Here is a 55,105-nt window from a genome sequence, read left to right on the forward strand (position 1 = left end):
ACCGCGTCGGCCGCTGGATGTGGAAGCGCTGCGGCATCGCCGGTGAGACGGCCCGCTATCGCAGTGCCCCCAACCGCGAGGCACAGTTGATCGCCTGATGCCCCACGTCATCACGCATTCCTGCTGCAGCGACGCGTCGTGCGTCTACGCCTGTCCGGTCAACTGCATTCACCCCACGCCCGACGAGCCCGACTTCCACACCGCCGAGATGCTCTACATCGACCCGGTGGAGTGCGTCGACTGCGGCGCGTGCGTGACGGCCTGTCCGGTCGACGCCATCAAGCACGACGGTTCGCTGGAGCCGACCGAGAAGGTCTTCCTCGAGCTCAACGCCGACTTCTACGCCGAACCCCGGCCCCGGCCACTGCTGGCGCCCGTGGTTCCCCCACTGCAGGTCCGCGCTCCGGGCACTGTCAGCGTGGCGATCGTGGGCTCCGGGCCGGCGGCCATGTACGCCGCCGACGAGGTGCTGACCATCCCGGCCGCACGCGTCCGGATGTACGAGCGCCTCCCCCAGACCGGCGGGCTCGCACGCTTCGGCGTCGCGCCGGATCACCGACGCACCCGGGCGGTGTCCCGGCAGTTCGACACCATCTGCGCCGACCCGCGGCTGGAGTTGGTGACCGGCGTCGACGTCGGCACGGATGTCACCCATCAGCAGCTGCTCGCCGACCACGACGCCGTCATCTACGCGGTGGGTGCGTCCACGGACCGGCCGCTCGACGTACCCGGCGCCGACCTGCCGGGCGTGAGCTCGGCGACCCGGTTCGTCGCTTGGTACAACGGCCATCCCGACTTCGCCGACTGCACCTTCGATCTGTCACAGCCGCGCGCCATCGTGATCGGCAACGGCAACGTCGCGCTCGACGTCGCCCGGATCCTCACCACCGATCCCGACCGCCTCGCAGCAACCGACATCGCGCCGCACGCGTTGGAAGCGTTGCGGCAGAGCAGGATCGAAGAGGTCATCGTCGTGGGACGACGCGGCCTCGCGCAGTCCGCGTTCACCGTGCCGGAGCTCGTCGGCCTGACGTCGATGCCCGACGTCGACGTCGCCGTCGCCGAAAAGGACCTGGCGTCACTGCCGGGCGCCGATCCGCGGGCCCGCATCCTCCGTGACCTGCCACGGCGCCCCGGCAACCGCCGCATCGTGCTGGAGTACCTGCAGTCCCCTACCGCGATCCGCGGCGAATCCGCCGCAACCGCAGTCGAATTCGCCCGCAACGAACTGGTGGCGGCAGCCGACGGCACCGCGAAGGTCAAGCCGACCGGCGAAGTGCACACCGTCACCGCCGGGCTGGTGCTCACGTCGATCGGTTACCGAGGACGGCCCGTGACCGACCTGCCGTTCGACGACGCGCACGGCACCGTCCCCAACGAAGCCGGCCGAGTCCAGGGCGCCAGAGCGACCTACGTGACGGGCTGGATCAAGCGCGGCCCGACGGGGTTCATCGGCACCAACAAGTCCTGTGCGCAGGAGACCGTGCGCAGCCTGGTGGCCGACTAAAACGCGGGGTTGCTTGCCTGAGCCGCCAGCGCGGCGACCACGGCGACGAGCGGCTCGTCGGGGCTGACCTCGAAGCCGATGGCCCGCGCGGCGCCGTCGATGACGTACCAGGTGAAGTCGGCGAGGTGGGCGATCATCTCGTCGCGGGTGTGCGTCGGCGCCGGGCTGCGGACCCAGGCGAACAACGTCTCCTCGACCATGGTCACGATCGCCAGCGGGACCAGTTTGAATGCACTGTCCTCGACGCCGATGGCCAACTGGATGGCGGCGATGATGCCGTCGGCGCGTTCGATGATGCGCAGCTTCAGCTCGCCGACGGCGTCGAGCGTCTCGTCGCCCTCGAATGACGGCCCGCTGCGCGCGAACTCGTTGAACCGCGGATGGTCGATCATCCAGTCCGCGACGGCCTCGATGGTGCGGGTCAGAATCTCGCGCAGCGAGCCGTCGGAGACATCGAGCTTGCCGACCAGAACGGACCCGAAGTCGTCGATCAGATACGACCGCACCCGTCGCTCGAGTTCCTCCTTGCCGGAGGTCTGCCGGTAGATCACCGACTTGGCGACGCCGGCACGCTTGGCGATGGCCGCGACGGAGATGTCGGCGCCGGGCGGGCTCTCCTCCAGCAGGTCGATCATCGCCAGCAGGATCTGGGACCGGCGTTCGGCGTTGTGCTGCTCCCACCGCGCCTCGTAGCCGCTCACCGCCGCAGGGTTCGGGGCCACAGACATGTGTCCTACGGTAGCCGCTGCCGCACCGGGTGACGCCCGCCACACCCCTGTCACACCTTGACGACCTGTCTCGTCCAACCGATATGACGACAACACCACGCATCGCGCCCCTGCCCCCGCAACGCGCCGGCCTGCTGACCCGGCTCATGTACCGCTACGCCAAGCGTGAGTTCGGCGAGGTGCCCGAACCCTTCACGGTGGCGGCGCACCACCCGCGACTGCTGGTCGCCAACGCGGTCCACGAGACCCTGTTGAAGAGCGGCTCGAAGACGCTGCCCGACGCGGTCCGCGATCTCGCCGTGCTGTGGACCGCGCGGACGGTGGGCTGCTCCTGGTGCGTCGACTTCGGCACCATGCTGATGCGCCTGGAGAGCCTGGACACCGAACGACTCAAGCACATCGACGAATACGCGACCTCACCGCTGTTCACCGACGACGAGCGGGCCGCCATCGCCTATGCCGATGCGATGACCACCGACCCGCACAACGTGACCGACGAGCAGGTCGACGACCTCAAGCGCCGGTTCGGCGAGGCCGGTGTCATCGAGCTGACGTACCAGATCGGCGTGGAGAACATGCGGGCCCGTATGTATGCGGCGCTCGGTATCACCGAGCAGGGCTTCAGCTCGGGTGACGCGTGCCGGGTGCCCTGGGCCGAGTGATCCCGGGGGCACTGGCCTCCCAACCTGGTCAGGTGGTAGAACACGTTACAGAAATAACGGGCCTCGGCCGCTGAAACCGCCTGCTCAGCAAGGAGCAACCATGCACTGGTACACCGGCAACACGTTCTATGACACGGTGCTGACGGCGGCCCTTGCCTTCGCCGCATTCGTGATCATCGGCGGTTTCTTCGCGCAGAGTTCGTATGGGCGGTTCTCGACGACGAAACTCGGCTTGAACCTCAACCCCAAGCTCGGCTGGTGGCTGATGGAGATCCCGGCGACGGTCGTGTTCCTCATCAGCTACCTGGCCGGGCCACACCGCTTCGAGCCGACATCGCTGGTGCTGGCCGGGATCTGGATGCTGCACTACGCCAACCGGGGCTGGTTCTTCCCGCTCGCGATCCGCCAGGCGCCCGGCAAACGCGGCACCTTCAACGTGTCGGTGATCGTGATGGGCATGCTCGTCACGTCGATGCACGGCTACCTCAACGGGACCCTGTTCAGCCACGACTTCTTCGGGCAGTACACCACCGCGTGGCTGACCGACCCCCGGTTCCTGGTGGGGCTGGCGGTCTACCTGTGCGGCTTCGTGCTTCTGGTGAACTCCGAGTCGATCGTGCGAAACCTGCGCGACAAGAACAATCCCGGCGGTGCGGAGTACCGCATTCCGTTCGGCGGCGGCTTCCGGTTCGTCACCAGCCCGGCGTACCTGGGCGAGCTCATCGCCTGGTCCGGCTTCGCGCTGCTGACCTGGGCGCTGCCCGGTGTGGCCATCCTGTTGATCACCGCGGGCAATCTGATTCCCCGCGCGCTGGGCACCCATACCTGGTACCAGGAGAAGTTTCCCGAGTACCCGACCGACCGCAAGGCACTGATCCCCTACGTCCTCTGAGCCGCTAATCAGACCGCAGCGGTGACGCCGTGAACTTGTCCGGGTTCGCGATGTCCCACAGCGCGACAACCTTGCCGTCGCGCACGGCCAGCGCCGTGACACGCGGCAGCATCTCGGGATGCTCGCCGTCAGCCGGCAGGCCGGGGCTGTACGCGCCGAGCTCGCCGTTGATGAGCGCCAACTGCGACGTCGAAAGCCATTGCGGCCCATAACGTCTGGCCAGCCCGAACAGGAACCGTGCGACTTTGTCCGCGCCGACGATGGTGCGGGGCGCCGTCGGTGCCCGACGGTTGGAGTCGCCGGTGAACGTGGCATCGGGGTGCAGCAGTTCGACGACGGCGGCCATGTCCCCACTGGCGAGCGCGGCCATCAGCTTGCCGACGACCTCGTTGTGGCCGGCGTCCGGTGGCGGCGGCGGGGCCTCGGCGACAGCGCGCCGGGCGCGTGAGGCCAGCTGCCGCGCGCTCGCGTCCGTCACGCCGAGCACCGACGCGATCTCGGAGAACGGCACCGCGAAGCCGTCGTGCAGCACGAAGGCGACCCGTTGGTCGGGTGTCAGCCGCTCCAGCACCACCATCGCGGCGAAGCGGGCATCCTCTCCCGCGACCACCGCGGCCAGCGGGTCAGAAGCGTCGAATCCCGTCACCACCGGTTCGGGCAGCCACTCCCCGAAGTACGCCTCGCGGCGGTGCGCAGCGGACCGCAACCGGTCCAGGCCGAGGCGGCTGACGACCGTCGTCAGCCAGGCGCGGGGCTCTTCGATGGCGTCGACATCCGCACTGTGCCAACGCAGCCAGGCGTCCTGCACGATGTCCTCGGCGTCGGCGTACACACCGGTCAGCCGGTAGGCGACGGACAGCAGGTGCGGACGCAGCCGCTCGAACTCATCGGTGTCCTGCGCTGTGGTCACCCCACCAACCTACGACTCGGTGTTCGAGGGCGGCGAACCGTAGCATCTCTTCGGCAAATCAACCGGGATGAGCAGGGAGCAGATGACCACGCCGGCACCAGACATCGTCGCCCCAGACAAAGGCCTCAAGCGGGGCGCCCTCGGTCTGGTGTCCAGCGTGGTGGTCGGGCTGGCGTCCACCGCACCGGCATACAGTCTGGCGGCGACGCTCGGCCTCGTCATCGCCGCCGGCGGCACGCTGCTCGCCGGGGTCAAAGCACCTGCGATCATGCTCATTTCGTTCGTGCCGATGTACCTCATCGCCGTCGCGTACCAGGAACTGAACAAGGCCGAGCCCGACTGCGGCACCACGTTCACCTGGGCGGCCCGGGCCTTCGGTCCCGCCGTCGGCTGGCTGGGCGGCTGGGGCATCATCGCCTCCGATGTCATCGTGATGGCCAATCTCGCGCAGATCGCGGGGTCGTACTCGTTCACGTTCGTCGGCGACCTGGGTTGGCATTCGGTCGCCGGTCTGGCGAGCAGCACCCTGTGGTCGACGGTCGCGGGCGTCATCTGGATCATCCTGATGACGTACATCTGCTACCGCGGCATCGAGGTGTCGGCGCGGCTGCAGTACGTGCTGTTGACGGTCGAGGTCGTCGTCCTGATCGTGGTGTCGGTCGTGGCGCTGGTGAAGGTCTACACGCACCACGGGCACGCCTACTCGATCATGCCGTCGTGGTCCTGGTTCTGGCCTGGCGGAATGGATTTCGGCACCGTGATCGCGCCGGCGGTACTGGCCACCATCTTCATCTACTGGGGTTGGGACACCGCCGTGGCGTGCAACGAGGAGTCCGACAATCCGGGCCGCACCCCCGGCCGCGCCGCCGTCATCTCGACGTTCCTGCTGCTCGCCACCTACGCGCTGGTGACCGTCTCGACCATCGCGTTCGCGGGCGTGGGCACCGAAGGCATCGGACTGGGCAACCAGGAGAACGCCAAGGACGTGTTCACCGCCATCGGGCCATCGCTGTTCGGGGACAGCGTGATCGGGAAGATCGGCATGCTGCTGCTGTCGGCGTCGATCCTGACGTCCGCGGCCGCCTCGACGCAGACCACCATCATGCCGACCGCGCGCACGACCCTGTCGATGGGCGTATACCGGGCGCTGCCAGAGAGTTTCGCGAAGATTCATCGCCAGTACCTGACGCCCACCACCTCGACCATCGTGATGGGCGTGCTGTCGGTGCTGTGCTACGTGCTGTTCACCGCGATCAGCACCGATCTGTTGACGGCACTGATCGGTTCGGTCGGTTTGATGATCGCCTTCTACTACGCTCTGACGGGCTTCGCCTGCGCCTGGTTCTACCGAAAGACGTTGACCCGCAACGTGCGTGACTTCGTGATGCGCGGCGTGCTGCCAGTGCTCGGCGGCATCACGCTGTCGGTGGTGTTCGGCTACGGCCTGGCCCAGTACAGCAAGCCGGACTGGCTCAAGGACGAAAGCCAGCATGACGTCACGATTTTCGGCTTCGGCGCGGTGGGTGTGGTCGGTGTCCTCGGGCTGCTGTTGGGGGTGGTGTTGATGTTCGCCTGGCGCGTCGCGCAGCCCGCGTACTTCCGTGGGCTGACGCTGCCGCGGCGCCATGACCTGGTGCTCGATACGCCGGCCGCCGGTCATGCCGGACCGGCGCATTTCGGCTTGCCGGACTCGGGTGACATGCCGACGGTCATCGCCCCGGACCTGTCGAACCTGCCCCCAGGTGAGACGGCGGTGGACACGGCGACCGGCGAACAATTCCGTCGCGACTGACGGTTCTCCCGCCGGACGAACCCGGGACCTGCCTGCCGACGATCGCGAAAGCCCTTGATTAGTCTGCCAATTGGGGTTTTCTCGCCTGCTGACACGTAACACGCGTTACCGTCTACACGTGCCGCACAAGCCGCCCATCAACCCGGTGCGCTGGACCCCACCGCCGGTCGACGCCCTGCCCGATTTCCCGTCTGCCGACCTGACCATCGTGCCGATGCCCGGCGATGCCCCGGAGGACGTTGTCGTCGGTGCCGACGGCACGTTGTGGACCGGCCTTGTCGACGGCCGGATCGTGCGGGTCTCCGCCGACGGCGACACGGATGTGGTGGCCGATACCGGCGGCCGGCCGCTGGGGTTGCACGTCGCGCGCGACGGGCGGCTGCTGGTCTGCGACAGCTACCGAGGGCTGCTGTCGCTGGATCCCGGCACCGGCGCCCTGGAGGTGCTGGTGCCCGACATCGACGGGCGGCCCCTGCGGTTCTGCTCGAATGTGACCGAAACCGAAGACGGCACAATCTATTTCACCGAGTCGACCAGCTCGTTCCACTACGAGCATTTCCGCGCCGCGATCCTCGAGGCCCGTGGCGACGGCGGACTGTACAAACTGGCGACTGACGGCACGGTGAGCACGCTGCGCGACGGCCTGTACTTCGCCAACGGCGTCACCGTCACTGCCGACGGCACCGCGCTGGTGTTCGCCGAGACGCAGGGCCGCTGCCTGTCGAAGTACTGGTTGTCCGGGCCACAAGCCGGGACCATCACCCCGCTGGCCATCAACCTGCCCGGCATGCCCGACAACATCTCGACGGGTGCCGACGGCCGAATCTGGGTCGCGTTCGTCACCCCGATCAACGCCGCCGCGGAGTGGCTCGCACCGCGGCCGACCATTCTGCGCCAATTGGTGTGGCGACTGCCGGACGCGCTGCAGCCGCAGATGGCGTTGGAGGTGTGGGCCGTCGCCTTCGACCCCGACAGCGGCGCCGCGGTCGCGGGCGTGCGCATGCGGCATCGTCAGTTCGGACAGGTGACCGGACTCGTCGAGCACGACGGGCGACTGTGGATGAGCTCCATCGGGGTGCCCGCGCTGGCACATTGTGCGATCCCCGAGCGCCGGTAGACCTCTGTCAGCTAATTCACAGTTGTAACTTCAACCCCAACTGTCACAGCGCGGCAACACGGGATCCGGTGGTCCGTCGCCTAATCTGACGACACCATGGCGACCACCCGATCAACGGCACAACGCGCTGCAGCCCTGGCAGCAGCGTTTTTCCTGACGGCCGCACCGGCGTTGGCCTATGCCGAACCCGACCCACCGGCCGCGGATCCATGCCCGTACCGCGTGAACACCCCGCCCGCGGTCGACCAGTCCGAGGTGCCGAAGGCGGGGGACCCGCCGGCCCCGATCCCTGTGCCGGCCACGCCGCTCGGCGGGGACCTGATGGGCAGCTGCGGAATCGTCGCCGCACCGGACATGCCGCCGCTGCCCGGTGATGTCTCCGCCGACGCCTGGATCCTGGCCGACCTCGACAACGGCGACATCATCGCCGCCAAGGATCCGCACGGCAGGCACCGGCCGGCCAGCATCATCAAGGTGCTGATCGCGACCCAGGCACTGCGTGAACTGCCCATCAACAAGCGCGTCACCGGAACCCCGGAGGACGCTGCCGCCGAGGGCACCCGCGTCGGCGTCGACGACGGCGGCGTCTACACCGTCAACGACCTGCTGCACGGCCTGCTCATGCACTCGGGCAACGACGCGGCGCACGCACTGGCGATGCAGGTCGGCGGCATGGACACCGCGATCGACAAGATCAACGACCTGGCCTCCAAGCTGGGCGGCCGCGACACCCGGGCGGCCACCCCGTCCGGCCTCGACGGCCCCGGCATGAGCACGTCGGCCTACGACATGGGCCTCTTCTACCGCTACGCCTGGCAGAACCCGACGTTCGCCTCGATCGTGGCCACGCAGAAGTACAACTTCCCCGGCCACCCGGCCAAGCCCGGCGAGCCCGGCGATCACCCCGGCTACGAGCTGGAGAACGACAACAAGCTGCTCTACAACTACCCGGGCGCACTCGGCGGCAAGACCGGTTACACCGACGACGCCGGGCAGACGTTCGTCGGCGCCGCCGACCGCGGCGGGCGTCGCCTGGTCGCGATTCTGCTGCACGGCACCCGCGTGCCGATCGCGCCGTGGGAGCAGGCCGCACGCCTGCTGGACTACGGCTTCGCGACCCCGCCCGGCACCAAGGTCGGCACCCTGATCGAGCCGGACCCGTCGCTCACGCAGCGCAAGCCCGACGCCAAGCATCCGGTGGCTGCGCCCGCCTTCGACAGCCTGACGCCGGCCGACGCGGTGCCGATCCGCGTCGGGGTCGGCGTCGTCGGGTCCGCGGTGGTGCTCTCGCTGATGATGGCTGCCCGTTCGATCAATCGGCGCCCTCAGCACTCGAACAGGTAGAGACTGACGGGCGATGACGCTCATCTCGGCCGGGACCGTTGTTTTGGGAGGCTCAGCGCTCGACGCTGTGTCCCGGCCTGGGTGGCTGGAGATCGATGGCGACCGCATCGTGGCGTGCGGCGGCGGCGCCCCGCCGCGTGGCGTCGACGTCGACTTCCCGGACGGTGTCGTGGTGCCGGGATTCGTGGACATGCATGTGCACGGTGGCGGCGGATTCTCCTACAGCACCGACGATCCCGACGAGGTAGCGCGGGCAGCCGAATTTCATCGTGCCCACGGCACCGCCACGACCCTGGCCAGTCTCGTCACGGCGGCACCCGAGGCCTTGCTGGCGCAAGTCCAGACCCTGGCCGACGCGGTACGTGCCGGTGTCGTCGCCGGGATTCACCTGGAAGGTCCGTGGCTCAGTTCGGCGCGCTGCGGCGCACACGACGTGACGCAGCTGCGGGACCCCGACCCCGCCGAGATCGATTCTGTACTCGCCGCCGGCGACGGCACCATCCGCATGGTCACCATCGCCCCGGAGCTGCCCGGCGCCGATGTCGCGATCGAGCGGTTCGTCGACGCGGGAGTCATTGTGGCCGTGGGCCATACCGACGCCAGTTACGAAGAGACCAAGCGGGCCCTGCAGCTGGGCGCCACCGTCGGTACCCACGTGTTCAACGGCATGCGTCCGCTGCACCACCGCGATCCGGGGCCGGCGCTGGCGCTGTTGGAGGACGCCCGGTTGACCGTCGAGCTGATCGCCGACGGCGTGCACCTACACCCTGCTCTCGTCCACCAGGTGGCGGTCACCGCGGGCTCTGATCGCGTCGCACTGATCACCGACGCGATGGCGGCAGCGGGGATGCCCGACGGGTCGTACCAGCTGGGCGGGCTCGACGTCGAGGTCAGCGGCTCGGTGGCCCGGCTGCGTGAGCGGTCCACCATCGCGGGCAGCACAGCGACCATGGACGCCTTGTTCCGCACGGCGGCAACGGGTTTGGAAGCGGCCTCGGATTCGGCGCTGCGGCACGCGGTGGCGATGACGGCGACGACGCCGGCCCGCACGCTGGGTCTCGACGACGTCGGCGCCTTGGCGCCCGGGAAGTCTGCCGACCTCGTCGTGCTGGACCGCAAACTACAGGTGCGCGCGGTCTTGCGGCGCGGGGTGTGGTCGGCCTCCGGCGCCGCCTCTCCCCGTTGACCCTGTACGCACGGCTCAGTTGTTCGAGTGACTAGCGCCGCCACGTGAGGGTGAACGAAGGCGGCCGCGAGGGCGGCGTTGAGCCTGTGGTCAGGTTCGCGGGCTCCTGGGCCCTCACAGCACCGTGAGCGGCAGCGCCTTCCCCAGGTCGGTGCCCGCGGCGATGGACATGCGCTGGCGCCCCAGCGCCGGCCACGCCTGTACCGCGCAGAACGGCGCGCACTGGTCCTGGCTCGAGCGGGTGCCGACATGGACGCAGCACTGCACCAGGCGTTCTTCGATCATGGTCGAGATGTCCATGAACGGCTTGACGGTGATGCGAACCACCCGCTCCCCCAACAGCTTCCGCACCCGGTTCTTTCCACCCGGCAGGGCGGACGACGCGAGCGCCAGCAGCGTCGGCATGCCCAGATCGCAGTTCTGGCAGATGGTGCGCCACACGTCGCCGATCCCGGGATGCGACAGCGAAGACTGCTCGGATAGCAGGCCCAGCAGTGATTCCCGCACCGCCAGCTGCAGTTCCTGCGGCAGCTCGCTGTCGGCAATCCTGTTGGACACCAACCCCAGTCGGTCCTTCAGGACATCGTGGCCGATCAGCGAGACCAGCGACCGCCATTGCCCGGAATCGTCGCGCAGCACATAGCCGACGGAGCAGCAGTGCGGATGCGAGCACGGCAACGCGGTGAGGTCCTGCCAGGTCACGAGCCCGTCGGTCTGGGGGCCGAGCCTGCTCAGCACACCGGTGTGGGTCAGCCGGTCGTGCGCGTCCAGGTCCCCTGACCGCCCTGACCCGAACTGCGGCTGAATGGTGATGCCGCCGACGTAGGGAGTGTCCAGCGCCAGCTGGACCATGTCACCGATCTCGTCGTCGTTGACGCCGAGCGCAGCGGCCATCACCAGCGTCGTGAAAATCTGACTGTCCGAAAGCCGTTGCAATGACTGCTTTTTCAACTTGCGGAGGTCGCCGCCACGGTGGTGCCGGTGCGCCCTCTCGGAGAGCCCGTCGTACTGCAGATACACCTCGACGCGGTGCCGGTGCGTACTGAGCAGCGCGAGGAGGGCATCATCGGTGGCGATCCGGATGCCATTGGTGTTGACCAGGATTCGCGTGATCGGCCGGTTGGTCAGTTCGTCGAGCAGTTCGGCCAGATCGGGATGCAGTGTCGGCTCCCCACCGGAGAGCATCAGCACATCCAGCCGCCCGTTCTCCCGGGCCAGCCGCTGATCGACGTTCGCGAGCACCTCGGCGACCGGCACCACATTGCGCAGATCGGGCGAAGAATCGGTGAAGCAGGTGGGGCACCGCAGATTACAGACCTCGGCGATGTCTTCGAGCAGGATGCAGGTGTGCTGGGTCTGCATCTCCGGCAGCCCGCGCAGATAGGCGGACGGGATCGGATCGAAATTGCCTGCCACATCGGGGATGTGCCCCTTGGTCGGGGCGGTCCACTCCTCCAGATAGGACAGGATCTCGGGGTTCTCGTCGTAGAGCGTGCGCACCAGACCGTGCGCAGGGCACCCCCGCTCCAGCCACACGCGTCCGTCTCGTTCGACCAGCCGGCCGGAGAGGCGCGCGACGTCGGCAAGCGGCCGCTCCGGCGCCTCATGGTGGCAGCTCGGGCAGTACGCCGTCACGTAGCGCAACAGCCGGTCACCGCGCAGACCCATCCCGGCCGTCATGTGTACATCGTGGGGTTCAGGCCGGTGCAGTAGCCGACGGTCAGGATCGAGGTCAGCGCCCAGCCGATCATCAGGCCCAGACCCAGCCCTTTGGACCCGGGGTTACCCGTCTTCCACAACGCGAAGCCACCCCCGAAGGCGAGGAGAGCCAGCAGCGCGGCCCCGAAGCCCAGCAGCACCTTCCCCTGGTCAGCCAGCATCACGGTGCCGAACCCGATGACGAAGTTGAGCACCGGAAACATGAACACACCGCCGATCACGCCACCGACCGAGATCGCGTTGGGGTTCGGCACGTTCGGTGCCGGATAGCCGTACTGCGGATATTGCGGCGGGTATTGCGGGTACTGCGGTGGATATTGCGGGTATTGCGGGTAGTGGGGCGGGTTCTGACCGGGCGCTGGGCCGTTGCCGGGCTCGTCATCCGGATAATCAATTGGCGGCTCGGACACGGTCACCCTCCCTGTCTGCAGACGAAATCCGGTAGTAGCCACGGCAATAGCCACGCCAGACTCGGAAGCCCACGAGCGCCAAGGACGGCAACAGCACCCATTGCGGCCGCGTCAGGTCCAGCCACACCGTCTCGTTGGCACGCACGAACTCCACGAAGAACCGGAACACCGCATAGGCGGCGATGTAGATGACGAACAGCTCGCCGGGATGGGTGATGCGCGGCCGCAGCCACATGAGCACCGCGAAAGCCGCCAACTGGAAAGCGATTTCGTATGCAAATGACGGGTGCATGGCGAGCCCGGCGACGCACCCCGGGCATTCGGGGGTACTGGCCGGCGCATGTACTCCCCAGGGCAGTGTCGTCGGGCGTCCGGGCGCCTCCGTCAGCAGGCAGCCGATTCTGCCGACGGCCATCCCGAGGGCGACCGCGGGCGCGAACAGGTCGCCCGTCTTGCCGCGATATCCGCCGAGCCGCTTGGCGATCAGCACGCCGAGGTAGGCACCGAGCAGTCCGCCGAGGATGCTCTTGGAGCCGTACTCCCACGCCTGCGCGACAGTCGGGTTGGCGCTGAAATCGAGGTGGCGCGCCAACCCCGACGCCCGCATGCCGATCGCCCCGCCGACGAGGGCGCCGGTGACGGCCACCAGTGACTGTTCGTTCACCGCGCCGCGGCGGCGCGCCTCGTGGACGAACACGATCACGGCGGCCAGCACACCCAGCCCCACGAACAGACCGTGCACCGGCACCTGCACCGGTCCGATCTGCCACTGCGGGATCATTGCGATCACAGTGGCAAACCTACCGGCCGGAATCGTCAGTGCACGATGATCCCGCGAATGTTCTTGCCCTCCCGAAGGTCCTGATAGCCCTGGTTCACCTCTTCGAGGGTGTACCGCGTGGTCACCAGGTCGTCGAGTTGCAGCTGGCCGTCGTTGTACAGCCGCAGCAGACGGATGATGTCGTACTGCGGGTTGGCCGAGCCGAACAGCGAGCCACGAATGGTCTTCTCGAACAACGTCAGTTCCAGGCCCGAGACGTGAATCGTCAGCTTCTCGGGGTTGGCCATACCGATCACGACGACCGTCCCGCCCTTGCCGATGGCGCTGAAGGCCGACGTGACGACGTCCTCGTCGACGGTTCCGACGCAGATGATGGCCTGATCGGCGCCCTGCCCCCAGGACAGTTCGGTGATCTTCTCGGCGGCGGCCTCGGCGCTCGCGAAGACATGTGTCGCACCGAATTTCAGCGCGGTATCGCGTTTGAAGGGCACCGGGTCGATGGCCACGATGTATTTCGCTCCGGCATGCGCGGCACCCTGGACGGCGTTGATGCCGATGCCGCCGATGCCGTACACGACGGTGATGTCGCCGGGCCGCACGTTGCCCGCGTAGGTGGCGCCGCCCCATCCGGTCGGGACACCACAGCCGACGAGGACGGCGGTCTCCAGCGGCAGCCAGTCGTCGATCTTGACCACCGAGTGTTGCGAGATGGTGGCCTTCTTGGCGAACGTGCCCAGCATGCACATGGCACCGAAATCCGTGCCGCCCTTGTGGAATCGGAACGAGCCGTCGGGCATGGAGCCCTCGAGGATGGTTGCGCCCATGTCGCACAGGGCCTGCCGACCGGTCGAGCAGTAGCGGCAGTGGCCGCAGCTGGGGATGAAGCTGCACACCACGTGGTCACCGGGCTTGACCTTGGTGACGCCGGGGCCGACGTCCTCGATGATGCCGGCGCCCTCGTGCCCGCCGACGATGGGATAGCGCGGTGGGAGGTCACCGTCGGACAGGTGCAGATCGGAGTGACACAGTCCGGCGGCGGTGTAGTTGATCAATACCTCGCCCGGCCCCGGCCCGTCGAGATCGAGTTCCATGATCTCGAAGGGCCTACCCGGCTCCAGCAGGACAGCTGCGGTGGTCTTCATCGGTGGATTCCTTTCAGGCTGAGTGGGTAACGCTGCGGTGCCCTTGGGCCGGGGCCAGATCGCGCTGCAGGAAGTCGAGCTGGTCGGCCAAAACCCGCTGCTGCCAGGGACCGTCGTAGAAATCGAGGTGGTCTGCGGGGTACTCACGCAATTGCGCCCAGTACCCGGCGCGGCGGGCGGCCTTGCGGGCGGCGGCGGCCGGCGCGATGCGGTCGTCGGTGCCGGGCTGGACGAGGATCGGGCACGCCAGCTTCCCGGCTTTCGTGATCGGGCGGTTGAACGCGACGCCGAGGGCATGCCGGCCACGCACCTCGTTGCGCCATGTCGGCCCAGCGACGGGCAGCCAGGCCTCTTCCGAACCCGAGGTGGCGATCACCGCGTTCGAGCCGGGTTGCCCGACCACCGGCACCATGTGCGCGGGCCGTCCGCGCGCCGCGCGCAGCACGTCCCGCAGCGCATTCACGCTGGCGCGCACCAGATATCCGACGCCGCAGTTGCGGACCAGGTGGGCCAGCGTGGCCCGCCCGTCGACGGCCGGATTCATCGAGATGACGGCCGCGATCCGCTGGTCCCGGGCGGCTACGGCGATGACGTGACCGCCGGCGTACGACGTGCCCCACAGCACGATCCGGTCCGGGTCCACGCCGGGCAGGTGCCGCGCGGCGGCGATGGCGGCGTGATAGTCCTGCCGCTGGCGGGAAATCGAGACATCCTGCCGGGGAACACCTTCGGATTCACCGAACCCGCGGTAATCGAAGACCAGTACGTCGAGGCCGGCGGCGGCGAACGGCTCGGCGAAGCCGAGCAGCGCGGTGTCCTTGGTGCCGCTGAAGCCGTGGGCCATCACCACGCACGGCCGGCCGGCCTCACCGGCCAGCGCATCGGTGGCAGCAGGCAGATGCCAAGCGGCACAACGGACGCCGTGGCTGTAGAAGTAGAGCTGCTTCATGAACGATGTCTCCCTACGAGGCGTACGCGACGGACTTGACGGACGAGAACCGCAGGCCCGGATCCTCGATGGGACCGCCGCGCAGCCGCTCGGCATCCATCTCGTAGGCGTGCTTGACCAGCCACGAACCGCTGTCGCCGCTGCGGGGGAACTGCTGGATGCCGCGCTGCACGTAGCCCGACGACAGGTCCATCAGCGGGCCGCGTGCCATGTCGGGGTTCTCGACGACCGGCACGACGACGTCGTGACCGTGGGCGTCCATGTGGTCGAGCATCCGGCAGAAGTGCTCGCAGACCAGATCGACCTTCAGGGTCCACGCGATGTTGGTGTACCCCATGGCGAAGGCCATGTTGGGGACGTCGGACACCATCATGGCCTTGTACACCGTGTGATCCGGCATGTTGAGCAGCTGACCGTCGACGCTCAGCGCGATCTTGCCGAACAGCGACATGTTCAAACCCGTTGCGGTGACGATGATGTCGGCCTCCAGCTCCTGCCCGGACTCCAGCAGGATGCCGCGCTCGGTGAACCGCTCGATCTGGTCGGTGACGATCGAGGCCTTGCCGGTCCGGAAGGCCTTGAACAGGTCGCCGTCGGGCACCATCGCCAGGCGCTGCTCCCACGGGTTGTAGCGCGGGGTGAAGTGGGTATCGACGTCGAAGCCCTTGGGCAGCTGCCGGGCGACGTTGGCGATCAACAGCTTTCGCATGATCTTCGGGTACTTCTGGCAGAGCTTGAACAGTCCGCGCGCCGTCGCGATGTTCTTGCGCCGCACGATCGGGAAGGCGCGCTCGTGGCCGAGTACCTTGTTGAGCGCGTTGGTGATCGGGTCCGCGGCCGGCACCGACAGCACGTAGCTCGGGGACCGCTGCAGCATGGTGATGTGGCCGGCCTTGTCAGCCATCGACGGGATCAGCGTGACCGCCGTTGCGCCGCTGCCGATGACGACGACCTTCTTGCCGGCGTAGTCCAGATCCTCCGGCCACAGCTGCGGGTGGATGACCGGGCCCGCGAAGTCGTCCTTGCCGGGGAAGTCGGGGATGAAGGGCTTTTCGTAGTCGTAGTACCCGGTGCCGAGGAACAGGAAGCGGCCGGTGAACGTCGTCGTGTCATCGCCCTGCGTCGTGGTGACGGTCCAGCGGCCGGTGTCGGAGTCGAAGTTCGCGTTCTGCACGCGCCGACCGAACCGGATGTGCTCGCCGATCCCGTTCTCGTCGACGGTCTGCTGCAGGTAGTCGAGGATGATGTGGCCGTCGGCGATCGACTTGCGGTGGGTCCACGGCTTGAAGCCGAACCCGAACGTGGGCATGTCGGAGTCCGACCGGATGCCGGGGTACTTGTGCAGGCTCCAGGTCCCGCCGATGGTGTCGCGCCCCTCGATGATCAGGAACGACGTGCCCGGGCGGTTCGCCTTCAGGTGATACGCCGCGCCGATGCCGGAGATGCCGGCGCCGATGATCAGGACGTCGACGTCCTGCGACGTCGACCGCTGCGTTGAGGTGATGGACACTGTGTGGCTCCTGACGGGTGGACAGCTTTGTGTGATGGCACTCACGCTATGGACGTCGCGGGGCGTGTAACAGGTGCGACGGCCCAGTACTCGACCCGCGATATGTGCAGGGGCATACTTCGTTGATGGCCGCCGAGACACCATCACGTGAGGTCATCGACCTCATGGGCGACGTCGCCGAACTGATGCTGGCCGAGCTCGACGACCTGGTCGCCGAGATGGACGCCGCCGAGATCGAGCTCTCCCCCGCCGCCGGCTCGGATGCTGCCGTGCTGGCGGATACCACCGCCAGCAACCGGGCCAACGCCGCGCGGGTGCTGTCGATGCTGGCCCGCAGGGAAGCCAAGCCCGCACCCATCGACATCCCACCCGAGGCCCTCGATGTCGCCCGCACGATTGCCCGCCGCGGGTTGGAGCTCGATGTGCTGTTCCAGTCCTACCGGCGCGGACAGAACGTGGCGTGGAGTCGCTATATGAAGCACGCCACCCGGCTCGTCCCTTCCGGTCCGCTGCTGCTCGAACTGCTGGAGGCGTCCTCACAACGCCTGTTCGAGTACGTCGACACCGTGCTCGGGTGCGTCGTCACCGCGGCGCAGCGCGAACGCGAGGAAGTGCTCGGCGGCGCCATCGCCCGCCGCGCCGAGACCATCCGGCTCATCCTGGACGGCGCCGCCATCGACGCGGGGCGGGCCGGCGAGCGCCTGGGATACGACCTCCGCCAGCGCCACACCGCGCTGGTGCTGTGGACGCCGCCGCACGGTGACGTCCAGGGTGCGCTCGAATCCGCCGCGGCGGTGCTGGCGCGGGCCGCGGGTACCCGACCGCCGCTGACATTGTCCGTCGGTTCCTCGACGTTGTGGGCGTGGCTGGGCAGCAGCACCGAGCCCGAGGTCGACGCGCTCTCCGACGCAATCGAGCAGGCGCAGAACCACATTCGCGTCGCGGTGGGACCGACGCGGCCCGGCATCACCGGCTTTCGCCGCTCCCACGAGGCGGCGCTGTCGATCCAGAGTCTGCTGGCCGGGCACCCCGGCGGCGCCCGGGTTGCGCTGTTCCGCGATCTCGAGGTCACGGCGCTGGCGGCCCAGAACACCGACCGCGCAGCCGAATTCGTCGCCGCGACCCTGGGCCCGCTCGGGGAGGACACCCCGGCCGCAGCGCGTCTGCGCGACACCCTGCGGGTGTTCCTCGACGAGGCGGACAACGCACCCCGCGCCGCCACCCGGCTGCACACCCACCGCAACACCGTCCTGCAACGGGTGGCCCGGGCCACCGAATTGCTCGGTTACCAGCCGGGGGAACGCCGGCTCGCGATGGAACTCGCGCTGGAGCTGGCGCACCAACTCGGTCCCCGCGTGCTCACCTCGGCGCCACCGGGCGCATAGCGATCACGTCGTCGGCAGCGTCACGTCCAGCCGGAATCCGCCGGGCACATGGGCGGCCGACACCTGACCGCCGTGGGCTTCGACGATGCCGCGCACGATGGCCAGGCCGATGCCGGCGCCCGAGCCGTCGGACTCCGGGGTGCGGGCCTGCGTACCGCGCCATCCCATGTCGAACATGCGCCCGAGATCGTGCGACTGCACGCCGGGACCCTGATCCAGCACCGTCAGCACGATCCGGTCGCCGTCGAGGTGATGGGCCGAGACCTGGATCTCGGAATCCTCCGGCGCGTGCCGAATGCTGTTGACCAGCAGGTTCGCCACCACGCGGGACAGCTCGCCCGGATCGGCATAGAGGACTTGGTCGGTCATTTCCGCATGCGTGATGGTGATGCCGCGGGTGGCCGCGAGGGCCTGCATGTCGGACACGACATCGGAGACGAGATCGAGGAGTACCACCGGCTCCTTGCTGAGCTTGAGCATGCCGCTCTGGATCTTGGACAGCTCGAACAGCCCGTCGACCATGCCGTTGACGGCGTCCACCTGGTCGCGGATCTGGCGGATGTAGTCCGCCGGCTCGTCGACGACGCCTTCCTCGAGCGCCTCGGCCATCGCCCGCATCCCGGCCAGCGGCGTCCGCAGATCGTGCGAGACCCAGGCCACCAGCTGGCGCCGTGATGCGTCGAGCTGCTCGACCTCGGCACGGGCCGCCGCCAGCTGCGCGGACGACTGCGCGAGTTGGCTGGACAGTTCGGCGAATTCGCGCGAACTGTCGACGTCCGCCGTGACGACCTCGCCGCTGCCGATCTGCCGGGCCGCGCGTTGCAGCCGGGCCAGTGACCGCCGCAGCCGTCGCAGCATGAACCCGGCGGCGAGGCCGGCCATGAGCGCCGAGATGGCGAGCACCGCCAGCAGCACCTGCAGGTCGTGCGACGACAGGTACATCTCGATCGAGATCGCCACCGTGGAGGCGACGATGGCGACGATCGTCGCGCCGATCAGCGCCGCCACGTGCGTCCCGATGGAGCCCCGCCGATTCAGCTGCATGACGAGAACCGCCGCGCCGGTGGCCACCGACGTACAGATCAGGGCCGTCACCGCGATGATGACAAGGTCCGCCGCGCCGAGGATCACGCCGACCGCCCCGACGGCGTGAACCGGTACCCCGTGCCCCACTCGGTGCGCAGGTAGACGGGGTCACGTGGGTCGGCTTCGATCTTCTCGCGGAGCCGGCGGATGTGCACGGTGACCGTCGACGCGTCGCCGGCACTCCAGCCCCACACTTCGCGCAACATCTCGTCGCGGGAAACCACACGGTCGGGGTTCTTGAGGAGGAAGAGCAGCAGTTCGTATTCGCGTCCGGTCAGTTCGACATCGGCGCTGCCGCAGGTGATCCGGCGCATCGTGGGGTCGATGCGGAACCGGCCGACGACGAACGGAGCGAGCGGCGACTGGTGGGAGACTCTGTGCCGCAACAGTTTCGAGATGCGTAGTTGCAGCTCGCGCAACGCGAACGGCTTGGCTAGGTAGTCGTCGGCACCGAGTTCGAGGCCGTCGATCCGGTGACCGCTCGCCCCGAGGGCGGTCAGCATGATCACCGGAACGTCGGAGCGGCTGCGGATGTCGCGCAGCAGGTCGTCGCCGGACAGCCCGGGCAGCATGCGGTCGAGCACGAGCACGTCGGGCGTCGAGCGCTGCACGGCGCCGCGCGCGGTTTCCCCGTCGGAGAACTCGTCGATCCGAAAACCTTTGGCGCGCAGGTACGCCGCCACCGCGGTTCGCACCCGCTGGTCGTCTTCGACCAGCACGACATGCGCTCCGCCGCCGTCGTCGGAGCTCACGGGCGCATCCATGTCGCACCTCTCATGGTGCTGAGCCTAGACAGCGGGCCGGGTATTGGGCTGTTTCTTACGGTTCTGAAATCTTTGTCGAACGCCCGCCGGGCGCTCCCTAACTTCGTCGGCGACGGGGTGATCGGCACCCCACGACGCTCGAAGGAGTTCCACATGGTCATCAAGCCGATCGCAGCGACAGCAGCTGCGGTGTTCGCGCTGACGCTCACCGCGTGCGGTGCGAACGAGATGAAGTCGGCCGGCTCGTCGAGCCCTGCCAGTTCCGCGATGTCGTCCACCATGACCTCCGCGATGGCCACCGCGAGCTCCGCCGCGCGCACGGGTCATTTCACCGGCCTCAATGGCAAGCACGTTGCCGGCACGGCGACCGTGACCGGCATGAATCTGGAGTTCGCGGAATTCTCGTCCGACGAGGGCCCGGACCTGCACGTGTACCTGACGAAGGGGTCCACCGAGTCCGATGTTGCGGCGGGTAAGGAGATCGCCGCCATCAAGTTCGACCAGGCGACGCAGTCGTTCCCGCTGTCCGGCATCGACACCATGGGTTACACCACCGTCGTCATCCACTGCGACAAGGCGAAGGCAGTCTTCGGCGCTGCCTCACTCATGTGATGTCCGATCTGATGACCACCCGCGCACTGAACACGCGCGACCGCGCCGACCTGGCCGCGTCGATACTCTTCGGCGCGGTCCGGGTCGGGCTGGGACTGCTGTGGCTCCATGAGGGCTATGTGAAGTTCCGGGCTCACTTCGGGCGTGCGGACATCCTGCTCGTCGTCGACGGCGCGTCGGCGAATTCGCGTGTGCCGGAGTACTTTCGCTTCGTCGCCGAGCACCTGTTGCGGCCGACGGCCGACCTCGCCGGCGTCATGACCCCGCTGACCGAAGTGACACTGGGTCTGGTTCTGATCCTCGGGCTGTTCAGCACGCTGTCCGCCGTCACCTCGGCGGGCTTGCTGGCCGTCTACTGGAGCTCGGACCAACTCATCGCCCAATATCCGATCATGGCGCTGCTGAGCGTGGGCGTCCTTGTCGGACAGGGTTATTCGAACCGCTGGTCGATCATGGCGCTGGTGCGCCGGCGACCGGCCCACCAGGAAGTGGGATGACATGAAAGCAATACTCATCGGGTCGGGCATGGCGGCGCTGGCTGCCATCGTGATGCTGCAAGCGCCCGTGGCATCGGCGGCGTCCGCCGAAGGGGCCATCAACGACCTGCGGGCCGCGGGGTATCTGGTGCAACTCAATCAGACACCCACGGCACCGCTGACGGCCTGCACGGTCGGTGGCGTGCGCACGCTGGACGGCGGCACCCCGTCGGCTCTCGTCGACATCGTGTGCCCCGACGGCTGCTGACGGCGGCGTGCCGACCGGGATCAGAGCTTTCCGGTGCGCAGGTCCTGGCTGCTCTTCAGCACAGCCGAGTCCAGAGTCCAGTTCTCCGGCTGGACGCGTTCCCAGAGGCTGCCTTTCCCGGTCGCCCTGCCGAGTTCGTCTTCGCGTCTGAACCACTGCTCAGCGGTGCGAATCCGGTTCGGGTGGATGTCGTCCAGCAGCGCGTAATCCCGCGTGATGATGCCGTCTTTCCACAGATTCCAGAAGCCGGTGAAGTTGTCGCGAAATGTCATGGTGCTCGGGTCATTCGGGTCGGCGTTGTATCCGGCAGGGCTGTCGGCGACGCCTCCGAGCGGCCCGCGCCAGTACGCGTCCATGTCGGTGTCGACGTATCGGGCGGGGTGCCCGGTGACCGTCTCGAATGCCCGGGCAAGTTCGTGATACGGGATGTGGTCGATGGCCACCTCGAGGTCCATGCCGTTGGACCGGTCGGTGTTGTCGAAGAGCCAGCGGACGTAGTAACCGCAATCCTCGAGTGAGACATGGGGCACCGCACCGTCGCCGAGTGGTACCCGCCAGGTGACGACGCCGTCTTCCACGCTGGGTGCCATGGGCGTCAGGGGTGAGATCGTCATCTCGATGTACGGCCCCGATGTGAAGATGGCGGCGCCCATCCGAGCCGAATTCACCTGATTTTGCAGCAGGATCCATTCGGCGATGCGGCCCTTGCCGTCGTAGTGGCCGGCGCGGTACCTGGAGTCGTACCCGGCTTTCTTCAGTGCGTAGTCGAGGTTCCCGTAGACGAAGAATCGGATGCCTTCTTCGATGGCGATCTCGTAGGCGCGGATGGCCCAGTACATCTCGGTCTTCTCACCGGCGTTGAATCCGTCGATGTTGATGAACGCACCGTCGCATCCGCGAAAGCCTTCTCGCAGCATGTTTTCGTCGGTGAAGGTGCCTTCGAGCGCCGAGACGTTTCCCAGCTCGAGCAACGATTTGGCCCGCGCACTCGTGGCGTCGCGAGTGAGGAAGCGGACGGAGTACTTTCCGTCCGCGACGAGGTCGCGGACGATCGGGATGCCCTGGGCCCCGGTCGCGCCGATCATGAAGATCTTCGACGTGGGATGTGACATGACAGCTCCTCTATTTGATGTATATACAACGTTGGGATCGCGGGAATGAGCCGAGCCCAACAGATCTCTAGTCGCCGGGCGGCAGACCGATACTGGTCGCCAGGGTCCGGACCGCCTTGACGCCGCCGGCGCCCATCAGCTCGGCGGCCTCCTGTTGCGCCTGCCGCCATGCCGGCAGCACGGTCTCGATCTTCTTGCGGCCCGATCCGGTCAGCGCGACCTCACGCACCCCTTTGGCGTTCGCAGAGACCGCCTCCACCCAGCCGTGCTTCATCAACAGACTCAGGTTGCGGCTGACGGTCGACCGCTCCAGCTGCAGCACCTCACCGATCCGGGCCGGCGAGCAGGGCCCCACCTTCCCCAGCGCCGCCATGAGATTGATCTGGGCGATGCTGACGCCGTGCTCCTCGAGGGCATGGTCGTACAGACTCGTCACCGCCCGGCCGAGCAGCCGGACGCGAACCGCCAGGCAATTACTGACGATCTCATCGACAGCGGCGTGGACCATGCCACCAGTGTTGCATATACACCATCGGTCGGCAACGAGCCGCCGGCGCAACTATCCCCTGCGGAGTCGCACCAGGCGCGAAAGACCCAGCCCACCAAGCAGGCCCACAGCCGCGCCGACCACCGCGCTGTTCGCGTCGACGCCCTCGCGCTCGCGGTAGCGGGTGACGATCGCAGCCGGTCCGGGCGGCGCCACCGGGGCCAGCGCCATGGTGTCCGCGGCGGTTGCCGCCCACGCGGTCGAGAACAGGATCAGCCGGGCGGTGATGTAGGCGAACACCATCAGACCCAACACGGGACCGAACGTGGCACCGGCCGGGCCGTGCATGACGGTCCGCAGGTAGATCGAAGCGACCTGCTTGAACAGTTCGAAGCCCACCGCGGCGATCAGGGCCGCACGGGCCGAGCTGCGCAGGCTGACCTTCTCGCGCGGCAACCGGGCGATGATCCAGGTGAACATCAACCACGCCACGAGGAACGACACCGCGATCGACGCCACCCGCAGCAGCGCATTGAGGCCTGGGATGTGCCCGACACCGAACCAGTGCAGGACCGTCGTCATCAATCCGGTGTCGCCCAGGGCGGTCAGGCCGATGGTGACGACGATGGCCGCGAACGCCGAGACCAAGGCGAGCAGGTCGGACAGCTTGGTGCCCACCCAGCCATCGGGTTCGCTCTGCTGCTCCCACATCTCGGTGAGGGCCTTGCGCAGATTGGCCATCCAGCCCAGGCCGGCCCACGCCGCGGTCGCCAGGCCGATGACGCCGACCGAGGTGCGCGATTTCACGGCCGAGTCCATCAGGCCGACCAGCTGATTGCCGAAGTCGCCCGCGACGGCAGACCGGATGTGCACCTCGAGCTCGGCCAACAGGTCCGGGCGGGAGGCCAGTACGAAACCACCCGCGGCAAAACCGACCATGAGCAGCGGGAACAGCGCGAACACCGTGAAGTAGGTGATGCCGGCGGCATAGAAGTCGCCGTTGCAGTCCTGGTAGCGGTCCTGGGCCCGCATGATCCGATCCAGCCACGGATGCCGCTGACGCAGTCGGTCGAGTAGGCCCGGCTGGTCCGAGTCGGTCATTTTCGGCAAACCCCCTTGTCTGCCGAAAAGCCTAGTGTGCGACGCCGCGGGTGTCCCGGCGCGGCGTCCACAACGTCAGCGCAGACGCGGCAGGAAGCCCAGGCGGTCGTTGACGCGCTGCAGCGTCTTGAACGCCACCTGCTCGGCGCGCTCGGCACCGGTGGCCAGCACCGATTCCAGCTCAGCCGGGTCGGCCAGCAGCTCGTCGACCCGGTTCTTGATCGGGGTGACGTACTCGACGACGGCTTCGGCGGTTTCCTTCTTCAGATCGCCGTAACCGCGTCCCTCGTACCCGGCCACCAGCGCGTCGATGGCGGTTCCGGTGACCGCCGACTGGATGGTCAGCAGGTTGGAGATGCCGGGCTTGGCCTCGGTGTCGAACCGGATCTCGCGCTCACTGTCGGTGACCGCCGAGCGAATCTTTTTGGCGCTCTTGGCCGGATCGTCGAGCAGGTTGATCAGCCCGGCGTCGGTCGCGGCCGACTTGCTCATCTTGGCGGTCGGGTCCTGCAGGTCGTAGATCTTGGCGGTGGCCTTGGGGATCATGGCCTCGGGCACCACGAAGGTGTCGGGGAAACGCGCGTTGAACCGCTGCGCGAGGTCCCGGGCCAGTTCCAGGTGCTGACGCTGGTCCTCACCGACGGGTACCAGGTCGGTGTCGTAGAGCAGGATGTCGGCGGCCATGAGCACCGGATAGGTGAACAGACCGATCGTGGTGGCGTCCGCGCCCTGCTTCTGCGACTTGTCCTTGAACTGCGTCATCCGCGACGCCTGACCGAAGCCGGTGAAGCAGCCCAGCAACCACGCCAGCTGGGTGTGCTCGGCGACGTGGCTCTGCACGAACACCGTGCTGCGGGTCGGGTCGATACCGAGCGCGAGATACTGCGCGGCGGTCACCAGCGTGCGACGACGCAGCGTCTCGGGGTCCTGAGGGACGGTGATGGCGTGCAGGTCGACGACGCAGAAGAACGCGTCGTAGCCGTCCTGCAGGTGGGCCCAGTTCTGCACCGCGCCCAGGGCATTGCCCAGGTGAAGCGAGTCGGAGGTGGGCTGTGCCCCGGAAAAGACGACGCGCTTGTCCGCGCCTGCACCGCTGTTGCTCATGATGGCTTCGATTTTCGCACTGTTGTCATCCGGTTTTGTCCGGGGCTCGGTCTACGCTGGGGAAAGTGGGTTCCAGTGCGATGCCGACCTCCGACAAGGAGACGAAGTGAGCGCCGATCCAACGTCCCCCGGCCACTTGATGGCCGCCGAGATCACCGAACAGCCGCAGGTGTGGCGCCGGCTGCTGGACGATGGCCGCGGCCCCATCCGGGCCGCCGCGACTCAGATCGCGGCGGCTGCGCCACGCTTCGTGCTGTTCGTGGCACGCGGCACCAGCGACCACGCCGCGCTGTACGCGAAATACCTCGTCGAGATCAACCACGGCTTGCCCGCAGGGCTGGTCTCCCCGTCGACCATGACCGTCTACGGCGCCCAACCCGATCTGCGCGACGTGCTGTACGTCGCGGTGAGCCAGTCCGGTGGTTCGCCGGACCTCGTGCGCTCGGTCGAGGTGGCCCGCGCCCAAGGTGCGCTGACGGTCGCCGTCACCAACAACCCGGCGTCGGATCTGGCTGCGGCAGCCGAGATTCACATCGATGTGCTGGCCGGGGCCGAGAAGTCGGTGGCCGCGACCAAGTCCTACACCGCGGAGCTGCTTGCCCTGCAGCTGTTGCTCGGACGGGACAACGACGGCGGTGTCGACGCGCTGCCCGACCTCGGCGAGCAGGTGCTCGCTGCCGGGGAGCTGGTCCGCGAGGTCGCGCAGCGGTATCGGTTCGCGCAACGACTCATCGCCACCGCCCGCGGCTACTCCTACCCCACTGCCCGCGAGGCCGCCCTCAAGCTGATGGAGACGTCTTACCTTTCCGCACAGGCGTTTTCGGGCGCCGACCTGTTGCACGGTCCACTCGCCACCGTCGACCCCCAGGTGCCGGTGCTCGCGGTGGTGCCCGAGGGCGCCGGCGGCCAGGCCATGGCGCCGGTGCTGGAACGGCTGGCCGAGCGTCACGCCGACGTCTTCGGGGTCGGCGCGCCAACGGCCCTGACCGGCCTGGCCGGTGGCATCGCGCTGCCCAGCGGGGTCAGCGACGAACTCTCCCCGCTGCTGGAAATCCTTCCACTGCAACAACTTGCCCTGCACCTGGCACTGGCCCGCGGTGGCGACCCGGACCAGCCGCGCGGGCTGCGGAAGGTCACGGAGACGCTCTGACGCCGAGCGCTCGTGTTCAGTCGGGTCGCGGCGCCAGACGTTGCAGCACGCCGAAGAAGACGCGCCGCTCCTCGGCGCTCAGCTCGCCGAGCCACTGCTCCTCGCCGCGCTGAATGTCGGCCTGCACGGCGTCTTTGAGCCGGCGGCCGGCCGGCGTGATCGACAGCAGCCGAACCCGGCGGTCGTCGGGGTCCGGCGTGCGCTCGATGTAGCCACGGTCCTGCAGGTCGTCGAGGGTGCGAATGATGCGGGTCTTGTCGGCGCCGATCGCCTGCGCCAGAACAGCTTGCGACCGCATCGGGGTCTCGTCGAGCGCCAGTAGCACGACGTAGCCCCACATCGAGATGCCATGAGCGTCCAGGACAGGCTGCTCGGCAGCCATCAGCTCACGCAGCAGCGGCGCGAGCATCGCAGCGAGGTCAGGGCGCTTGGCCGACATCCGGCTATCGTAGGCATTGCCATATCGTACGCATGTGCTTACGATCAGCTCATGCCTACAGTTTCCACCGATCTTCTCGGTACCCATCGCCGCACCATTCTTGCCTCCATCGACGTCGTCAACACCGTCGGTCTTGCCGACCTGCGGCGCCCGACTCCCTGTGCCGCTTGGGATTTGGCCGAACTCCTCGCTCACATGACGGTCCAGCACCGTGGGTTCGCCGCTGCCGCACGTGGCGGCGGCCAAGAACTCGCGCTCTGGGATCCGGTTTCCGTTCGCGACACGGACGACCCGATAAGCGACTACGCCGCGGCCGCCCACGATATGCTGGACGCATTCGCCGGCGCCGATCCCGAAAGCCAGTTCGCGCTACCGGAATTGGGCACCTCGGTGCCGGCCGAGATGGCGATCGGATTTCACCTGATCGACTACGCGGTGCACGGCTGGGACGTCGCGGCCGGCCTCGGCGTTCCCTTCACACTGCCCGACGACGTCGTCGCCGCAGCCCTGCCCCTCGCCCTGGCCGTGCCCGACGGGGACTTCCGCAGCATGCCCAATGCGCCGTTCGGGCCGGCCAGGACCGCCGACAGCACAACGGATTTCGAGAGGCTACTCCGCCACCTGGGCCGGGACCCGCAATGGGGCCATGCGTCCGACGACGAGTCACGGCATGCCGTCCAGTAACAGATTGGGGACTTCCGGCCCTGTTATCAGCAACTTTGGCCACTGAGGTCACGTGCTACGGCATCGATACCGTCCGTTATATGACTTACGTTGTCGGACGGGAATGCGTTGACGTCACGGACATGTCCTGCGTGCAGGAGTGTCCGGTCGACTGCATCTACCAAGGCGATCGGGCGCTCTACATCAACCCGCGCGAATGTGTGGATTGCGGTGCCTGCAAACTGATTTGCCGAGTCGATGCGATCTACTACGATGCCGATCTGCCCGAAGACCAGCTCGCATACCTCGCCGACAACGCGGCATTCTTCGATGAGGTACTCCCCGGACGCGAGGCGCCGTTGGGCTCCCCCGGCGGCGCCAGTGCGCTCGGTCGCATCGGAGTGGACACCCCGATGGTGTCTGCCCTACCGCTTCGAGACTGAGTCCGATCAGCTGTACTCGACCGTGACCGGCGCGTGGTCCGACCAGCGCAGCGCATATGCCGCAGCCCGCTCCACCCGCGCCGCATGGGCTCTGGGCGCCAGCTTCGCGTTGGCCAGGTGGTAGTCGATGCGCCACCCGGCGTCGTTGTCGAAAGCCTTGCCGCGCCATGACCACCAGCTGTACGGCCCGGGGACCTCAGGGTGCAGCTCCCGGACCACGTCGGTCCAGCCGGAGGCCATCAGCTCGGCCAACCACTGCCGCTCGCTGGGCAGGAACCCGGACTTCTTGACGTTGGCCTTCCACGCCTTCAGGTCCAGTTCCGTCGCGCAGATGTTCCAGTCGCCGCAGATCACCACGTCGCGGCGCTTGCGGGTCAGCTCGGCCATACGGCCGGCGAGCGCCACCATGAAGCGCTCCTTCTCCACCTGCTTGTCGGTCTCGGCCTCACCGGTGGGTACGTAGACGCTGGCGACCGTGACGCCGTCGGTGTCGACCTCCACATACCGCCCGTGCGCGACGAATTCACAGTCCGGGCTGAGCCCCACCCGCACCGCGGTGATGGGGGCCCGCGACAGCACCGCCACCCCGTTGCGGCCCTTGGCAGACGGCTCGGCCGACGCCAGCTGCCAGCCCGCATCCAGCGCCGGCGCCAGGGCCTGCGTCAGCTGCGCGTCGTCGGCCCGCGTCTCCTGCAGGCAGATGACGTCGGACTTGGTGTCCTTCAGCCACGGCAGCAGCCCGAGGTTCTCCGCCGAGCGCTCTTTGACCGCGGCGCGGATGCCATTGACGTTGATGGTGGTGACGATCACGAAGCAGAACCCTAACGTCGGGGTACAACACGCTTGAAACGACGAACGTGAGCTTGTGTGCGAGAAATCGAGGAAATCTCGCACACAAGCTCACGTTCGAGGTGAATTACTCCTGAGCGGAAGCCAGCGCCGCGTTGAAGGTGGCGCTCGGCCGCATCACGGCCGTCGTCTTCTCCGGGTCCGGCGCGTAGTACCCGCCGATGTCGGCCGCGCTGCCCTGTGCCGCAGCCAGTTCCGCGACGATCTTCTCCTCGTTCTCGGCCAGCGTCTTGGCCAGCGGAGCGAACTTGGCCGCCAGCTCGGCGTCCTCGGTCTGCTTGGCCAGCTCCTGCGCCCAGTACATGGCGAGGTAGAACTGGCTGCCGCGGTTGTCCAGTTCGCCGGTGCGCCGCGACGGACTCTTGTTCTCGTCCAACAGCTTTCCGGTCGCGCTGTCGAGCGTCTTGGCCAGCAGCAGGGCCTTGGCGTCGTCGGTCTTGTTGCCCAGGTCCTCCAGGCTGGCGCCCAGGGCCAGGAACTCGCCGAGCGAGTCCCAGCGCAGGTGGTTCTCCTCGACCAGCTGCTGCACGTGCTTGGGTGCCGAACCACCGGCGCCCGTCTCGTACAGGCCGCCACCGGCCATCAGCGGCACGATCGACAGCATCTTGGCGCTGGTACCCAGCTCCAGGATCGGGAACAGGTCGGTGAGGTAGTCGCGCAGGATGTTGCCGGTCGCGGCGATGGTGTCCTGACCGCGCATGGCCCGCTCGATGGTGTGCCGCATGGCGCGTTCCTGCGACATCACGGAGATGTCGAGACCCTCGGTGTCGTGGTCCTTGAGGTAGGTCGCGACCTTCTTGCGCAGCTCGGCCTCGTGCGGACGCTCCTGGTCCAGCCAGAACACCACGGGCATGCCCGAGAGCCGAGCGCGGGTGACGGCCAGCTTGACCCAGTCGCGGATCGGCAGATCCTTGACGACCGGCATGCGCCAGATGTCGCCCTCTTCCACCGCCGTGGTCAGCAGGACCTCGCCGCTGTCGATGTCGACGATGTTGGCGATGCCGTCCTCGGGAATCTCGAAGGTCTTGTCGTGGCTGCCGTACTCCTCGGCCTTCTGCGCCATGAGACCGACGTTGGGCACGGTGCCCATGGTCCGCGGGTCGAACTGGCCGTGCGTCTTACAGAAGTTGATGATCTCCTGGTACATCCGGGAGAACGTCGACTCGGGGTTGACGGCCTTGGTGTCCTTGAGCTTTCCGTCGGCGCCGTACATCTTGCCACCGAGCCGGATCATGGCGGGCATCGAGGCGTCGACGATGACGTCGGACGGCGAGTGGAAGTTGGTGATGCCGCGAGCCGAGTCGACCATCGCCAGCTCGGGCCGGTGCTCGTGGCACTTGTGCAGGTCGTCGACGATCTCGTCATGCAGCGACTTGGGCAGCGTCGAGATCTTGTCGTACAGGTCCGAGAGCCCGTTGTTGACGTTGACGCCCAGCTCGTCAAAGAGCTTCTGGTGCTTGGCGAATGCGTCCTTGTAGAAGATGCGCACGGCGTGGCCGAACACGATCGGGTGGCTGACCTTCATCATGGTCGCCTTGACGTGCAGGGAGAACATGACGCCCGTCTTGTAGGCGTCCTCCATCTGCTCCTCGTAGAACTGGATGAGCGCCTTCTTGCTCATGTACATCGAGTCGATGATGTCGCCCGCGTCGAGCTTGACCTCGGGCTTGAGCTCAATTGTCTTGCCGGTCTTGGTCTTCAGCACCATCTTGACGCGGCGGTCCTTGTCGAGCGTCATGGACTGCTCGCCGTGGTAGAAGTCGCCGGTCTTCATGGTGGCGACGTGCGTGCGGGAGGCCTGCGACCACTCGCCCATGCTGTGCGGGTGCTTGCGGGCGTACTCCTTGACGGCCTTCGGGGCACGACGGTCCGAGTTGCCCTCGCGCAGAACAGGGTTCACCGCACTACCGAGACACTTGCCGTAGCGATCCTTGATCGCCTTCTCTTCGTCGGTCTTCGGGTCGCCCGGGTAGTCGGGCAGGTTGTAGCCCTTCTCCTTGAGCTCCTTGATCGCGGCGACCAACTGCGGCACCGAGGCGCTGATGTTCGGCAGCTTGATGATGTTGGTGTCCGGGAACTGGGTCAGCCGACCCAGCTCACCCAGGTTGTCGGGGACCTTCTGCTCATCGGTCAGGTAGTCGCTGAACTCGGCGAGGATGCGGGCCGCCACCGAGATGTCACTGGTCTGGACGTCGATACCGGCGGCGCCGGCGAAGGTGCGGACGACCGGCAGGAAGGCGTACGTCGCGAGCAGCGGCGCCTCGTCGGTCAACGTGTAGATGATGGATGGTTTCTCGCCACTCATGGTCACTCTCCCGGCGTCACGGACGGTACGTACGAAAATCTATGTCGAGTCCGGCGTCTGCACATGACTACCCCGTCGCACGACGGTTACGAAACTACCGTGACCGGCGGGGCGAGTTTCCGGTGGTCCGGTCTGTCGTGCACAGATCTGGATCGATACCGACAGGCTGCGCGAAGTGGACCGCCGACGACACGCCGTGTCCCGCCCACCGGACGGCACCAGCTAGCAGTTGCCCAGCCTCTTGAGTTACCCTCGAGTCCGGTCATGAGTGCCAGCGTCAAGCCCCGGCTTGCTGGCCGGCAACCCTCCATCCGCGGTGGGGTGCCCCGGGAGACGACCAGGTTGAGCAGCCGTACATCGGCTGCGAGGCAAGCGCGGGTCCGCCACCACGGACCCGGATGACTGGGTGAGTGGAGGCTTCCTATGCGTCGCTGTCTGTGATTCGTGCGAGTTCGCGCACCCCTTCGTCGTACCTAAAAACTCACAGGAGACACCCCTAACATGACCACTGAGGCCATCGACCCCACTGCGCGCTGGAGCTTCGAGACGAAGCAGATCCACGCAGGTCAGAGCCCCGACAGCGCCACCAATGCCCGTGCGCTGCCGATCTACCAGACGACGTCGTACACGTTCCGCGACACCGACCACGCCGCCGCGCTGTTCGGGCTGGCCGAGCCGGGCAACATCTACACCCGCATCATGAACCCGACCACCGACGTGGTCGAGCAGCGCGTCGCCGCGCTCGAGGGCGGCGTGGCCGCGCTGTTCCTGTCGTCCGGACAGGCTGCCGCGACCTTCGCGATCCTGAACATCGCCGGCACCGGCGACCACGTCGTGGCCTCGCCGCGGCTGTACGGCGGCACCTACAACCTGCTGCACTACACGCTGCCCAAGCTCGGCGTCGACGTCAGCTTCGTGGCGGACCCCGACGACCTCGACTCGTGGCGCGTCGCCGTCCGGCCGAACACCAAGGCGTTCTTCGCGGAGACCATCTCCAACCCGAAGATCGACATCCTGGACATCCCGGGTGTCTCGGGCGTCGCCCACGACAACGGCGTGCCACTGATCGTCGACAACACCGTCGCCACCCCGTACCTGATCCAGCCGCTGGCCCACGGCGCCGACATCGTCGTGCACTCGGCCACCAAGTACCTGGGCGGGCACGGCTCGGCGATCGCCGGCGTCATCGTCGACGGTGGCACCTTCGACTGGACAAACGGCAAGTTCCCCGGGTTCACCGAGCCCGACCCGAGCTACCACGGTGTGGTGTTCGCCGACCTGGGCGCACCGGCCTACGCGCTCAAGGCGCGCGTGCAGCTGCTGCGCGATCTGGGCAGCGCCGCCGCCCCCTTCAACTCCTTCCTCATCGCGCAGGGATTGGAAACGCTGTCTCTGCGCGTTGAACGCCATGTGTCCAACGCGCAGAAGGTCGCCGAGTACCTCGAGGGCCGCCCGGACGTGCTCTCGGTGAACTACGCCGGCCTGCCGTCGTCCCCGTGGTACGAGCTGGGCCGCAAGCTGGCCCCCAAGGGCACCGGTGCGGTGCTGTCGTTCGAACTGACCGGCGGTGTCGAGGCGGGCAAGGCGTTCGTGAACGCGCTGACCCTGCACAGCCACGTCGCCAACATCGGTGATGTCCGCTCGCTGGTGATCCACCCCGCGTCGACCACGCACCAGCAGCTGACCGCCGACGAGCAGCTGGCCTCCGGAGTCACCCCGGGCCTGGTGCGGCTGGCTGTCGGCATCGAGGGCATCGAAGACATCCTCGCCGACCTGGAGCAGGGCTTCGCTGCTGCTGGATCGGTGGGGGGTGCCGACCGAACGGCGGCCTTGGTGTGACGATTATCGACGTGCCCGTGTCTGACATCTCCGCAGCGCCGCTGCTGCCTGCCGAAGGCGAGACCGGTGTGGTGAACATCGGCTCGCTGACGCTGGAGAGCGGCATCGTGCTGCCCGACGTGTCCATCGCGGTCCAGCGCTGGGGCGAGTTGTCCCCCGCCGCCGACAACGTCGTGATGGTGCTGCACGCGCTGACCGGTGACTCCCACGTCACCGGGCCGGCCGGGCCGGACCATCCGACGGGCGGCTGGTGGGACGGCGTCGCCGGTCCGGGTGCTCCGATCGACACCGACCGCTGGTGCGCCATCGCCACCAACGTGCTCGGCGGCTGCCGCGGCTCGACGGGTCCCAGCTCGCTCGCTCCTGATGGAAAGCCCTGGGGCTCACGATTTCCCGCCATCACGGTGCGCGACCAGGTGAACGCCGACCTGGCGGCGCTGGCCGCCCTCGGCATCACCCAGGTGGCCGCGGTCGTCGGTGGCTCGATGGGTGGCGCGCGGGCGCTGGAATGGCTTGTGGGACACCCCGACACGGTGCGGGCCGGGCTGGTGCTGGCGGTCGGCGCCCGGGCCACCGCCGACCAGATCGGCACGCAGTGCGCGCAGGTCGCGGCCATCAAGGCCGACCCGAACTGGGCCGGCGGCGACTACTACCTGACGGGACTCACCCCGGACGACGGCATCCAGATCGCCCGCCGGTTCGCGCACCTGACGTACCGCGGCGAGAAGGAACTCGACGACCGGTTCCGCAACACCGCGCAGAACCACGAAAAGAGTTCCAGCGACGGCCTTTACGCGGTCGAGAGCTACCTGGAGTACCAGGGCCGCAAGCTGGCCGCACGGTTCGATGCGGGCACGTATGTGGCACTGACGGATGCGCTGAGCAGTCACGATGTCGGGCGCGGACGCGGCGGGGTCGCGGCGGCCCTGCGGTCCTGTCCGGTGCCGGTGATCGTCGGCGGCATCACGTCCGACCGGCTGTATCCCATTCGGCTGCAGGAGGAACTGGCCACGCTGTTGCCGGGTTGCCCGGGCCTCGAGGTCATCGAGTCCGACTACGGCCACGACGGTTTCCTGGTCGAGACCGACAAGGTGGGCCTGCTGATCCGCCAGACCCTGGACTTGGCGTCCCGGTGACGGGCGAACGCTCGCTGTCCTTCGGGGAGCAGGCCGCCGCGTACGAACGCGGACGGCCGTCCTATCCGCCGGAGTCCATCAATTGGTTGCTGCCCGCGGGGTCCGTCGATGTCCTCGACCTCGGCGCCGGTACCGGCAAGCTGACCGTCCGGCTGGCCGAGCGCGGCCTGGCGGTCACTGCCGTCGACCCGATCCCCGAGATGCTCGAGGTACTCAGCGGGTCGTTGCCGTCGGTGCCGGCGCTGCTCGGCACGGCCGAGGAAATCCCGTTGCCGGACAACAGTGTCGACGCGGTCCTGGTGGCGCAGGCCTGGCACTGGTTCGACCCGGAACGGGCCGCGGCTGAAGTGGCACGGGTGCTGCGACCGGGCGGCCGGCTGGGTCTGGTCTGGAACATCCGCGACGAGCGGCTGGGCTGGGTCAAGGAGTTGAACCGCATCATCGGCTGCGAGCACGACCCGTCTGCCGACTCCCTGTGCGGCGACTTCACCGACATCGAGACCCACCGCTTCGAGTGGACGAGTTACCTTACGCCGCAAGCGCTTCTGGACCTCGTCGCGTCCCGGAGCTACTGCATCACCTCGCCCGCCGACGTACGCCGCAAGGTGCTGGGCGAGGTACGCGAGCTGCTCAGCACGCATCCGGCGCTGGCCAGCAGCACCGGATTGGCGTTGCCGTACGTCACGCACTGTGTGCGGGCGACGCTGGCCTAGACACCTGGTTCGCCGGGGGCCAGAAACGTTCCGATGACCGCGGTACCCGGGCCGACCCGAGCCCCAGGCCCGGGTACCGCGGTCGTCGACAGCGCCCCGAGTTCCCCGCCGCATTCGGCACAGACGGCCTTTGCCGTTGTGACACAGCCGCATTCATCGTGAACCAGCAGCGCCGGGGGCCCGCCCTCGCCGGCCGTCCACTTGTCACCCCACGCGAGCAGGGTCGCGATCACCGGATAGAGGTCGCGTCCCTTGTCGGTGAGGACGTACTCGAAACGCGGAGGCGCACTTTGGTATTGGCGCCGTGTCACGATCGCGTGGCGCTCCAGGTCCTCCAGGCGCGCCGCCAGCACGTTCGATGCGATGCCGAGATCACGGCGGATGTCTTCGAACCGGGCCATCCCCGCGAACAAGTCCCTCAGCACCAGGGCCGTCCACCGTGGGCCCACGATGTCGAGCGTCCGCGCGATCGAGCAGGAGATGTCGCCGAAGGACTGTTTGGACACCGCACAAGCGTAGTCCATTGCTTTCTGCAATGGACTCTGATTGCGTGGGTTGCAAATAACAAGTGACGCTCAGAGGGTCCTGATGACGACAAGCACAGATTCCGTCGCGACGTTCTGCGCGGCCACCCGCAGCGGTGACGTCGACCGGTTCATCGCCGCACTCGCACCCGACGCCGAGCTGATCTCCCCGCTGTCCGGGCGCATGGTGTTCCGCGGCCGCAACGACCTCCGGGCGCTCCTGACCGCGGTCTATGCCGGGATGCGAAACCTGGAGTGGGAGAACATCATCGGAGACGGACCCACGCGCGTCGCGGTGAGTCGCGGACGCATCGCGGGGCTGACCATCACCGATGCCCTGGTGTTCGAACTCGACGATGCGGGGTTGATCCGGCGGCTGCGACCGCACCTGCGGCCGTGGTTTGCGGTGACGGTCTTCGCCCTGCTGCTCGGCCCCAGGCTCGCCGCCCACCCCGGCGTCGCACGCCGGGCGCTCAGTCGCTGATCTCGGCCGGACCGAACCAGCGCTCCAGGGCCGCGCGCAGGTCATCGGCATCCGCCGCCCCGAAAGTGTCTGCCGCCCAAGCGACATAACCGTCGGGCCGGATCAGCATGGCGGCAGGCCCGCCCGCCATGGCGGCTTCCACCGTGTCGACGCGGCGCTCCCACGGTGCGACGACGGCAGCCGCCGCACCGCCGGACAGGTCGAGGACCACGCCCCGACCGCTGTGCAGCAGGTCGGTGAGCCGGCGCCCGTCGTCCAACGTCTCGTCCGGCACCATGAATCCGGTGAGGCGGTGGGTGGTGCCACCCATCTCGTAGCGCACGTCGGCCCCCGCCAGCAGTCCGGCCATGTGCGCGGTGGCCTCGGGCAGCTGGAAGAGCTCACCGAGAAGCGTGCGCAAGGCACGCACCTCGGGTCCGGGCGCGGTGAGCGCGATCTGAGCCAGAGAGTGCATCATGACGCGCTCGCCGACCGGATAGCGCTCGGATTCATACGTGTCGATCAATTCCTCGGGCGCCCAGCCGTTGATGACGGCTGCCAGCTTCCAGCCCAGATTCAGGGTGTCCTGCAGACCGAGGTTGAGCCCCGGACCGCCCATCGCCGAATGCACGTGTGCGGCATCACCGATCAGCAGAATGCGGCCGGACCGGTACGCGTCGGCTTGCCGCGTGTTCTGGCCGTCGATGCGGCGCATCGCGAACGGACCGGGCCCGGTCGGCAGTTCGAACGGCACGTCGACCCCGAGCACCCGCCGCAGGCTGTGCCTCAGCTCGTCGTAGGTCAACTCCCCCGGCGCGTCGTCCGGCAGCGAACCGAACTCCAGCGTGCCCAGCATCGGCGGATCTCCGTGCGCCTCGAAGAAGATCACCATGCCGGTGTCATAGCGGTTGTGTCCGAACGGAATCCGGCCGAAGCCGGGTACGTCGAACTCGCCGTCGGCGGTGCGGAACTCGTCAGCGATGTGCACATGCGCCAACCGGGCCACCGTCGGCGACGTGTGCCCCGGAAAGCCGATACCCGATTGCTTGCGGACGGTGCTACGGCCGCCGTCGGCACCCACCAGCCAATCGGCGTGCAGTACATAGGGACCGTCGGGCGCGGTCACGTCGACGGTGACGCCGTCATCGCCGGCCGACAGGGCGGTCACGGCGTGTCCCCATCGCACCTCGACCCCGAGAGCCTGCGCCCGCTCGTACAGCAGCTGAACCAACCGAGGCTGCTTCATCAGCACAGCACGCATCGGATTGTCCTCGACACCAACAAAATTCAGCGGCAGGCCGGAGAACATCCAGCCATAGGCGGGTTGCGGCGCGTTGGGATCGCCCGTGAACGCCTGGTAGAGACCGCGCATGTCGAGCTGCCGGATCACCTGTCCGACAAGGCCGTTGGCCTTGGGCTCGTCGCCGGGCCCGGGCAGCGCATCGAGGACAACAGGTTTGATCCCGGCGAGGGCGAGTTCGCAGGCCATCATCAGGCCGTTGGGTCCGGCGCCGGAGATCACGACGTCAGCGAGCATGGTCACTCCTTCGTTCTGGTCGGTTCAGGCAGTCCCGCGATGACGGCGTCGAAACCCGCACGCATCAGCTGGGTGATGGCCACCGGCGGATCGGCGTTCGCGTACGCCTCCATCGCGGTGTCCCCGATGGCGCGCACCACAGCCACCACGAGGCGCGGGTACATGTCGTCGGGGCCGAGACCCGTTCGCTCGGCGATGGCCGCCACCCAGTCCTGGTAGAGGATCTGCGGCACCGCGTTACGAACTTCGGTTCGCATCATGAGTTTTCGCACTTCGACGAGCTCGCGGCGGTCCGGGATGAGATCAGCACCGGTGATGTCGACCATCTCCTCCTCGAGGGTGCCCGTCACCGCCTCGATGATCGATGTCCACAGCGGCTCATCGGCCGGCCGCGACCGAAACACCGCGACACTGCGCCGCATCCGCTCGGCGATGCGGTAGGCCAGCGCCTCGTACTTACCGGCGAAGTAGTTGTTGAACGTCCGCAACGACACTCCCGCCAGCGCCGCGATCTCCTCGCGCGTGACGGCGTCCAGCCCGCCGCGGTCGAACGCCAGTTGCAGCGCCGCATCACTGAGCGCCCGACGGGTGTCGAGCTTCTTTCGTTCGCGCAGACCAGTGTCAGCCGATTCGGACATGCCGCCACCGTACAGATAATTTTGCCCACCGGGCAACTTTGCCCAGTGGGCAATTTCCTGTGAATGTGGCTGACTCAAGTCATTGACTCAGGTCAGTAAAGCGAGTACAACTTGAGCCACCATGACCCGCGCCACCCCCAAACCTTCGCTGCGAGAAGCCAAACGGCTGGAAACCCGCCAGCGTGTCCTCGATGCCGCGATCACCGAGTTCAAGCGCGCGGGAATGGCAGATGCCGACGTCGGAACCATCATCAGATCGGCCGGCGTCGCGCACGGCACGTTCTACTTCCACTTCCCCACCAAAGAACACGTGCTCTTCGAGCTCGAACGCCAAGCGGAGGAGACGGCCGGCCGCGAGCTCGCCGCGTTCCTGCAGACCCCGCACACCCTCGAAGAGGCGCTGAACGAGGTGGTCCGGGTCATCGTGGCCGTCGAACAGCGGCTCGGCCGGCTGCTCTTCAAAGACGTACTGGCTCTGCACTTTTCCTCGAACCGCCCGCTCGACGACGAATGGACCGACCACCGGGTGATCGTGCTGGTGGTCCAGGAGATCGAACGGGCCCGCCAGGCCGGTGAGGCCGATGCGGATGTCGACGCGTTCCACAGCGCGGTCTACTTCCTGCTCAGCCTCTATGCCCTGCTGACCACGAGTCGCGGCGCGGACCAGATCCGCACCGCCCTGCTGGACAACTTCGTCCACACCGCGCTGCGAGGCATCGCGGCCCGATAACCGGAGGAGACACCATGTGGCAGGAGATCGCCCGCCTCGCCATCGCGTGGGGCGCCATGGCCGCTCTCATCGCGTTCTGGTACTGGATGTTCTCGAACATCGGCACTTTCTGAGCCGGCCGGTACCCCAATGTCCCAGTCGATCGCCGCCGCAGAGCTCGAACGCGCCAGCGCGCTGACGGCGGTGGTGTTGTCCGGGCGACGGCGGGCCGGAGTGCGGCTGATCTCCGGCGACCTGCGCCACTTCGGTTTGAGCGCAAGCCGTTCCGTCGTCCATGTCCCCTACCCGGCACCGGCACCCGACTGGTCACTGCGGACCTACACATGTGGTGTTGCCCTGCAGTGCGCACCATCGAAGGACCGGATAGCGCAGTACCCGCTGCACCGGTTGTCCGCGCGGGAACTGAGCGCGCTCAGCCTGGTCGAGGGTGGTGTCGCGCTGGGTTGGGTGGCCGGCCGCTGGCCCGGCCTGCTCCCCGAAGCCCGTCGGGTACTGCCCGGCCTGGAGCCGGCCGATCCGGACCTCTGTGCAACCGAAATTCTCTCCCGCACAGACACCTTGGCACGCTCCCGGGAGCGATTGCCCGATTACCCGCTGCTCGGTACACCGCCGCTGACCGCGGCCGCCACCCGCACACTGGCGAGCGCGGTCCGGCGCACCCTCGGCCGGATGCCGTGGTCCTCATCGCGCTCGGACACCCAACGGCTGATGTCGATCCCGGTCGGCGGCGAGGGCGGCGTGCGCAACGCCAACCTGCCACCGGCCAGCCGGCCCGAGGACGACGACCTCGACATCCGGCCCGACCAACGCGCGGGAATCCCCTACCCCGAATGGAATTCGTGGCGTGACCAGTTCCTGCCCGATCACGTCGCAGTCCTGGAACGGCGACAGACCCGGCACGACCGTCGCAGTGGCGCGTCGCCTGACATCCGGCGCTGGTTCGACGAGCCGACCCACCGCACGATGGTCAACCGACTGGAGGACGGCAGCGACCTCGATGTCGACGCCTACGTCGCGGCCTACGCGGACAGCCACGCCGGGTCACCACAGGAGCCGAAGGTGTTCCGCGCCTTGATGCCAAGCGCGCGCGACACCGTCACCGCCGTCCTGATGGACGGCAGCTCGTCGCTGGGTATCCATCAGGGCCGGGTGTTCGACCTCGAATTGGCTTGTGCCGACGCTCTTTCCCGCGCCATGACGGTGGCCCGCGAGCGCCACGGCATCTTCGTCTTCAGCGGCAACACCCGCCATCGCGTCGAAGTTCGATGTCTGAAAGACTTCAGCGACAACCACTTTGCGCTACCCAGCCGGTCCGGCCTGGTGACCGGCGGCTACACCCGACTCGGCGCACCCATCCGGCACATGACCAGCCGCCTCCTGACCCAGCCCGCGCAGCGCCGGGTTCTCATCGTGATCGGCGACGGGCTCATCTCCGACGAAGGCTACGAAGGCCGGTACGCGTGGGCCGACGTCGCGCACGCCGTCGAAGAAGCCGACGAGGCGGGCGTCGGCGTCTACTACCTGGGGCTGGGACCGGTCCGGGTGGATCCACTGCCCGAGGTCTTCGGCTCCCGGCGATCCCGCCGAATCCGCCGTATCGAGGAACTTCCCCGCGTCCTGGCGCACGTGCACCGAGAGTTGGTTTCCGCATGACTGATTCGCCATACCTGCCGGCCGGCGACGAGATGACCACTTTCAGTCAGGCGTATCAGCGTCGGCTGCCGGTCATGCTCACCGGGCCCACGGGCTGCGGCAAGACGCGCTTCGTCGAGCACATGGGAAACCTGTTGGGGCGCCCCGTGGTCACCATCAGCTGTCATGACGACCTCACCAGTTCGGACCTGGTCGGCCGGTTCGTCGTCGCCGGCGGTGACGTGCTCTGGACCGACGGCCCACTGACCCGCGCCGTCAAAGATGGCGCCATCTGTTATCTCGACGAGGTGGTGGAGGCGCGTCATGACTCGCTGGCGATCCTGCATTCGCTGACCGACCACCGCCGCACCCTCTATCTGGACCGCGCCGGCGAAGTGGTGCCGGCACCCGATTCCTTCCTGCTGGTCTGCTCGTACAACCCGGCGTACCGGCATTCGCTCAAGGACCTCAAGCCGTCGTTCCGCCAGCGCTTCGTCACCATCGCGATGACATATCTGCCACCCGACCGCGAGGCCGAAGTCCTCGTCGGCGAATCCGGCATCGACATCGGCGCCGCCATGCGGCTCGTGCAGTGCGCCAACAGCATTCGCCAGGCCGACGACGCCTTCCATTTCGAGCCGCCGTCGACCCGAGTGCTGGTCTCGGCGGCGCATCTGGTCGCCGCGGGTGCCGACGAGATGTCGGCCGCCGAAGCCGCGGTACTGGCCCCACTGAGCAGCGATGGAGCCATCAGCGAAGGCCTGCGGGAGATCGCCGCCGCGTGCCTGCAACCGGCGGGTATTCGTTGACCACGAATGTCACAGTCAGAAAAGGAGTTTCACGGCCATGAATGAGCAGGACCGCAAACGCAAACGGGCACTGATCGTCTTCCAGCTGTTCGCCTACGGCTGGCTATTGGCGATGTTCCTGATCCAGCTGCACATGTCGATCGTCCGTGGCTGGTGGTCACTGTGAGTTCGACGACCATCCCCACGGTCGGATACGACCAGCACCACGACGAATCCCGGCAAGCGCAACGGCAGGCCGACCGCTGGCTGATCACCGGCACGCTGTTGATGGGGTCGATGTTCATCGGGTTCGTCGGGCTGCCGTTCTTCCTGCGCGGCGTGTGGCTGCAACGGCGCGCGCAGAAGGCCGGACTGTCGGTGCGGCCGATCATCGTGACGCTCATCGGTTATCTGGTGATCCTCGACGCCGCGCTCAACAGCATCGGGTGGTCATTGGATTTGCTGGCCAATCACACGCTGCTGAACCGCACCATCATCACGGCGTGGGGCAACATGTTCGACGCCGGATACTTCTGGCACTACAACGAACTGTGGATCGGCGGGGCCGGCGCACCGGGCGAAAAAGCATGGGAGGTGGCGCTGATCCTGACGGTGTTCACCATGCGCATCGCGGCCGGCATCGCGTTCCTGCAGATGAAGCGGTGGGGGCACCAGTGGCTCATCATCACCTGCTGGTTCGGCATCGTCATCTGGATCGGTTACACGTTCAACATGACGATGTTCGCCGACATCCGTTACGCCGGTGTGGTTTTCCCCGTCGTCGGCTGGTGGTTGTACGACATCTTCTACATCACGCCGTTCCTGTCCATCCCGTATCTGCACACCGTCAATCGCGAAATCTTCAGCGACTAAAGGAATTCCATGACCACCACCGAAGCCGAATCCACGCCGGCCCTCCCCTTGGGCACCACACCCGTCTACGCCAACATGCACAAGTGGCTCAAGCGCGGGCTCTTCATCTGCCTGTTCGGCCTCGTCATCGAGGGGTCGTTCACCATGCCGGCGCTGGCCGTCTGGTACGGCTGGCCGACGTTGTCGTTCAGAGAGATCTGCAGCGAGTTGATGAAGGTGCGTTACTCCGACGACACCGTGGAATGCAAGTTTCCCTACGACTTTTCAGGTGCGCCATTCGGTGGGCCTGCCGAGGCGACCGGGCAGAAAACCGCCCAGGACACCTGGGGCGTGCAGCCGGTGCCGCACTACCACCGGCTCGGTTTCCGCGAGCTGGTGCAGATTCACGAAGATCGGCTCGCCCGCGCGGGCGGTCACTGACAGCGATTTGTGCACGGTTTTCCGCGGCTACCGCGGAAAACCGTGCACAAATCCCAGAGATCAGAAGGCGTAGGCGCCGAACCGGCCCCAGGCGACGAACAGTGCCAGACCCAGCAGCACCACGTTGACGGCGACATTCGGGTACTCCTTGCGCCGGCCGTGCACGACGATCGCGCCGACCATGACCACCGCCAGGCCGAGGGCGGCCAGCGGGGTGAGTACCGGGAGGATGTGCACGAGCGGCGGCACGATCAGGCCGATCGCGCCGGCCACTTCGGCCGCGCCGATACCGCGGATGGCGTTCGGGTCCACGTCGGCGAGTCCGCCGAGGCCCTGCGCGACCAGCTTCTCCTTGGGAAGGACCAGCTTCATGATGCCGCTTCCGGCGAAGACGAAGGCCAGTACGCCGGCGACGATCCACAGTGCGGTGTTCATGTTGCGCTCCTCAGGGCTGAAGTTTCACGGTCGGAATGACTCGACCGAATTAAACGGACTTTAGTCCGATTCAATTCCCCGCGCGAGTGCGACATGAACGCGTCGCCGCTAGATCGGGGCGACGCGGTCGGCCCAGGGCATCGCCTCCTCGAGTTGAGCGGCCAGCTTGATGAGCAGCGATTCACCTCCGAGCGGAGCCACGAACTGGACACCGAGCGGCAGCCCGTCGGCGGTCCAGTGCAGCGGCAACGAGATGGCCGGGCGGCCGGTCAGGTTCGCCAACTGCGTATACGGCACCCAGCCCAGGTTCTTCTCCACCATGTCGTCGACGATCTTCGTGTATCGCAGGAAGGATGCGGTGCGGGTCTTGAGCAACACGTCGACCGCGGGCCGCAGGGCGGCCGGTAAGTCGAACTCGCCGATCTTCGGGGGCGGCGTCGCCAGCGTCGGCGTCAGTAGCAGGTCGTAGGACTCGAAGAACGTGGTGAGCCGGCGGGCATGGTCGTGGCGCCGTTGCACAGCGGCCACGTAGTCGACGCTGCTGGTCGCGCGTCCGAGCGCCGCCATGATCAGCGTCTCGCGCTCGAACGCATCGTCGCCCGCACCCGTCAGCCGCTTGGCATCGGCGACCTCCCACGCCAGAAACACAAACCAGGTGAGCAGGAAGTCCCGCGCCAACTCACCGTCGTCGAACGGCGCCTGCGGCAACTCCTCCACGTGGTGGCCGAGCTCGGTCAGGGTGCGCACAGTCGCCTCCACCGCTGCGAACGCCTCAGGGTGCGGCGCCGGCGTGATCGCCGCGGGCACCCGGACGCCGATCCGCAGTTTCGCCGGGCGCTCACCCACAGCCGACGCGAACGACGTCGTCGGCATCCCCGGCACATAGGCCCCGCTGGGCTCGCCGCCGCTGATGACGTCGAACATCGCGGCGGTGTCGCGCACCGTCCGCGAGACCACCCCCTGCACCGCTGCGCCGTGCATCATCTCGCCGCTGCCGGGGCCGAAGGGGGTCAGCCCGCGTCCGGGCTTCAGCCCGACCAGTCCGCAGCAGGCCGCTGGGATGCGCGTTGATCCGCCACCGTCGTTGGCACCGGCGCAGGGCACGATTCCCGCGGCGACCGCGGCGGCCGAGCCGCCCGACGAGCCGCCCGGGGTTCGCGTCAGATCCCATGGATTGCGCGCGGGTCCCCAGACCTCGGGTTCGGAAATGGCCTTCGCCCCGAACTCCGGCAGGTTGGTCTTGCCGAATATCACCAACCCGGCGTCGAGCCAGCGCTGCACGATGGTCGCGTGTTCCGTGGCCGGCAACGACTTCAACGAACGGGAGCCGTGTGAGCTCGGCAAGCCCGCGTAGTCCTGCGCCAGGTCCTTGATCAGGAACGGCACACCCGCAAATGGACCACTGAGCTCGTCCGACGGCAACGCGGCGGGCACATCACGGACGATGGCATTGATCTTGGGATTCACTGCCGCAGCCCGGTCCCGGGCCAGCGTCAGCAATTCCGCCGGCGACACCTCTTTGTCGGCAACCAGCTTCGCCAGCCCGGTGGCGTCGTATGTGCGGTACTCATCGAAGTTCACAGTGTGATCTTCGGTGCGGCCGGGAAGTCGCTCTTGACATATCGAGACACGGATTTCGACACTGACGAACGTGGACGAGTCGATCAGAGCCGGCGTGCTGCAGGACTTCGCCCCGTTCATCCGCGAACTCTCCGGCGACCCCGACCGGTTGTACCGGCAGAGCGGGCTGGACCCGGATGCATTGCACGATGCCGAGACGATGGTCCCCCTCGACGCCGTCGCGCTCCTCCTCGAGAACGCCGCCCGGCAGCACCGGCTGCCCACGCTCGGCCTCCGGCTGGGCAGCCGTCAGGACCTGTCGATATTGGGCCTGCTCGCCGTCGTCGTGCAGAACAGCGACACGGTGTACGAGGCGACGGCCAACGCATCCCGGTATCTGTTCTTTCACAGCCCCTGCTACGAGTTGGTCATCGAGGACCCCAGCCCGCACCTGCCCGGCTGCATCACGGTGCGTTTCGACGTCCAACTCGAGCGCGCAGTCCCACAGCGGCAGTTGATCGATGCGTACCTGTCGTCGACATACCGGATGGCACAGAGTCTTTCGCCAATTCCACTGCGCCTGCAGGGCGTATCCCTCCCACACTCGCCGGTCGGAGCGCGCAGCGCCTACCGTGCCCATTTCGATGCGCCTGTCGCTTTCGAACAGCCCTACGCGGCGATACATTTGGAGCGCGATCTGCTGCACGCCCGAATCCAGTCCATCAAGCCGCACCTCCGCAGCCAGGCGATCGCGTACATCGCCACCCGTTATCCCGCAGCCGGACAAAGCCTTTCGGAACGTGTGCAGCGCACACTGAAGAGCACCATCGGAGCCAACCGGGGCACCAAGGCGGAGATCGCCGATCTGCTCAACATGCATCCGCGGACGTTGCAGCGGCGACTGTCAGACGAGCACGCCACGTTCGAGGACATCCGGGCCGACGTCTACCGGTCGGCGACGCGCCGGTTGCTGCTCGAAACCGAGCTGCCCCTGAGTCAAGTCGCGGCCGTCCTCGGCTACTCCGAACAGTCGTCCATGACGAGGTCGGTCAAGCGCTGGTTCGGGGTCACCCCGGCACAGCTGCGCAAGGACGGCCCGGTCGCGCTGCTCCCGACGGCGTGAGGCACCGGCCTCGGGCCAAAAGCTAGGCCGTGCCCAACGGATTGATGGTCCACGCCACGTACAGCATGACGGCGCTGACCGACGCTGTTGTCGCGACGTCGATGATCCGGCTGCGCACAACGAGCAGGCCGGCACGGTCATCGGTCAGCAGCAGCCGCATGATCGCCGCGATCCCGACGCCGATCGCCATCACGAGCGCACCGCGGCGCCAGTAGCCGCCGACCACCAACGCGAACGCCACCACGAAGAACACGCCCACCGACAGGATCGGCCATTGGCCGGCGAATACCTTCCGGGCGAATTCCTTTGCGGTCAAGACAGTTTCGCCTCTTCAGCCTCGACCACGTTGGCCAGCAGGAAGGCCCGAGTCAGCGGTCCGACACCACCGGGGTTGGGCGACACGTGACCGGCGACCTCCCACACGTCGGGGTGGACGTCGCCGGCGAGCTTGCCGTCGACCCGGCTGACACCCACGTCGACGACGGCCGCGCCAGGCTTGACCATGTCGGCAGTCAGCATGTGCGGCACACCGACCGCGGCGATGATGATGTCGGCCTGCCGGGTCAGCGCCGACAGATCACGAGTTCCGGTGTGGCACAACGTCACTGTCGCGTTCTCCGAACGCCGCGTGAGCAGCAGGCCCATCGGCCGGCCCACGGTGACGCCGCGGCCGATCACCACGACATGCGCACCGGCGATCGGCACCTCGAAACGGCGCAGCAGGTGCACGATGCCGCGCGGCGTGCACGGCAGCGGTGCGGGCTCGTTCAGCACCAACCGACCCAGATTGGTCGGGTGCAGCCCGTCGGCGTCCTTGTCGGGGTCGATGCGCTCCAGCGCGGCGTTCTCGTCGAGATGCTTGGGCAGCGGCAGCTGCACGATGTAGCCCGTGCACTCCGGGTTGGCGTTCAGCTCGTCGATGACGGCATTCAGCTCGGCCTGACTGATGTCGGCGGGCAGGTCCCGGCGGATCGAGTTGATGCCGACCTTGGCGCAGTCGGCGTGCTTGCCGCGCACGTAGGCGTGTGAGCCCGGGTCGTCGCCGACCAGCACCGTGCCCAGACCCGGCGTCCGGCCAGCAGCGGTCAAGGCCGCCACCCGCTTGGTCAGGTCAGTGAAGATCTCGTCGCGTGTGGCCTTGCCGTCCAGCGTGATTGCACCCACGACGAACATTGTGTCAGGCCCGCGGGAACCGCCGTTGACACCACCCAGGACGGCGTGGTCAGCTGCGGAAGTGAACACCCAGCCCAATGTGTCCACTGACGTCTTCAGTGCGGCCAAGCTCGGTCCGATCACGTTGCGGAACCGGGTGATCAAGGCGGCGACGTTCGAGGCGGCGACCCCGGACGCGCTGGTCACCGACGATCTGATCCGCTATCACCGGCTGCCCGCCGCCGGTGGGGTGGGGATGACCACGGTCGCCTATTGCGCGGTGTCCCCTGGCGGGCGTACTGATGGGTGGCAGTTGTGGATGCGCCCCGAGGCCGTGCCCGGGCTGCGCAGACTCACTGATGCGGTGCATGCCGAGGGGGCGGCGATCAGCGCGCAGATCGGGCACGCCGGCCCGGTCGCCAACCCCCGCACCAACAAAGCCACAGCGCTGGCCCCGGTGCGGTTCTTCAACCCGCTGTCGATGCGCTTCGCCAAAAAAGCCACCCGCGCCGACATCGACGCGGTGATGGCCGCACACGCGAACGCCGCCACACTCGCGATCGACGCCGGGTTCGACGCCGTCGAAGTCCACTTGGGCCACAACTACTTCGCCTCCTCGTTCCTGTCGCCGTTGATCAACAAGCGCCGCGACGAGTTCGGCGGCTCCCTGGCCAACCGGGCCAAGGTGGCCCGCGGCACCGTGGCCGCGGTGCGCGAGGCCGTCGGGGATCAGATCGCGGTGATCGCCAAACTCACCATGACCGACGGGGTGCGCGGCGGCATCCCCCTCGAGGAGTCCCTGCAGACCGCCCAGTGGCTGCAAGAAGACGGCAACCTCGATGCCCTCGAGCTCACCGCGGGCAGCTCGCTCGTGAACCCGATGTACCTGTTCCGCGGCGATGCCCCGGTCAAAGAGTTCGCCGCCAACTTCAAGCCGCCGCTGCGGTGGGGCATCCGGATGAGCGGACACAAGTTCTTCCGCGAGTATCCGTACCGGGAGGCGTTCCTGCTCGAGCAGGCCCGCCAGTTCCGGGCCGAACTGTCGATGCCGCTGATCCTGCTGGGTGGCATCACCAACCGCGACACGATGGATTTGGCCATGGCCGAAGGGTTCGAATTCGTCGCGATGGGCCGGGCCCTGCTGGCCGAACCTGACCTGCTGAACCGCATCCAGGCCGACAACACCACGAAATCAGGCTGCACACACTGCAATCTGTGCATGCCCACCATCTACACCCGGACCCACTGCGTGGTCACCGGCAAGCCGTACTGACCCGGCTGGTCCCCAGGAAAGTCCCCGGCAGCGGATAGAGTTGCCTTCGATGACTGGACCAGCCGCACTGCCAGCGCTAACCGTTCGCCATGACGCCACCACGCGCACGTTCGCCCCGGGAAACGACGTCGTCGTCGGCCGCGATCTGCGCGCCGACTTCCGCGTCGCCCACCCGCTGATCTCGCGCGCACACCTGATGCTGCGTTTCGATCACGGCCGCTGGGTCGCGGTCGACAACGGCAGCCTCAACGGCATGTACGTCAACGGGCAGCGTGTCCCGGCCGCCGATCTGCACAACGGCTCGGCGGTGAACATCGGTAACCCCGACGGACCGCTGCTGACCTTCGAGGTCGGCCAGCACCTGGGCCCGGCCGGCACGCCGCCGACGACGTCCATGCCCGTCGCCCCCACGCCGTCGACCAACCACCGGCCCAGCGCGACCTGGCCCAGCCAGCAGCCGTACACGCCGCCGTCGGCGGCACAGCAGCGCTACCCGAGCGGTCCGCAGACCTTCAGCCCGTCGGGTCCGCAGCCGCAGTATCCGAGTGGCCCGCAGCCGCAGTATGGCCAGCAACAGCCACCGCGCTACCCGACCGGCCCCCAGCAGTACGCGCCGCCGTCGGCGCCGATGTCCCGGCCGGCGCCGGCCCGAATCGCGCCTGACGAGTCGAGCTCGCCCGCCACCCAGTTCGGCCCGACCGCCGTGGCGCGGCCGAGCGAGAACAACCTCGGCACGACGATGCTCAAGATCCTGCGGCCCGGCCGCAACGCCGAGGTGCCGGCCGGAGCCATCAAGATCGGTCGCGGCACCGACAACGACATCGTCATCCCCGACGTCCTGGCCTCGCGGCACCACGCCACGTTGATCCCGTCGGCGGGCGGCGGTGCCCAGATCATCGACAACCGCAGCATCAACGGCACCTTCGTCAACGGCCAGCGGGTCGAGGAGGCGATGCTCCGCGATGGCGACACCGTCACCATCGGTAACGTCGACCTCGTCTACAGCGGCGGCACCCTGGCCCGCCGCACCGTGACCACCGCCGACACCCGCACCGGCGGTCTCGAGGTCCACGGCCTGACGTGGACCATCGAGGGCAACAAGACCCTGCTGAACAACATCTCGCTGGACGCCCGCCCCGGCACGCTGACCGCGGTGATCGGCCCGTCCGGTGCCGGCAAGTCGACGTTCTCCAAGCAGGTCGCCGGCCTGACCCATCCGACCAGTGGCACCGTCACGTTCGAGGGCCACGACATCCACGCCGAGTACGCCTCGCTGCGCTCCCGAATCGGCATGGTGCCGCAGGACGACGTGGTGCACGGCGACCTGACCGTCCGGCAAGCCCTGATGTACGCCGCCGAGCTGCGGCTGCCACCGGACACCACGAAGGAAGACCGCGAGCAGGTCGTCATGCAGGTGCTCGAAGAGCTCGAGATGACGAAGCATCTGGACACCCGGGTCGCGAAGCTCTCCGGCGGTCAGCGCAAGCGCGCGTCGGTGGCGCTCGAGCTGCTGACCGGTCCGTCGTTGCTGATCCTGGATGAGCCGACCTCCGGCCTGGACCCGGCGCTCGACCGTCAGGTGATGACGATGCTGCGCCAGCTGGCCGATGCCGGTCGTGTGGTGCTGGTGGTCACCCACTCACTGACCTACCTCGATGTCTGCGACCAGGTGCTGCTGCTGGCACCGGGCGGCATGACGGCCTTCTGCGGCCCGCCCAGCCAGATCGGTCCCGAACTGGGTACCACCAACTGGGCCGACATCTTCTCGTCGGTGGCCGGCGATCCAGAGGCGGCCCACCAGCAGTTCCTGCAGCGCTCCGGCCCGCCGCCACCACAGCCGCCCGCGGCGACACCGGCCGACCTGGGTGCGCCGGCGAAGACGTCGCTGCTGCGCCAGTTCTCCACCATCGCCCGACGCCAGGTGAAGCTGATCCTGGCCGACCGCGCCTACACCGCGTTCCTGCTGTTCTTGCCGTTCATCATGGGCGTGCTGTCCCTTTCGGTGCCCGGTGGCGGCCCCAACAAATCCGGTGTGGGCTTCGGTAAACCACTCGCCGCCGGCCCACCTGATTTCGGCGCCGCACCGAGCGAACCCGGCCAGATCCTGGTCATGATGAACGTCGGCGCCATCTTCATGGGCACCGCGCTGACCATTCGCGCGCTGATCGGTGAGCGGGCGATCTTCCGGCGGGAACAGGCCGTCGGCCTGTCCACCACCGCGTACCTGGCGGCGAAGGTCGCGGTGTTCACTGCCTTCGCCGTCGTCCAGTCCTCCATCGTCGTGGCCATCACGATCATGGGCAAAGGCTGGGGCGCCGGAGCGGTCACGAACGGTTCGGTGATACCGAGCCGCAGCCTCGAGATGTTTGTCGACATTTCGATGACCTGTGTGGCCGCCGCCATGACGGGTCTGGCGTTGTCCGGTCTGGCCAAATCCGCCGAGCAGATCATGCCGCTGCTCGTGGTGGCCGTCATGAGCCAGTTGGTGTTCTCGGGCGGCTTGATTCCGGTCACCGGCCGCGTGGTGCTCGATCAGTTGTCCTGGCTCACGCCGGCACGGTGGGGTTTCGCATCGTCGGCCTCGACCATCGATCTGACCAGATTGGTCCCCGAGCCGGTGCTGCCCAATGACAAGTTCTGGCACCACACCACCGGCGCGTGGTGGACCGACATCGGTGCCCTGCTGCTGCTGTCGGCCTGCTATCTCGGCTTCGTGCGCTGGCGGATCCGTCTGAAGGCCGACTAGGGGCTAGCTGGACAGGTCCAGGCCGTGGGCGACGGCGTAGGCGATGGCCTGATCGACGTCGATGCGGGCGCCCCGCAACCCGGCGGTGGTCCAGAACGTCGCATCCGTGCGGGCCGCGCGCAGGTCCGCCTGCTCGAACTTCGCGTCCTGCACCCGCGCGCCGCGTAGATCGGCGGCGCGCAGCACGGCCTTGCGCAGGTCCGTGCCGACGAGCGAGGCTTCCGACAGCCGGCAGTCGGTCAGGTCAACCGCCCGCAGATCGCAGCCGGCCAGCACCGCGAGCCGCAGGTCCACCTCGACCATGGTGATGGGCCGCATCGCGCACTCGGTGAAGGTCGACCCCAGCAAGGTGCAATGCCGGAACGTGCTGTGCGCCAGCGAGGTCCGGCGGAAGGTGCAGTTACGGAACGCCGAGCCGGAATGCTCGGACTCGGTGAGGTCGACGCCGCTGAAGTCGCAGTCGGTGAAGACGACCCGCTCGGTGCGCAGCCGACTGAGGTCCCCGTCGTACTCGTCACGAAAGACGACTCCGGTGAATTCCGTGTCTTGCCAGTGCTCGTCGGGAACCGTCACGAGTTCGTACGATAGCCCCCATGGCAGACATGGCACGCCCCGCTGACCGCCTGTCGAGACGTGGTTTCCTCACGCTGACCGCCGCCGGACTGGCCGCGTCAGTCGGCACCCCGATTGCCTTGGCCGACAACGGCAAACCCGTCGGCTCCGCCGACAACGGCAAACTGATCGACTTCACGCATCTCCAGGTGCCCGTCGACCAGGTCGTCGCCGCCGGCTACACCGGCGTCATCGTCTACGTGTCGGAGCTACGGCCGGGGGCCACGTTCGACTTCAAGCCCGTCAGCCGCGGCTACACCGACGCGCTGCGGGCAGCGGGTCTGCACGTGGTGAGCGTCTACCAGTACGGCAAGCCGGGCTGGGTGAACAGCCCGTCGGACTTCACCCGCGGCTTCGACGGCGGCGTGGCCGACGCCCGCACCGCACTGCGACTGCATGGCGCGGCCGGTGGGCCGGACACCGCGCCAATCTTCTTCAGCGTCGACGAGGACATCTCCGCCGACACGTGGAAAAACGTTGCGCTGCAATGGTTCAAGGGCATCAATTCGGTCCTCGGGGTGCAGCGCACCGGCATCTACGGTGGTGCCCGCCAGGTCACCTGGGCGGCCGACGACGGCGTCATCGGTCGCTCCACCACGCCGGGACATCGCTGGGCGTGGCAGACGCGGGCCTGGTCCGGCGGCGCCCGCGCGCCGATGGCGGTGCTGTATCAGGCGACGGTGGTGACGGCTTCCGACCCGGGCACCATGATCGGTGATTTCCACGTCGACGAGGACGACATCCTGGCGGCCGACTACGGCCAGTGGGACCTGGCTCGTTAGGCCGGGGCGCCCAACCTCGTCAGCGCGTATTCGGTGACGGTGATCAGCGCGTCGCGCGCCGACTGCCGCTGCCGCGCGTCGACGGTCACGACCGGGATGTGGTCTGGTAGCGCCAGCGCCTTGCGGACCGCGTGGCCGGGATGCCTTGGTGCACCGTCGAATTCATTGACGGCGATGATGAACGGCAGACCCCGCGCCTCGAAGAAGTCGACGGCGGCGAAGCTGTCCTGCAACCGGCGGACGTCGACGAGGATGATCGCGCCGATGGCGCCGCGCACCAGGTCGTCCCACATGAACCAGAACCGGCGCTGCCCCGGTGTGCCGAACAGGTAGAGCACAAGGTCGTCGGCGAGGGTGATGCGGCCGAAGTCCATGGCGACCGTGGTGGTGTTCTTGTCGGGGGTGCCGGCGAGCGCATCGACGCCTACCGAGGCGTTGGTGACGATGGCCTCGGTGCGCAGCGGCATGATCTCGGAGACCGCACCGACGAACGTCGTCTTACCGGCGCCGAACCCACCCGAGATGACGATCTTCGTCGACGCGGGGGCGTGCCGATCAGAGTGCCCGTAGGCCACGCAGTGTCCTCCCGATCAAGTCACGCCGGTCGTCGATGCTCGCCGTGGTGCCGAGCGTGGCGTGTACTTGAAGATAACCCTGCGTGACGAGGTCGCCGATCAGCACACGCGCAACACCGAGTGGTATTGCTAACTTTGCCGCGACCTCGGCCACCGAGGGCCGGGTGGAACCGAGTTTGAGAATTTCGCCGCGCACGTCGTTGCCGGGCCAGTGCGACGCCGGGGCGCCCGCCAGCGGATAGATCGGCGCCTCCATGGGCAGCTCGATCTCGGTGGTGGTCCGGCCCGCGGTCAGCGTGTAGGGCCGCACCAGACTGGGCTGCTCCGCGGTGAATGCGGACTCCCAGGCGTCAGATGTCGGCTCCATGATGTGTCCTTATCGGGTCCTGCGGGCAGACTGCACGACGGTCCCGACGCGTTCGACGAGGATCGCCATCTCGTAGCCGATCTGGCCGATGTCGCACGACCGGGTCGCCAGCGTCGCGAGGTTCGAGCCGTCGCCGACGCGCATCAGCAACAGGTATCCGTGCTCCATCTCGACCACGGACTGCAGTACGTGCCCGCCGTCGAACAGCTGGGAGGCGCCGGTGGCCAAGCTGGCCAGCCCGGAGGCGACGGCCGCGAGTTGGTCGGCACGCTCGGTGGGCATCCGCGAACTCGCGGCCATCAGCAGACCGTCGGCCGACACCAGGATGGCGTGCGCCACCCCCGACACCTCGTCGGCGAACTTCGTCACCAGCCAATCCAGCGACTCGCGCTGCGTCGTACGGGTCATCACCGGCCTCCCGTGTCCCGGGACTGTGACCGGCCCGCGTGCACGCCGCCGAAATGTCCGCTGATGCTGGCCCGCACTGCGGCGGGATCCCGCCGCAGTGCTCCCTCGTCGGAGCCTTCGGGGTGTCCGCCCTCGTCGGGCGCGCCGGGGACCAGCCGAGCACCCGGCTGGCGGACCGGCAGGCCCGCCTCGGTGTGCTCGACGACCGGCGCGTCCTGCGCGGCGGCCGCCGCCGACCAGCCCTGGTCCCACACGGTCTGCCAGTCGAGGTCGGTGCTGTTCGCCAACTGGGTGGGATCGTCGATCAGCCATTCCGAGAGCATCTTCTGGTAGATGGCGTCCTCACTTCCGGCGGTGGGGCTCGGCTGGGGCGTCGGGGCGGGACGGACCGGCGGCGCAGGCTGGGGCGTCGGGCGGACCGGCTCCGGCGCCGGACGCGCGGGTTCGGGCGCCGCGGGCGGCGTCTGGGCCCGGGCGGCAAAGAACGACGACGTGTCGGTCGGCGCCTGAGCGGGCCGCTCGGCAGGCGACTCGGTACGGCCGGCGATGCCGCTGGCTCCCGGATTGCGCTGCGGCAGGTTGACGCCGCTGAGGTCGCCCGCGTCGGCGGGTCCGGCACCGAAGCCGTTGCGGGTTTGCGGTTCCACGAACGCCGGTTCCACCGAGGGCGCGGGCGGCGCCGGGGGCTGAGCGAGCGGCTGCGCGACGGCGCCGAACGTCGCGAACCCGCCGGTGTCGGGACCCAGGCCCGGGAGGTCGGTCACGCCGGTCTCGGCGGTCGACGAGCCGTCCCAGTAGGTGCCGAAGTCCGGGATGGCGGGCAGCCCGGCCTGCAACTCGACCGGGACGTAGATGCCGGCGGTGGTGCCCGAATCGGGATCGCCTTCGACGGTGTCGCGCAGCCGGACGACCAGGCCGTGCTGGGTGGCCAGCCGGCCGACGACGAACAGGCCCATGTGCCGCGCGGTGTACGTGTTGACCTCGCCGCCGGAACGCAGACGGCTGTTGGCCATGCGGAGATCGGCTTCGGTCATGCCGAGACCGCTGTCGCTGACCTCGATCACCAGGGCGCCGTTGGGCGCATGCACCGCCGAGACCTGGACCTCCGAACTCGGCGGCGAATACCGCAACGCGTTGTCCAGCAGCTCGGCCATCATGTGCACCAGGTCGCCGGCGACCGAACCGTGGATCTCGGTGTCGGGCGCGGCCACGATGGCCACCCGGGTGTAGTCCTCGACCTCGGACGCCGCGGCGTTGATCACCGCGGTCACGGGCACTGGCTCGCCCTGTTCGTGCGGGACGTTGGTGCCGGCCAGCACCAGCAGGTTGGCGCCGTTGCGCCGCATCCGCGCAGCCAAGTGGTCCAGGCGGAAGAGCTTGGACAGGCGCTGCGGGTCCTGTTCGTCACGCTCCAGCTGGTCGATGACGGTCAGCTGCTGGTCGATCAACGACCGGCTGCGCCGCGACAGCGTCTCGAACATGTCGCTGACCTGAAGCTGCAGCCGGGCCTGCTCGCCGGCCAGCAGCACGGCCTGCTCGTGCAGCTCGTCGACCGCATGGGCCACCTGCCCGATCTCCTCGGTGCTCTGCACCGGCAGCGGGCGGACCGTCACGTCGGCGCCCGACCGGACCTCGTCGAGTTCGCGGACCAGGTCCTCGTGGGCGACCTTGAGGGCGCTGGTGCGCAGGCGCCGCAGCGGCCGGATCAGTGTCCGCGCCATGTACAACACGATGAGCAGGGCCAGCACCATGACGGCACCGACGATGGCCGAATCACGGATGGCTTCGGTGCGCTTGGCGGTGGCCTGGTCCTCGACCGCCGAGACGACGGTCTTGGACACACTGTCGAGCAGCTTTCCGGCGATGCCGCTGGTGGTCTGGATCGA

General features: G+C 67.7%; 57 protein-coding genes, 1 pseudogene and 1 riboswitch (2 of these 59 running past the window's edge). Of the genes and pseudogenes, 29 read left to right on the forward strand and 29 right to left on the reverse strand.

Going from position 1 to position 55,105, the window contains the following annotated elements:
• Positions 1-98, forward strand: the 3' portion of a protein-coding gene (locus ACJH6H_RS13575) for a diiron oxygenase (protein ID WP_406775046.1). 880 nt of this gene lie to the left of the window's left edge; only the last 98 of its 978 coding nucleotides appear in the window; its start codon lies off the left edge, out of view; it ends in the stop codon at positions 96-98.
• The gene (locus ACJH6H_RS13580) at positions 98-1,507 is read left to right on the forward strand and encodes an FAD-dependent oxidoreductase (protein ID WP_406775047.1); all 1,410 of its coding nucleotides are present in this window, start codon (positions 98-100) and stop codon (positions 1,505-1,507) included. The genes ACJH6H_RS13575 and ACJH6H_RS13580 overlap by 1 nt, the downstream gene beginning before the upstream one ends.
• Here the strand turns inward: ACJH6H_RS13580 and ACJH6H_RS13585 are convergent.
• Positions 1,504-2,235 carry a TetR/AcrR family transcriptional regulator gene (locus ACJH6H_RS13585; protein WP_406775048.1) on the reverse strand — a complete coding sequence of 244 codons (732 nt, stop codon included), beginning with the start codon at positions 2,233-2,235 and terminating at the stop codon, positions 1,504-1,506. The two genes, ACJH6H_RS13580 and ACJH6H_RS13585, sit on opposite strands and share 4 nt — an antisense overlap.
• Before the next feature lie 71 nt (positions 2,236-2,306).
• Between ACJH6H_RS13585 and ACJH6H_RS13590 the strand changes: the two are divergent.
• Positions 2,307-2,897: pseudogene (locus ACJH6H_RS13590) on the forward strand (carboxymuconolactone decarboxylase family protein); the annotation flags it as partial.
• Positions 2,898-2,997: 100 nt separating this feature from the next.
• Positions 2,998-3,789 (forward strand): 3-oxo-5-alpha-steroid 4-dehydrogenase, encoded by a 792-nt coding sequence (locus ACJH6H_RS13595; protein ID WP_064857315.1) that lies wholly within the window; start codon positions 2,998-3,000, stop codon positions 3,787-3,789.
• A 4-nt stretch (positions 3,790-3,793) separates the two neighbouring features.
• Here the strand turns inward: ACJH6H_RS13595 and ACJH6H_RS13600 are convergent, their stop codons facing one another.
• Positions 3,794-4,699, reverse strand: coding sequence for a sigma-70 family RNA polymerase sigma factor (locus ACJH6H_RS13600; RefSeq protein ID WP_061002005.1), 906 nt, complete (start codon positions 4,697-4,699; stop codon positions 3,794-3,796).
• Positions 4,700-4,781: 82 nt separating this feature from the next.
• Here ACJH6H_RS13600 and ACJH6H_RS13605 point away from each other — a divergent pair, with 82 nt between their 5' ends.
• The 4 genes from ACJH6H_RS13605 to nagA all read left to right on the forward strand — a co-directional run bounded on the left by ACJH6H_RS13605 (position 4,782) and on the right by nagA (position 10,138).
• Positions 4,782-6,491, forward strand: a complete 1,710-nt coding sequence (locus ACJH6H_RS13605) for an APC family permease (protein ID WP_110766882.1) — start codon at positions 4,782-4,784, stop codon at positions 6,489-6,491.
• A 118-nt stretch (positions 6,492-6,609) separates the two neighbouring features.
• Positions 6,610-7,608 (forward strand): SMP-30/gluconolactonase/LRE family protein, encoded by a 999-nt coding sequence (locus tag ACJH6H_RS13610; protein WP_061010064.1) that lies wholly within the window; start codon positions 6,610-6,612, stop codon positions 7,606-7,608.
• Between the two features lie 96 nt (positions 7,609-7,704).
• Entirely contained in the window at positions 7,705-8,952 is a 1,248-nt protein-coding gene (locus ACJH6H_RS13615) for a D-alanyl-D-alanine carboxypeptidase family protein (protein WP_061002013.1), read from the forward strand.
• Between the two features lie 13 nt (positions 8,953-8,965).
• The gene (gene nagA / locus ACJH6H_RS13620) at positions 8,966-10,138 is read left to right on the forward strand and encodes an N-acetylglucosamine-6-phosphate deacetylase (RefSeq protein WP_061002015.1); all 1,173 of its coding nucleotides are present in this window, start codon (positions 8,966-8,968) and stop codon (positions 10,136-10,138) included.
• Between the two features lie 114 nt (positions 10,139-10,252).
• On the opposite strand, the gene ACJH6H_RS13625 is transcribed toward nagA, so the two are convergent.
• From ACJH6H_RS13625 to ACJH6H_RS13650, 6 genes are read right to left on the reverse strand one after another with little or no spacing between them, the layout of a single operon-like run.
• Complete coding sequence (locus ACJH6H_RS13625) at positions 10,253-11,818, reverse strand: radical SAM protein (protein ID WP_406775049.1); 1,566 nt, start codon at positions 11,816-11,818, stop codon at positions 10,253-10,255.
• On the reverse strand, positions 11,815-12,267 hold the full coding sequence (locus ACJH6H_RS13630) for a hypothetical protein (protein WP_406775050.1): 453 nt from the start codon (positions 12,265-12,267) through the stop codon (positions 11,815-11,817). The genes ACJH6H_RS13625 and ACJH6H_RS13630 overlap by 4 nt, the downstream gene beginning before the upstream one ends.
• Entirely contained in the window at positions 12,248-13,048 is an 801-nt protein-coding gene (locus tag ACJH6H_RS13635; RefSeq protein WP_406775097.1) for a prolipoprotein diacylglyceryl transferase, read from the reverse strand. Before ACJH6H_RS13635 ends, ACJH6H_RS13630 begins: the two co-directional genes overlap by 20 nt.
• 35 nt (positions 13,049-13,083) lie before the next feature.
• Complete coding sequence (locus ACJH6H_RS13640; protein WP_226519263.1) at positions 13,084-14,190, reverse strand: NDMA-dependent alcohol dehydrogenase; 1,107 nt, start codon at positions 14,188-14,190, stop codon at positions 13,084-13,086.
• A 13-nt stretch (positions 14,191-14,203) separates the two neighbouring features.
• Positions 14,204-15,139 (reverse strand): alpha/beta hydrolase, encoded by a 936-nt coding sequence (locus ACJH6H_RS13645; protein ID WP_318987321.1) that lies wholly within the window; start codon positions 15,137-15,139, stop codon positions 14,204-14,206.
• A 13-nt stretch (positions 15,140-15,152) separates the two neighbouring features.
• Positions 15,153-16,649, reverse strand: coding sequence for a flavin-containing monooxygenase (locus ACJH6H_RS13650; protein ID WP_406775051.1), 1,497 nt, complete (start codon positions 16,647-16,649; stop codon positions 15,153-15,155).
• A gap of 125 nt (positions 16,650-16,774) precedes the next feature.
• On the opposite strand from ACJH6H_RS13650, the gene ACJH6H_RS13655 reads away from it, so the two are divergent.
• Positions 16,775-18,034, forward strand: coding sequence for a PucR family transcriptional regulator (locus ACJH6H_RS13655; protein ID WP_406775052.1), 1,260 nt, complete (start codon positions 16,775-16,777; stop codon positions 18,032-18,034).
• A gap of 3 nt (positions 18,035-18,037) precedes the next feature.
• Here the strand turns inward: ACJH6H_RS13655 and ACJH6H_RS13660 are convergent, their stop codons facing one another.
• Together ACJH6H_RS13660 and ACJH6H_RS13665 are read right to left on the reverse strand one after the other, a co-directional pair.
• Complete coding sequence (locus ACJH6H_RS13660) at positions 18,038-19,165, reverse strand: sensor histidine kinase (RefSeq protein ID WP_406775053.1); 1,128 nt, start codon at positions 19,163-19,165, stop codon at positions 18,038-18,040.
• Positions 19,162-19,884, reverse strand: coding sequence for a response regulator transcription factor (locus ACJH6H_RS13665; protein WP_406775054.1), 723 nt, complete (start codon positions 19,882-19,884; stop codon positions 19,162-19,164). Before ACJH6H_RS13665 ends, ACJH6H_RS13660 begins: the two co-directional genes overlap by 4 nt.
• Before the next feature lie 153 nt (positions 19,885-20,037).
• On the opposite strand from ACJH6H_RS13665, the gene ACJH6H_RS13670 reads away from it, so the two are divergent.
• Genes ACJH6H_RS13670 through ACJH6H_RS13680 form a run of 3 tightly spaced genes read left to right on the forward strand, consistent with a single transcriptional unit; the run spans position 20,038 to position 21,240 of the window.
• Positions 20,038-20,496 (forward strand): DM13 domain-containing protein, encoded by a 459-nt coding sequence (locus tag ACJH6H_RS13670; RefSeq protein WP_318987316.1) that lies wholly within the window; start codon positions 20,038-20,040, stop codon positions 20,494-20,496.
• Entirely contained in the window at positions 20,496-20,993 is a 498-nt protein-coding gene (locus tag ACJH6H_RS13675; protein WP_406775055.1) for a hypothetical protein, read from the forward strand. Before ACJH6H_RS13670 ends, ACJH6H_RS13675 begins: the two co-directional genes overlap by 1 nt.
• Before the next feature lies 1 nt (position 20,994).
• Positions 20,995-21,240, forward strand: coding sequence for a hypothetical protein (locus tag ACJH6H_RS13680; RefSeq protein WP_406775056.1), 246 nt, complete (start codon positions 20,995-20,997; stop codon positions 21,238-21,240).
• Positions 21,241-21,260: 20 nt separating this feature from the next.
• On the opposite strand, the gene ACJH6H_RS13685 is transcribed toward ACJH6H_RS13680, so the two are convergent.
• The 4 genes from ACJH6H_RS13685 to trpS form a co-directional block, all read right to left on the reverse strand.
• Positions 21,261-22,352, reverse strand: a complete 1,092-nt coding sequence (locus ACJH6H_RS13685; RefSeq protein WP_212806701.1) for an NmrA family NAD(P)-binding protein — start codon at positions 22,350-22,352, stop codon at positions 21,261-21,263.
• Positions 22,353-22,419: 67 nt separating this feature from the next.
• The gene (locus ACJH6H_RS13690; protein WP_212806702.1) at positions 22,420-22,860 is read right to left on the reverse strand and encodes a MarR family winged helix-turn-helix transcriptional regulator; all 441 of its coding nucleotides are present in this window, start codon (positions 22,858-22,860) and stop codon (positions 22,420-22,422) included.
• Between the two features lie 51 nt (positions 22,861-22,911).
• A complete protein-coding gene (gene yhjD, locus ACJH6H_RS13695) occupies positions 22,912-23,940 on the reverse strand; it encodes an inner membrane protein YhjD (protein WP_406775057.1) in 1,029 nt (342 codons plus the stop codon).
• A 75-nt stretch (positions 23,941-24,015) separates the two neighbouring features.
• Entirely contained in the window at positions 24,016-25,044 is a 1,029-nt protein-coding gene (gene trpS, locus ACJH6H_RS13700; protein ID WP_061004876.1) for a tryptophan--tRNA ligase, read from the reverse strand.
• Positions 25,045-25,183: 139 nt separating this feature from the next.
• Between trpS and ACJH6H_RS13705 the strand changes: the two genes are divergently transcribed.
• Entirely contained in the window at positions 25,184-26,194 is a 1,011-nt protein-coding gene (locus ACJH6H_RS13705; RefSeq protein ID WP_226522228.1) for an SIS domain-containing protein, read from the forward strand.
• A 16-nt stretch (positions 26,195-26,210) separates the two neighbouring features.
• On the opposite strand, the gene ACJH6H_RS13710 is transcribed toward ACJH6H_RS13705, so the two are convergent.
• Complete coding sequence (locus tag ACJH6H_RS13710) at positions 26,211-26,633, reverse strand: MarR family winged helix-turn-helix transcriptional regulator (RefSeq protein ID WP_061004879.1); 423 nt, start codon at positions 26,631-26,633, stop codon at positions 26,211-26,213.
• A gap of 51 nt (positions 26,634-26,684) precedes the next feature.
• On the opposite strand from ACJH6H_RS13710, the gene ACJH6H_RS13715 reads away from it, so the two are divergent.
• Both ACJH6H_RS13715 and fdxA read left to right on the forward strand, forming a co-directional pair.
• Positions 26,685-27,317: a TIGR03086 family metal-binding protein gene (locus ACJH6H_RS13715; protein WP_226519273.1), complete on the forward strand. Its 633-nt coding sequence runs from the start codon at positions 26,685-26,687 to the stop codon at positions 27,315-27,317.
• A gap of 80 nt (positions 27,318-27,397) precedes the next feature.
• A complete protein-coding gene (fdxA, locus tag ACJH6H_RS13720; protein WP_138250175.1) occupies positions 27,398-27,739 on the forward strand; it encodes a ferredoxin in 342 nt (113 codons plus the stop codon).
• Positions 27,740-27,745: 6 nt separating this feature from the next.
• Here the strand turns inward: fdxA and ACJH6H_RS13725 are convergent, their stop codons facing one another.
• Both ACJH6H_RS13725 and ACJH6H_RS13730 read right to left on the reverse strand, forming a co-directional pair.
• A complete protein-coding gene (locus tag ACJH6H_RS13725; protein WP_293023426.1) occupies positions 27,746-28,549 on the reverse strand; it encodes an exodeoxyribonuclease III in 804 nt (267 codons plus the stop codon).
• Positions 28,550-28,655: 106 nt separating this feature from the next.
• Positions 28,656-30,893 (reverse strand): NADP-dependent isocitrate dehydrogenase, encoded by a 2,238-nt coding sequence (locus tag ACJH6H_RS13730; protein WP_133427750.1) that lies wholly within the window; start codon positions 30,891-30,893, stop codon positions 28,656-28,658.
• A gap of 260 nt (positions 30,894-31,153) precedes the next feature.
• Positions 31,154-31,274: riboswitch (SAM riboswitch) on the forward strand.
• A gap of 120 nt (positions 31,275-31,394) precedes the next feature.
• On the opposite strand from ACJH6H_RS13730, the gene ACJH6H_RS13735 reads away from it, so the two are divergent.
• From ACJH6H_RS13735 to ACJH6H_RS13745, 3 genes are read left to right on the forward strand one after another with little or no spacing between them, the layout of a single operon-like run.
• Positions 31,395-32,732, forward strand: coding sequence for a bifunctional o-acetylhomoserine/o-acetylserine sulfhydrylase (locus ACJH6H_RS13735; protein ID WP_346416100.1), 1,338 nt, complete (start codon positions 31,395-31,397; stop codon positions 32,730-32,732).
• Positions 32,729-33,868 (forward strand): homoserine O-acetyltransferase, encoded by a 1,140-nt coding sequence (locus ACJH6H_RS13740; RefSeq protein WP_346416101.1) that lies wholly within the window; start codon positions 32,729-32,731, stop codon positions 33,866-33,868. The genes ACJH6H_RS13735 and ACJH6H_RS13740 overlap by 4 nt, the downstream gene beginning before the upstream one ends.
• A complete protein-coding gene (locus tag ACJH6H_RS13745; RefSeq protein ID WP_061004895.1) occupies positions 33,865-34,581 on the forward strand; it encodes a class I SAM-dependent methyltransferase in 717 nt (238 codons plus the stop codon). Before ACJH6H_RS13740 ends, ACJH6H_RS13745 begins: the two co-directional genes overlap by 4 nt.
• Here ACJH6H_RS13745 and ACJH6H_RS13750 read toward each other — a convergent pair.
• On the reverse strand, positions 34,578-35,087 hold the full coding sequence (locus ACJH6H_RS13750; RefSeq protein WP_064857321.1) for a helix-turn-helix domain-containing protein: 510 nt from the start codon (positions 35,085-35,087) through the stop codon (positions 34,578-34,580). The two genes, ACJH6H_RS13745 and ACJH6H_RS13750, sit on opposite strands and share 4 nt — an antisense overlap.
• Before the next feature lie 82 nt (positions 35,088-35,169).
• On the opposite strand from ACJH6H_RS13750, the gene ACJH6H_RS13755 reads away from it, so the two are divergent.
• Positions 35,170-35,589, forward strand: coding sequence for a nuclear transport factor 2 family protein (locus ACJH6H_RS13755; RefSeq protein ID WP_135355414.1), 420 nt, complete (start codon positions 35,170-35,172; stop codon positions 35,587-35,589).
• Here ACJH6H_RS13755 and ACJH6H_RS13760 read toward each other — a convergent pair.
• Both ACJH6H_RS13760 and ACJH6H_RS13765 read right to left on the reverse strand, forming a co-directional pair.
• Positions 35,579-37,105 carry an FAD-dependent monooxygenase gene (locus tag ACJH6H_RS13760; protein ID WP_406775058.1) on the reverse strand — a complete coding sequence of 509 codons (1,527 nt, stop codon included), beginning with the start codon at positions 37,103-37,105 and terminating at the stop codon, positions 35,579-35,581. The two genes, ACJH6H_RS13755 and ACJH6H_RS13760, sit on opposite strands and share 11 nt — an antisense overlap.
• Positions 37,106-37,107: 2 nt before the next feature.
• Complete coding sequence (locus tag ACJH6H_RS13765; protein WP_406775059.1) at positions 37,108-37,743, reverse strand: TetR family transcriptional regulator; 636 nt, start codon at positions 37,741-37,743, stop codon at positions 37,108-37,110.
• A gap of 121 nt (positions 37,744-37,864) precedes the next feature.
• Here ACJH6H_RS13765 and ACJH6H_RS13770 point away from each other — a divergent pair, with 121 nt between their 5' ends.
• The 6 genes from ACJH6H_RS13770 (at position 37,865) to ACJH6H_RS13795 (ending at position 42,186) form a co-directional block, all read left to right on the forward strand.
• Positions 37,865-38,473, forward strand: a complete 609-nt coding sequence (locus tag ACJH6H_RS13770) for a TetR/AcrR family transcriptional regulator (RefSeq protein ID WP_406775060.1) — start codon at positions 37,865-37,867, stop codon at positions 38,471-38,473.
• A gap of 129 nt (positions 38,474-38,602) precedes the next feature.
• On the forward strand, positions 38,603-40,126 hold the full coding sequence (locus ACJH6H_RS13775) for a nitric oxide reductase activation protein NorD (RefSeq protein ID WP_406775061.1): 1,524 nt from the start codon (positions 38,603-38,605) through the stop codon (positions 40,124-40,126).
• Positions 40,123-40,914 (forward strand): CbbQ/NirQ/NorQ/GpvN family protein, encoded by a 792-nt coding sequence (locus tag ACJH6H_RS13780; RefSeq protein ID WP_406775062.1) that lies wholly within the window; start codon positions 40,123-40,125, stop codon positions 40,912-40,914. Before ACJH6H_RS13775 ends, ACJH6H_RS13780 begins: the two co-directional genes overlap by 4 nt.
• Before the next feature lie 37 nt (positions 40,915-40,951).
• Positions 40,952-41,080, forward strand: a complete 129-nt coding sequence (locus tag ACJH6H_RS13785) for a hypothetical protein (protein ID WP_256370088.1) — start codon at positions 40,952-40,954, stop codon at positions 41,078-41,080.
• Positions 41,077-41,766 (forward strand): hypothetical protein, encoded by a 690-nt coding sequence (locus tag ACJH6H_RS13790; RefSeq protein WP_406775063.1) that lies wholly within the window; start codon positions 41,077-41,079, stop codon positions 41,764-41,766. The genes ACJH6H_RS13785 and ACJH6H_RS13790 overlap by 4 nt, the downstream gene beginning before the upstream one ends.
• Positions 41,767-41,775: 9 nt before the next feature.
• Positions 41,776-42,186 (forward strand): hypothetical protein, encoded by a 411-nt coding sequence (locus ACJH6H_RS13795; RefSeq protein ID WP_061004789.1) that lies wholly within the window; start codon positions 41,776-41,778, stop codon positions 42,184-42,186.
• A gap of 60 nt (positions 42,187-42,246) precedes the next feature.
• On the opposite strand, the gene ACJH6H_RS13800 is transcribed toward ACJH6H_RS13795, so the two are convergent.
• On the reverse strand, positions 42,247-42,621 hold the full coding sequence (locus ACJH6H_RS13800) for a DoxX family protein (RefSeq protein WP_061004791.1): 375 nt from the start codon (positions 42,619-42,621) through the stop codon (positions 42,247-42,249).
• A gap of 108 nt (positions 42,622-42,729) precedes the next feature.
• Positions 42,730-44,202, reverse strand: coding sequence for an amidase (locus ACJH6H_RS13805; RefSeq protein WP_406775064.1), 1,473 nt, complete (start codon positions 44,200-44,202; stop codon positions 42,730-42,732).
• 70 nt (positions 44,203-44,272) lie between these two features.
• Here ACJH6H_RS13805 and ACJH6H_RS13810 point away from each other — a divergent pair, with 70 nt between their 5' ends.
• Positions 44,273-45,304: an AraC family transcriptional regulator gene (locus tag ACJH6H_RS13810; RefSeq protein ID WP_064860845.1), complete on the forward strand. Its 1,032-nt coding sequence runs from the start codon at positions 44,273-44,275 to the stop codon at positions 45,302-45,304.
• Between the two features lie 22 nt (positions 45,305-45,326).
• Here ACJH6H_RS13810 and ACJH6H_RS13815 read toward each other — a convergent pair whose 3' ends face one another.
• Positions 45,327-45,620: a DUF3017 domain-containing protein gene (locus ACJH6H_RS13815; RefSeq protein ID WP_061004795.1), complete on the reverse strand. Its 294-nt coding sequence runs from the start codon at positions 45,618-45,620 to the stop codon at positions 45,327-45,329.
• Entirely contained in the window at positions 45,617-46,468 is an 852-nt protein-coding gene (locus tag ACJH6H_RS13820; protein WP_406775065.1) for a bifunctional methylenetetrahydrofolate dehydrogenase/methenyltetrahydrofolate cyclohydrolase, read from the reverse strand. Before ACJH6H_RS13820 ends, ACJH6H_RS13815 begins: the two co-directional genes overlap by 4 nt.
• A 70-nt stretch (positions 46,469-46,538) precedes the next feature.
• Here ACJH6H_RS13820 and ACJH6H_RS13825 point away from each other — a divergent pair, with 70 nt between their 5' ends.
• Both ACJH6H_RS13825 and ACJH6H_RS13830 read left to right on the forward strand, forming a co-directional pair.
• A complete protein-coding gene (locus ACJH6H_RS13825; protein WP_406775066.1) occupies positions 46,539-47,729 on the forward strand; it encodes an NADH:flavin oxidoreductase in 1,191 nt (396 codons plus the stop codon).
• A 49-nt stretch (positions 47,730-47,778) separates the two neighbouring features.
• Positions 47,779-50,475 carry an FHA domain-containing protein gene (locus ACJH6H_RS13830; protein ID WP_406775067.1) on the forward strand — a complete coding sequence of 899 codons (2,697 nt, stop codon included), beginning with the start codon at positions 47,779-47,781 and terminating at the stop codon, positions 50,473-50,475.
• Between the two features lie 3 nt (positions 50,476-50,478).
• Here the strand turns inward: ACJH6H_RS13830 and ACJH6H_RS13835 are convergent, their stop codons facing one another.
• Positions 50,479-51,048: a pentapeptide repeat-containing protein gene (locus ACJH6H_RS13835; protein ID WP_318986838.1), complete on the reverse strand. Its 570-nt coding sequence runs from the start codon at positions 51,046-51,048 to the stop codon at positions 50,479-50,481.
• A 20-nt stretch (positions 51,049-51,068) separates the two neighbouring features.
• Between ACJH6H_RS13835 and ACJH6H_RS13840 the strand changes: the two genes are divergently transcribed.
• Positions 51,069-51,869 carry a DUF1906 domain-containing protein gene (locus ACJH6H_RS13840; RefSeq protein ID WP_406775068.1) on the forward strand — a complete coding sequence of 267 codons (801 nt, stop codon included), beginning with the start codon at positions 51,069-51,071 and terminating at the stop codon, positions 51,867-51,869.
• Here the strand turns inward: ACJH6H_RS13840 and ACJH6H_RS13845 are convergent.
• The 4 genes in view from ACJH6H_RS13845 to ACJH6H_RS13860 are tightly spaced (at most 9 nt apart) and all read right to left on the reverse strand, a layout consistent with a single transcriptional unit that may run on beyond the window.
• On the reverse strand, positions 51,866-52,444 hold the full coding sequence (locus ACJH6H_RS13845; protein ID WP_318986836.1) for an ATP/GTP-binding protein: 579 nt from the start codon (positions 52,442-52,444) through the stop codon (positions 51,866-51,868). The two genes, ACJH6H_RS13840 and ACJH6H_RS13845, sit on opposite strands and share 4 nt — an antisense overlap.
• Positions 52,425-52,811, reverse strand: coding sequence for a DUF742 domain-containing protein (locus ACJH6H_RS13850; protein WP_318986835.1), 387 nt, complete (start codon positions 52,809-52,811; stop codon positions 52,425-52,427). The genes ACJH6H_RS13845 and ACJH6H_RS13850 overlap by 20 nt, the downstream gene beginning before the upstream one ends.
• A gap of 9 nt (positions 52,812-52,820) precedes the next feature.
• Positions 52,821-53,219 carry a roadblock/LC7 domain-containing protein gene (locus tag ACJH6H_RS13855; RefSeq protein WP_061001428.1) on the reverse strand — a complete coding sequence of 133 codons (399 nt, stop codon included), beginning with the start codon at positions 53,217-53,219 and terminating at the stop codon, positions 52,821-52,823.
• On the reverse strand, positions 53,219-55,105 hold the 3' portion of the coding sequence (locus ACJH6H_RS13860) for an ATP-binding protein (RefSeq protein ID WP_406775069.1). 813 nt of this gene lie beyond the right edge of the window; the window shows 1,887 of its 2,700 coding nt (coding positions 814-2,700); its start codon lies beyond the right edge, outside the window — the gene reads right to left on this strand; its stop codon occupies positions 53,219-53,221. Before ACJH6H_RS13860 ends, ACJH6H_RS13855 begins: the two co-directional genes overlap by 1 nt.

The organism is Mycobacterium sp. SMC-21, from assembly GCF_045310825.1.
Lineage (GTDB): Bacteria > Actinomycetota > Actinomycetes > Mycobacteriales > Mycobacteriaceae > Mycobacterium.

Bases quoted from the DNA above. Each gene is read 5' to 3' on its own strand.
- ACJH6H_RS13580 (WP_406775047.1), top strand. From the start codon at position 98: ATGCCCCACGTCATCACGCATTCCTGCTGCAGCGACGCGTCGTGCGTC.
- ACJH6H_RS13585 (WP_406775048.1), bottom strand. From the start codon at position 2,235: ATGTCTGTGGCCCCGAACCCTGCGGCGGTGAGCGGCTACGAGGCGCGG.
- ACJH6H_RS13595 (WP_064857315.1), top strand. From the start codon at position 2,998: ATGCACTGGTACACCGGCAACACGTTCTATGACACGGTGCTGACGGCG.
- ACJH6H_RS13605 (WP_110766882.1), top strand. From the start codon at position 4,782: ATGACCACGCCGGCACCAGACATCGTCGCCCCAGACAAAGGCCTCAAG.
- ACJH6H_RS13615 (WP_061002013.1), top strand. From the start codon at position 7,705: ATGGCGACCACCCGATCAACGGCACAACGCGCTGCAGCCCTGGCAGCA.
- nagA (WP_061002015.1), top strand. From the start codon at position 8,966: ATGACGCTCATCTCGGCCGGGACCGTTGTTTTGGGAGGCTCAGCGCTC.
- ACJH6H_RS13625 (WP_406775049.1), bottom strand. From the start codon at position 11,818: ATGACGGCCGGGATGGGTCTGCGCGGTGACCGGCTGTTGCGCTACGTG.
- ACJH6H_RS13635 (WP_406775097.1), bottom strand. From the start codon at position 13,048: ATGATCCCGCAGTGGCAGATCGGACCGGTGCAGGTGCCGGTGCACGGT.
- ACJH6H_RS13640 (WP_226519263.1), bottom strand. From the start codon at position 14,190: ATGAAGACCACCGCAGCTGTCCTGCTGGAGCCGGGTAGGCCCTTCGAG.
- ACJH6H_RS13645 (WP_318987321.1), bottom strand. From the start codon at position 15,139: ATGAAGCAGCTCTACTTCTACAGCCACGGCGTCCGTTGTGCCGCTTGG.
- ACJH6H_RS13655 (WP_406775052.1), top strand. From the start codon at position 16,775: ATGGCCGCCGAGACACCATCACGTGAGGTCATCGACCTCATGGGCGAC.
- ACJH6H_RS13665 (WP_406775054.1), bottom strand. From the start codon at position 19,884: ATGGATGCGCCCGTGAGCTCCGACGACGGCGGCGGAGCGCATGTCGTG.
- ACJH6H_RS13670 (WP_318987316.1), top strand. From the start codon at position 20,038: ATGGTCATCAAGCCGATCGCAGCGACAGCAGCTGCGGTGTTCGCGCTG.
- ACJH6H_RS13675 (WP_406775055.1), top strand. From the start codon at position 20,496: ATGTCCGATCTGATGACCACCCGCGCACTGAACACGCGCGACCGCGCC.
- ACJH6H_RS13680 (WP_406775056.1), top strand. From the start codon at position 20,995: ATGAAAGCAATACTCATCGGGTCGGGCATGGCGGCGCTGGCTGCCATC.
- ACJH6H_RS13685 (WP_212806701.1), bottom strand. From the start codon at position 22,352: ATGTCACATCCCACGTCGAAGATCTTCATGATCGGCGCGACCGGGGCC.
- ACJH6H_RS13690 (WP_212806702.1), bottom strand. From the start codon at position 22,860: ATGGTCCACGCCGCTGTCGATGAGATCGTCAGTAATTGCCTGGCGGTT.
- yhjD (WP_406775057.1), bottom strand. From the start codon at position 23,940: ATGACCGACTCGGACCAGCCGGGCCTACTCGACCGACTGCGTCAGCGG.
- trpS (WP_061004876.1), bottom strand. From the start codon at position 25,044: ATGAGCAACAGCGGTGCAGGCGCGGACAAGCGCGTCGTCTTTTCCGGG.
- ACJH6H_RS13705 (WP_226522228.1), top strand. From the start codon at position 25,184: ATGGCCGCCGAGATCACCGAACAGCCGCAGGTGTGGCGCCGGCTGCTG.
- ACJH6H_RS13710 (WP_061004879.1), bottom strand. From the start codon at position 26,633: ATGTCGGCCAAGCGCCCTGACCTCGCTGCGATGCTCGCGCCGCTGCTG.
- ACJH6H_RS13715 (WP_226519273.1), top strand. From the start codon at position 26,685: ATGCCTACAGTTTCCACCGATCTTCTCGGTACCCATCGCCGCACCATT.
- fdxA (WP_138250175.1), top strand. From the start codon at position 27,398: ATGACTTACGTTGTCGGACGGGAATGCGTTGACGTCACGGACATGTCC.
- ACJH6H_RS13730 (WP_133427750.1), bottom strand. From the start codon at position 30,893: ATGAGTGGCGAGAAACCATCCATCATCTACACGTTGACCGACGAGGCG.
- ACJH6H_RS13735 (WP_346416100.1), top strand. From the start codon at position 31,395: ATGACCACTGAGGCCATCGACCCCACTGCGCGCTGGAGCTTCGAGACG.
- ACJH6H_RS13755 (WP_135355414.1), top strand. From the start codon at position 35,170: ATGACGACAAGCACAGATTCCGTCGCGACGTTCTGCGCGGCCACCCGC.
- ACJH6H_RS13760 (WP_406775058.1), bottom strand. From the start codon at position 37,105: ATGCTCGCTGACGTCGTGATCTCCGGCGCCGGACCCAACGGCCTGATG.
- ACJH6H_RS13765 (WP_406775059.1), bottom strand. From the start codon at position 37,743: ATGTCCGAATCGGCTGACACTGGTCTGCGCGAACGAAAGAAGCTCGAC.
- ACJH6H_RS13770 (WP_406775060.1), top strand. From the start codon at position 37,865: ATGACCCGCGCCACCCCCAAACCTTCGCTGCGAGAAGCCAAACGGCTG.
- ACJH6H_RS13775 (WP_406775061.1), top strand. From the start codon at position 38,603: ATGTCCCAGTCGATCGCCGCCGCAGAGCTCGAACGCGCCAGCGCGCTG.
- ACJH6H_RS13780 (WP_406775062.1), top strand. From the start codon at position 40,123: ATGACTGATTCGCCATACCTGCCGGCCGGCGACGAGATGACCACTTTC.
- ACJH6H_RS13785 (WP_256370088.1), top strand. From the start codon at position 40,952: ATGAATGAGCAGGACCGCAAACGCAAACGGGCACTGATCGTCTTCCAG.
- ACJH6H_RS13795 (WP_061004789.1), top strand. From the start codon at position 41,776: ATGACCACCACCGAAGCCGAATCCACGCCGGCCCTCCCCTTGGGCACC.
- ACJH6H_RS13800 (WP_061004791.1), bottom strand. From the start codon at position 42,621: ATGAACACCGCACTGTGGATCGTCGCCGGCGTACTGGCCTTCGTCTTC.
- ACJH6H_RS13830 (WP_406775067.1), top strand. From the start codon at position 47,779: ATGACTGGACCAGCCGCACTGCCAGCGCTAACCGTTCGCCATGACGCC.
- ACJH6H_RS13840 (WP_406775068.1), top strand. From the start codon at position 51,069: ATGGCAGACATGGCACGCCCCGCTGACCGCCTGTCGAGACGTGGTTTC.
- ACJH6H_RS13850 (WP_318986835.1), bottom strand. From the start codon at position 52,811: ATGGAGCCGACATCTGACGCCTGGGAGTCCGCATTCACCGCGGAGCAG.
- ACJH6H_RS13855 (WP_061001428.1), bottom strand. From the start codon at position 53,219: ATGACCCGTACGACGCAGCGCGAGTCGCTGGATTGGCTGGTGACGAAG.